Genomic DNA, 57,079 nt, shown 5'->3' with positions numbered 1-57,079 from the left:
CCATCAACGCTCCGGTCAACCTGGCGGCGGGCAGCCTGTTCCAGACCCAGAAAGGAACTGATGCCGCTATCACCTATGCGGTGATCACCGATGTGAATGCCCTGCAGAACATCAACACCAACCGGTCCGGCAACTATGTGCTGGGCGCGAACATCGATGCCAGCGCGACGGCGGGTTGGAATGGTGGCGCCGGTTTCACACCGATCGGCGGCATCGGCGATATCAGCAAATATTTTTCCGGCATTTTCGACGGGCTCGGTCACCACATCAGCAACCTGACCATCAACCGGCCGTCCAGCGATAACATCGGCCTGTTCGGCTACATCGATGGCGGGACCATCCGCAATGTCGGCTTGGAAGGCGGCAGCGTGACGGGCAACAATGCCGTCGGCGGGCTGGTGGGGTCGAGCGGTCTCTGGGTCTACGGCGGCACGAGCAGCGTCGCTTACAACACCATCAGCAACGTTTACAACACCGGCAATGTGACCGGCAGCGGCGCCATGGTCGGCGGGCTGGTCGGCGACGCCTATATCACGACGATCAGCAACTCATATGCCACCGGCACGATCGCGGGCTATGGCGCCGCCGGCGGGCTGGGAGGGCGCGTCGTCGCCTCGTTCGTCTCCAACTCGTATGCGACCGGCAACGTGTCCGCTAGCTGGGACGGCGCTGGCGGGCTGATCGCGTACAATATCGGCACGTGGATGGGACCGGGCCCCGGGGATTATGCCATCGGTACGGTGAGCCACTCTTATGCCACGGGTACCGTATCCGGCGGCATCAATGTCGGTGGCTTGTTGGGATACAGCAACATCGGTCTCGTCACCGACAGTCACGCCACCGGTAATGTTTCGGGCACCGGCGCAATTGGCGGCACAGGCACATCTGCCGGCGGACTGGTGGGGTTCCAACAGTACAGTCGGGTGGAGCGATCTTACGCCACCGGCAACGTGTCCGGTGTCGATTCGGTCGGCGGGCTGGTGGGAGGCAGCTGGTACGGCGCCGTGGTAAGCCAGTCTTACGCGACCGGCAATGTGTCCGGGACGCGTTCGGTTGGCGGGCTGGTCGGGCACAGCAATGAAGCCGTTTGGGTGCTCGATTCCTACGCCACGGGAGCGGTTTCAGGAACTTCCGAAGTCGGCGGGCTGGTGGGGATGAATCAGGAAAGCCATGTGAGCCGGAGCTACTTCGCGGGCACGGTGTCGGGAACCAGCAATGTCGGCGCGATCGTGGGAATGAACTGGGATGGCGGCGAAGTCATCCAAAGCTATGCGAACAGGGACACATCGGGGCAGAGCGCCGCCTGTGGCGGATCCGGTGGCATCGGCAACGTCTGCGATGGCGGCATGCTCACCACGGCCCAGCTGCGCGATCCCTTCACCTTTATCAACAACGGCTATGACTTTGCCGCCGTCTGGGGCAAGTCCGTCAGCGGCGCCAATAACGGCATGCCGGTGCTGCGCGCGTTCGGCGACACCGTCTACGATGCCTATGTCAACGTCGCGGGCTCGGCCAGCACCACCTATGGCACGCTGGCCTCGCTCGGCGGATTGACGATGACCGGCGTGAACGCCAATCGCGTCACGCTCGGCTGGGGCAGCGCAGTCACCACCGCATTGGGCGCGGGCAGCTACAATCTCAGCGGCCCCGACGTTCTCAGCGCGACCGGCTCGGGCGGCGCGGTCTATGTCGGCTCGGTCGCGGTCGGCCTCACCATCGACAGGGCGCCGCTCACCATCAGCGCCAACGCGTCCAAGACCTATGACGGCCTCGCCTTCTCCGGCGGCAGCGCCGCTTATTCCGGCTTCATGAATGGCGAGACTGCATCCGTGTTGTCGGGCACGCTTCTTTATGGCGGCACGGCGCAGGGCGCGGTGAATGCCGGTCGCTACAGCCTGACGGCGTCGGGCCTCTCCTCGGCCAACTATGCGATCACCTATGTCGACGGTTCGCTGACCGTCAACAAGGCGCCGCTCACCATTGCAGTCAACGGCGTCACGAAGAATTACGACGGCGTGCCGTTCTCCGGCGGCAGCGCGATCTATTCCGGCTTCGTGAACGGGGAGGGGCTGTCCACGCTGTCCGGCACGCTCGTCTACGGCGGCTCGGCCCAGGGCACGCGAAATCCCGGGGTCTACGGCATCGCCGCCTCGGGGCTGACATCCGCGAACTACGACATCACCTATGTCGACGGCCGGCTCGCGATCATTCCGCGCGACGCAGGCGCCTGCTCGCTTGGGGCCGGCGGCAACCCGGTCTGCGGCGCCACTCCGCCCGATCCCGCCGCGCCCCTCGGGTTGAACGACCAGGCGCCGATCGAGGTCGTGCTGCGTTAGAGCACCCGGTAGCGGCACAATCGCAGCTACGCCGGCAAGGGCGTCCTGCGCTACCTACGCCTGGTGAGACCGCAGAGGCGGCCCTCATCCGTTCGAACCGAAGCCCCGCGGTCTGCGACTTATTTTCGCAGCCGGGCGCTGTGATGTTTCTCCGCCGGATTCGACCGTCGCCCGGTTGCGCGTCCCGGCGCGGCTTCGGGTGCGGGGTTTTTGAGCCATGAATTGCGGTTCGATCGGCCGGATTTTCGGTCTGTTTTGCGCGGTCACCATTGCCGTGACGGTTGCCGTCCATGCCGACGATACGTCCAACGACCGCGTCATCGCCGAAAAGACCGAGATCATTGCGGCTGATCCGACCAACGCGGTTGCCTACGAGCTGCGTGGCGAAGCCTGGTACATCAAGCGGGACAAGGATCGCGCCTTCGAGGACTGCAACGCCGCGATCCGAATCGATCCGAATTTCGGGCGGGCTTACAACTGCCGCGGCCGCGCCTATTCGGCGAAGGGCGAGCGGGATCGCGCTTTGGCCGATTACAACGAGGCCATTCGCCTCGATCCCGGCTACGGTCCGTCCTACACCTCCCGTGCCCTCGAATATTTCAACAATCGCGACTTCGATCTGGCGATCGGCGCGTTTACCGAGGCCATCGAACGCAATCCCAAGCAAGCCTACTTTGCTCTTATCATGAGAGGGGAAGCGTATGCGGCGAAGCGCGACTCCGATCATGCCGTCGCCGATTACAACGAGGCGATGCGGCGCAATCCCGCCGCCGCATGGCCCTACGAGCTGCGAAGCACCGTCCATTTCAACAAGGGCGAGATCGACGAGGCTCTCGACGACTGCAACACCGCCGTTCGTCTGGAGCCCGGGAGTGCTGGCGGCCATTATTGCCGGGCCATCGTTCTCCTGAAAAAGGACGACACCGACAACGCCATCCGCGAGCTTGATGACGTCACCAGGATCATGCCTTCCTTCGAGAAAGCCTACTTCGTTCGCGCAACCGCCTGGCGCAAGAAGGGCGATGATCGTCGCGCCATTGCCGATTTCGACGAGGGCATCCGGCTGCAGCCGGGAAATTCGATGGCCTACAGCAATCGCGCCAGCACGCTGCGCGACATCGGAGAGCACGCCCGCGCGCTCGCCGACTACAATGAGGCGATCCGGCTCGATCCCGGCAATCAGGTCGCTCTGGTCAATCGCGGCATCCTCTATATGAAACTGTCCGACGCCAAACATGCGCGCGTCGATTTCAATAGCGTGCTCGCGCTGCCGCCGGGCGACCAATGGGCCGTGGACACGGCGCGCGAAGGACTTGGCTTTTTGAGGTGATGCGTCTCGAAAGAGCGTGCATCTCCGCTCTAGTCCCCCCGGACGCAGCGCAGCGCTTCCCTCGCGATGCGAAGCATCGTCGAGAGCGGTGCGCTGCAGAGCCTTCGCCTGCGCCGCTCGTGTGCGTCAGCAGACCGTCGGCAGCAGGCGCCGGACTTCGTCGAGCAGTTCGGGAATCGCCGTCTTGTCACCCGCGAGGTGCTTGAGCAGCGCACTTTGGAATAGACCGTCGAACAGCGCATAGAGCGCGGCGGGCGACGACGCCGGCCGCTTGCCGCCGAGCTCGGCATAGCGGGAGGCGATGCGCCAGATCATCGCTTCCAGGCTCTTGTCGATCTCGAGTACATCCTTGCGAAACGCCGCCTCGAACATCGCCTGCGAGCGCAGGTCGTACCAAAGGCGGTGCATACGGGCCTCGTTCTGCAGCGTTGCTGCGAGCTTGTCGAGGAAACCCTCCGTCAATTCGTCGCGGCTCGTTGCTGTCGCGACGACATCGTCATATCGCGTCACGCACTTCGCCTTGTAGTGGCGGACGCAGCAGCAGATCAGGTCGAGCTTGTCGCTGAAATAATAGTGGAACACGCCGTGCGTGAACGCCGAGTTCTGCGCGATTTCGCGCAGGCTGGTGCGTGCGAAGCCGAGCTCTCCAAGCGTTTCGAGCGCGGCCTCGGCAAGCTCGACGCGCCGCGCGTTGAACTTCTCGTCGCGCAGCACCTCGGCCGCATCAGCCACACGCCGGGCCGCTCCCGTCACCTGCCGCGCCATCTCGTCCCTTCCTCAGTCCCGTTCTTTCAAGGACTTATACCGCGTCGACCGCGGAATGCTCCATCCCTCACAACCACTTCCTTTGACAACTGTCAAATTCGTTCTTGACAAGTGTCAAGATTTTGGCGGAGGTTCGCACCAAGAATTTGGACAGTCGTCAAGACGTCCGACCATGGAGGAACGCTTCGCTGGGTGCCGCCGAAAGGCCTGCGCCCATCGACTTGGTGCGCGCCGATCGGCGCAGCACGAATCGATCACCAGCAACGGAGGAGTGCGTCATGAGTGGGAAGAGCCTTGCAGGCAGGAAAGCCCTGGTCACCGGCGGTGCTAGAGGAATCGGCGCGGCCATCGCGCAAGCGTTGGCGCGAGCCGGCGCCTCGATCATGATCGCCGACATCCTGGAAGAGACCGGCCGCGCCAGCGCAGCCGCTATCGCGAAGGAAGACGTCGCCACGGGCTTCGTCCAGCTCGACGTCACCGACGACGCTCAATGGGAGCAGGCGGTTGCCAAGACCGTCGCAACCCTCGGCGGCTACGACATTCTGATCAACAATGCCGGCATCGAGATCACGTCGCTGATCTCCGAGGTCAAGGTCGAGGACGCGCGGCGGATGTGCGACGTCAATATCGTTGGCACCGTGCTCGGCATGAAGCACGCCTTCCGTGCCATGCGCCCGGGCGGGCCGGCCGGCAAGGGCGGCGCCGTCGTCAACATCGCCTCGGTTGCGGCAACGATCGCCTTCCCGAGCATCGCGGTCTATTCGGGCACCAAATCCGCGGTTGACCGCATGACGCGGGTCGGAGCGATGGAAGCCGGCAAGCTCGGTTTCGGCGTGCGCGTAAACTGCATCTATCCGGGCCTGATCCCGACCGATATGGGCATGCAGCTCGCCAACGACATCGTCAAGGTCGGGCTCGCGGCTGACGTCAACGCCGCAGTCGGCTCGGTGGTGGAGCAAACCCCGCTCGGCCGTCTCGCCGAGGTCACGGACATCGGCGATGCCGCGGTGTTCCTGTGCTCGAACGAGGCGCGCTTCATCACCGGCATCGGACTGCCGGTCGATGGCGGCATGGGCATGTAACAACAAAGCCGGCAACAAGCATTTCGGAGGAACGCAATGAGCGAGAAGAAGCCCGTCATCGTCTATGGCGCTTCCGGCTATACGGGCCGGCTGGTCTGTGAATACTTGCGCGAATACAACATCCCCTTCATCGCCGCCGGCCGGAGCAATGAGAAGCTCAACGCCGCGATGAAGTCGAATGTAGCGGGCATCGAGACCGCCGACTACGAGGTGGTCAAGGTGCCGCACACCGTGGCTGCGCTGACTGAATTGTTCAAGGGCGCCTCGGTGGTGCTCAACACCGTGGGTCCCTTCGCCAAGTTCGGCGGAGAAGTGGTGCAGGCTTGCCTCGCTTCCAAGTGTCATTACACCGACACCACCGGTGAGCAGGACTGGCTGATCACGCTCGAGCAGGAGTGGGGCGCGAAGTTCGCCAATGCCGGGCTGCTGTTGGCGCCAGGCATCGCACAGATGTACACCACCGGCGAGATCGCCGCGCAGCTGTGCCTGGAGACGCCCGGCCTCGACACACTTGATATCGCCGTGTTCTGGGGTGGCAGCCCGACCATCGCATCGACGCAGACCATCCTGGTCAACGCCGCGATGGCCAAGGCCTACTACCTGGAGCAGAACAAGTACGTCGAGCATCAGCCCGATGCCGGCCTCTACAACCTCGCCATCCCCGGTCAGCACGAGCTGGCGCTGGCGTTGCCCTGGGGAGGCACCTCGCACCCGGTGTGGTTCAAGCGCGATCCGCGCGTGGCCAACGTGAAGGTGCTGGGCGGCGTGTTCAATCGCGCGCTGATGCTGGGCGTGCCGCAGATCGTCGCGGCCGCGCTGGAGGCGACCAAGGATATGAATCCCGACGACCGCTACGCCGCATTGGCGCAGACCGCTGCCGGTGTGATGAACACCATGCCGCCGCGCGAGAACCCGCGCGTCAACAAGTCGATGGATTCGGTGCATGCCTCCGGCCCGTTGGGGCGCGCGCACTGCGTCATCAACGGCAACAGCAACTACAAGCAGACCGGCATGTTGCAGGCCTATGCTGCGGCGCACCTGCTGCAGCAGCCGCCGAAGCGCGTGGGGTTCGCCTCCGGCTGCCAGGCGTTCGGCCATCACGAGCTGCTCGGGCAATTGCGCAGCTTCGGGCTCGTCAGCAAGCCGGTTCTGACCGTGCACGATTAAGTCAATCGCGGGTGGCGCGGTCCTCCGCGTCACCCGCTGCTGCTTCGGGTGTTGATCATGCGCTTCATCGATTACCTGGACAAAGGTGCCTCGCTCGGCGCCGACGCGCCGTGCCTCACCATGGATGGACGCGACCTCAGCTATGGCGAGGTGCAGCGGCTGAGCTACCGCGTCGCGCGCGGGCTCGCGCGATCGGGCATTGCTGCCGGTGAGAAGGTCGCAATCCTCTCCGGCAACGATCCGGTCGCGTTTGCCTGCGTGTTCGGCATTTCCCGCGCAGGCGCGGTCTGGTGCCCGATCAATCCGCGCAACGAGGCGGCCGAAAATCGGCTCATCCTCGAGCAATTCGACTGCAGCCTGCTGTTGTTTCATTCAAGCTTCGCGCCGTTGGTCGAGGCGGTGCGTGCGGAGCTGCCAAAGCTTCGCGCCGTCGTCTGCCTCGATGCTGAGTTGTCCTTCGCGCCCTCGTTCGACAGCTGGCTCGCCGGCCTTGCAGACGACCACTATCAACGCGAGACGATCGACGATCTCGCGATGATTCCGGGCACCGGCGGCACCACCGGCAAGCCGAAGGGGGTCATGCTGTCGGGCCGCAACATCGAGGCGATGACGGCACTGACGCTGATGGGCTATCCCTTCAAGGGCCGCCCGATCTACCTCGCGCTTGCGCCGCTGACCCACGCGGCCGGCGTGCTGTGTTTCCCGATCATGGCGCTCGGCGGCCGCATCGTGATCATGCATCACCCCGACATCGCAGAATTTCTCGATCTGATCGAGCGCTATCACGTCACGCACACCTTCCTGCCGCCGACCGTGATCTACATGCTGCTCGATCATCCGAAGCTCGACTCCGCGAGGCTCGGGTCTCTGCAATGTTTCTGGTACGGCGCGGCGCCGATCTCGGCCGCGCGGCTTGCGGAAGCGCTCCAGCGTATCGGGCCGATGGCGCAGTTGTTCGGTCAGACCGAAGCGCCGATGATAATCTCGATGATGGCGCCTAGCGAGCATTACAATGCCGACGGCACGATCGCGATGGAGCGTCTCGCCTCGGCCGGGCGGATCAGCCCGCTGGTGCAGGCCGGCATCATGGATAGCGACGGCAATTTGCTGCCGACCGGCGCCCGCGGCGAGATCGTGGTCCGCGGTTCGCTGGTGATGGAGGGCTACTACAAAAATCCCGAGGCTACGGCGGAGGCCTCCGCGCATGGCTGGCACCACACCGGCGACATCGGCTACATCGACGACGATGGCTACCTCTATATCGTCGATCGCGCCAAGGACATGATCATCACCGGCGGGTTCAACGTCTACTCGATCGAGGTCGAGAACGCGCTGCGGGCGCATGAGGCGGTGCAGGATTGCGCCGTGATTGGCCTTTCGGACGAGAAATGGGGTGAGCGGATCGTCGCCGTGGTGCAGCCCCGCGCCGGCCAAAGCGTCGATGCGACGGCGCTGGCGGCCTTCGTCAAGCAGCGGATCGGCAGCGTCAAGACACCGAAGCAGATCGAAGTCTGGGACGATCTGCCGCGCTCCAAGGTCGGCAAGGTGCTGAAGCCGGACATCCGCGCGCGGCTGGCAGGTCGCTCAGGCGACTGAGGCGCATCTTATTGCAGCGCCCATCGCTTCGAAGATATCCGCGAGACGCGCTGACGCGGACATTCGCGCGGGCCTGGAACTCTCATCCGTGTCCGGGCAGGCAAAGGCATGTTTCCGCTTTTCGATGCGCGTTTTGGGTGTCACCATGCTTCTGAACGGACGGGAGGGCCGCCATGCGCTGGTGTGTCTCGGTCGGGGCGGTGCTTGTTGCGGGGGCGATCGTCGGAGGTGACGTTGCCAGCATTGCCGCGCCGAGCCCGAAATCAGGGATAGCCGACGCCAGGCACAGCGCACTGTCCGTCAATGTCGAGCTCGTTATCGCCGTCGACGTCTCCTATTCGATGGATCTGGACGAACTCGCCATTCAGCGCGAGGGCTATGCACAGGCCATCGTCTCGAAAGACTTTCTTCAGGCGCTAAGGGCCCGTCCGGCCAGCAAGGTGGCTCTGACCTATTTCGAGTGGTCGATGTCGGGCGACGACAGGATCATCATTCCGTGGCGCGTGATCGACGGCCCGGAATCGGCGGACGCCGTGGCCGCCGAGATCATGAAAACGCCGATTCGCCGAGGTTCGAGCACCTCGATTTCCGGCGCGATCAATTTCGCAGTGCAGCTGTTCGAAGAGAATCCCTATCGCGGGTCGCGGCGCGTCATCGACATTTCCGGCGATGGGCCGAACAACGACGGAGCCCCCGTCACCGGCGCGCGCGACGCTGCCGTTGAGAAAGGCATCATCATCAACGGCCTGCCGATCATGGTGAAGGAGCCGTCCTATTTGACGACCGATATCGAGAATCTCGATCTCTATTACGAGGACTGCGTGATCGGAGGGCCGGGCGCCTTCATCATGACAATCAAGGATCGCGAAAAATTCCAGGAAGCGATCCGGACCAAGCTTGTTCTCGAAGTTGCGGGCCTCACGCCGGAGGGGAGGATCGTCCCAACCGCCGAGAATGAGCCCCGGGTGTCCTGTCTGGTCGGCGAAGAAAAATGGCGGGAGCGCGGGCGACGGATCATGCGCTAGTTGCCCGTCAGCAAAGCGAACCGACGTCGGTCCATCGCCTCACGCGCCACCAGCCCTGCCGCCTTGCAAAGATCTGGCGCATAGAGTTGGCAGCGCCGTCCCTGCTTCTCGATAGCCTTGTCGATCAACCCCAGCAGTCGTGCGGGGGCCATTCCCGCGGGAGCGGCAATTCGCCCCGTGACGACGTGCTTTTCTATTGCCTCGTGACGGTCGTGATCGAGATCGGGGTCGCGCCAGCAATTCGCGCAGATCATCACGAAGCTCTCGGAATGCGAATAGACGACGGCGTCCTCATCCAGCTCTGCGGTCAAGTCCGCCAGTTGCCGTGCCGAATCCTGTGTGCCGGCGAAGTCGAATAGCTGATAGTTCCGCCGCTCCAGCGTCGCCAAATGTGGAAAAACCGGGACCTGCACCTCACCATACGTGTGATGTGTAATCGGCGCGCCGTCGATCAGGATGACGTCGCCAAAGTCCACGCCGAGCTTCTGGTAGAGCACACTGCGGACGATGCCGTGGCACGGGCTCAACCGTTCGATCCAGATGGTTTCCTCCGCGCCCGGATCGTCCTGATCGGCCGTGCGCTCCGCCAGGGGCCGCTCCGCCAGCTTGACCTTGCATTGAGACAATGAGCATTCCGGCAAGCCAAAGCGCCCGATCTCGATCGCAAGCCCCATGCGCCTCCAGACATCCAGTGCCAGAGAGGCATTCTTTGCGCCGGTGGCGCAGATACCAAGATTCCACTCGTAACTCTCGGTGACTTCGTCCGCGAGGCTGGCTGCGATCTGGTTTGCGGTCGCGCCATCTGCGAATCTGCCGCGTGTCTTGTAGAAAAGACCCAGATTGTAATGGTGGGTGCTGTTTTGCGGATTGAGTTCGGTGAGTTTCCGATAGCTGCTCTCGGCAATCGCATCTTGCTGGCGCGACAGCATTCGCGCCGCAGTGGCCAGACCTTCGAGAATCGGTTCCTGTTCGGGTTGCCCCTCGTGGACCTTGGCCAACCCGCTCAGTTTTTCGACGACCAAACGGAACAATACAATATCGGGCGGCGCTGCATTGAGATCGTCAATGTCACGCGCTGCTTCAAGGCAGAGCCCTACAGTCGAGAGAATCCAGAAGTGCTGATCGTGAGATTGTGCGACCTCTGACAGAACGTCTATCGCGGCTTCTCTTTGCAAGCATCGATCATGGACAACCCGCAGCAATGCCATGGCGGCTTCGGGCTGCCGGGGCTGCGCTTTTCGCAGCGGCATCAGCTTGTGCAACGCGGCCTGTGTTCTTCCCGCCTGAGCTTCCGCAATGGCATCGTGCGCAATCGCCTCGATCTCATCGGATGAGAGCACCGCACTTGGACCGTCCGACGTCATTCTCGATTCTCTTCTCCGAGCACCCGCTTCGGCGTTGAGCTCGATGCTAGGCCGGAACGTCGACGCTTCGCCAGATGGCCCATAAAAAATGCGCGGGCCGCCTTGAGGCATGCCCGCGCATTTGAATTCGCAGATGTCGCGCTAAGCGTGCGTCAGTGCACGCTCACGGCTTGCAGCTCGTTGCTCCAGGCGTTGGCGACCGCGGCTTCGCGGCTGTCGGTCAGCATGATCGGCGTGCCGTCGGCGGCGTGGAGCGCGAAGAGCTTGAGGCCCGGCGCGATCTTTGGCGCTTCGGGAAACAGGCCCGGCACATCCTCGGAGCGGATCTGCTTCACATAGGCGATATGACCTTCGCCGAGAGTTGCCAGCGTCTCGGGCGAGACGTTCTTGGCTTCGTATTCGAACGCAACGTGACCTTCACTCATGGTCTCGACTCCTTCACAGAAACTAAGCGGTCGAGTCCGCTACTCGTTCCATTATTCGTGCTCATTGATAGCGATTGTCTTAACGATCCTCTCCGGTTCAGGCCGGGCAAGATCGACCGACAGCAGCCCGTTCTTCAGATCCGCTCCCAGCACGAGCATCCCCTCCGCCAGCACGAAGGTGCGCTGGAAGTGGCGCGCGGCAATGCCGCGATGGATGTATTGCCGGGACTTGTCGTCCTGCTGCCGCCCGCGAATCACGAGCTGGTTTTCCTCAATGGTTACATCGAGTTGGTCGCGGGTGAATCCGGCGACCGCCAGCGTGATCCGCAGCCGCTCGGGCTGGCCGTCCGACCGGTCGCACCTCTCGATATTGTAGGGAGGATAGCCGTCGGCGCCTTTGACGACGCGGTCGAGCACGCGCTCGATCTCGTCGAAGCCCAGAAGGAACGGACTGGAAAGCGTTGGAACACGAGACATAGTTTACAAAGTCCTCTCGAAGCGACTTTGGCATTTCAGGGCCCGGAAGCGGCGCCCCTTGGTCAGCAATATGGTCATAACCCCTTGGGGGTTCAAGGACGTAGCGGGGGCCTGTGGATTGCCCATTTTCGCGCCTGACCCCGCCCGCGGTCGCGCGGAAGCGCCCAATTCGTCACCGGGAACGCAAATGCTCGGGCAAGCCCGGGCATGACGAATCGGCCGACGATTTATCTCAATGAAATCAAACCCCCGGCTACTGTGCATGGGGTTGTTTTTCGCGATTTTGATCGGCCGGCCCTCGGAACCGCTCAGGCCTCGATCCGCGTCCGTCCGTCGCCGCTGAAAAGGTGCAGCTTCGGCCGTACCGCCGCGACGCGGATCCTCTCACCGATGGCGGGGGCCTCGGTTCCGGGAATGCGGACGATGACCTCGCCGGGCGGCAGCTCGCCGGGGGTGGCGGCAACCCGCTGCTCGTCCTGGGCCCGCGTGCCGTAGACGAAGGTTTCCGCGCCGACGCGCTCGATCGCTTCCACGGTCAGCGGCAGTGCGACACCGCCGGCCGGGGTCTGGTCGGTGATCACGAAGTCTTCAGGGCGGATGCCGAGGATGCCGGCCTCGCCCGCGCCGCCGCCGAGCTGCGATTTGATCTCATCGGCGCGCGTCGACATCAGGTTCATCGGCGGAGCCCCGATGAAGGAGGCGACGAAGGTCGTCGCCGGCTTCTCGTAGATCGCGAGCGGATTGCCGACCTGCTCGACCTGGCCGCCGTTCATGACCACGAGAATGTCGGCGAGCGTCATCGCCTCGAGCTGGTCGTGGGTGACGTAGATCGAGGTCGTGTTGAGCCGGCGCTGCAATTTGCGGATCTCGACGCGCATCGCGATGCGCAGCTTTGCGTCCAGGTTCGACAGCGGCTCGTCGAACAGAAACACTTTCGGCTGGCGCACGATGGCGCGGCCCATGGCGACGCGCTGGCGCTGGCCGCCGGAGAGCTGGCGCGGCTTGCGCTCCAGCATCGGCGCGAGCTCGAGCACGCGCGCGGCTTCCTCGACGCGGGTCTTGACCTCGGCCTCCTTCATGCCGCGGTTGCGCAGGCCGTAGGCCATGTTGTTGAAGACGCTCATATGCGGATAGAGCGCGTAGTTCTGGAACACCATCGCGATGTCGCGATCAGCGGGCTCGATCTGGTTGACGACGCGGCCGCCGATGTCGATCTCGCCGCCGGTGACGGTCTCGAGACCTGCGACCATGCGCAGCAGCGTGGACTTGCCGCACCCGGAGGGACCGACCAGCACGCAGAACTGGCCGTCGCCGACATCGACGTTGACGCCCTTGATGGCCTCGAAGCCGCCGGGATAGGTCTTGCGGACGTTGCGCAGGGTGACGTTAGCCATGAAAACTCATTTCCAAAAACCTACTTCTCGGTCTCGACCAGGCCGCGCACGAACAATTTCTGCATGGCGACGACGACGAACACCGGCGGCAGCATGGCGAGCACGGCGGTGGCCATCACGATCGGCCATTCGGTCAGCGCATCGGTGGTGGTGATCATCTTGCGGATGCCGACCTGGATGGTCTGCATGTCGTCGCGCGTGGTGATCAGCAGCGGCCAGAGATATTGATTCCAGCCGAGGATGAAGAGGATCACGAACAGCGCCGCCATGTTGGTGCGCGACAGCGGTAGCAGCGTGTCCCAGAAGAAGCGCAAGGGGCCGGCGCCGTCGATGCGCGAGGCCTCCAGCAGCTCGTCCGGCACGGTCATGAAGAACTGGCGGAACAGCAGCGTCGCGGTGGCCGACGCGATCAGCGGCAGCGCGAGGCCCGCATAGCTGTCGAGCATGTGCAGATCGGCGACGATCTTGTAGGTCGGGTAGATGCGCACCTCGACCGGCAGCATCAACGTGATGAAGATGATCCAGAAGATCGCCATCCGGAACGGAAAGCGGAAATACACGATCGCATAGGCCGAGATGATCGAGATCGCGATCTTGCCGATCGCGATTGCCAGCGCCATCACCAGCGAGTTCAGCATCATGTTGCCGACGGGCTCGCGGGTCGAGCCGCTCGTGCCGACGAAGATGGTCTTGTAGTAGACCTCGAAGAAATGCCCGCCCGGCAGCAGCGACATCTGCCCGTTCGCGATCAGGGCGTTGTCCTGGGTCGAGGCGACGATCGCGATGTAGACCGGGAATGCGACGATCGCGATCCCGATCCAGAGAATCGCGTGGGCGACGTAGCGCCGAAAGCCCTCTTCTTCGACCATCAGTAGGTCACCTTGCGTTCGACGAAGCGGAACTGGATTCCCGTCAGCACGATGACCATGACCATCAGGATCACCGACTGTGCCGCCGAGCTGCCGAGATTGCCGCCGAGCAGGCCGTCGGAATAGACCTTGTAGACCAGCGTGACCGTCGATGTGCCGGGACCGCCGCGGGTCATGGTGTCGATGATGCCGAAGGTGTCGAAGAAGGCGTAGACGATGTTGACGACCAGCAGGAAGAAGATCGTGGGCGACAGCAGCGGGAAGGTCACGGTCCAGAACCGCCGCATCGGACGGGCGCCGTCGATCGCGGCGGCCTCGAACACGCTTCGGGGGATGGCTTGCAGGCCGGCGAGGAAGAACAGGAAATTATAGGAGATCTGCTTCCACGCCGCGGCGAGGATGATCAGCCCAGCCGCCTGGTTGCCGTCAAGCAGCGGATTCCAGTCGACGCCCAGGTTGCGCAGATAGCGCGACAGCACGCCGAGCGAAGGATGCAGCATGAAGATCCAGAGCACGCCGACCACGGGCGGCGCCACTGCATAGGGCCAGATCAGCAGCGTGCGGTAGAGCATCGAGCCACGCAGCGGCTTGTCGGCCATCACGGCGAGCAAGAGCGCGAAGGACAGCGACGAGACGGCGATGGCGAACGAAAAGACGAACGTACGGACAACCGCCTCGAAATAGGCCGGGTCCTTGAACAGGTCCTGATAATTCTCGAACCAGACGAAGCTTGTCGATAGACCGAAGGCGTCCTGGAGCAGGAAGGATTGGATCACCGCCTGCGCGGCCGGCCAGTAGAAAAAAATCAAGACGATCGCGAGCTGGGGCGCAACCAGCGCGTAGGGCAATAGTTTTGCTTGGAAAATGGCTTGCTTTTGCATGATGTCAGGTGAGCGGCAGGCCGGCTTGCGGCCTGCCGCTCATCGCCTCACTTGACGGCGGTCTTTTCGAACTGGCGCAGCATCGTGTTGCCGCGCTCGACGGCAGCATCCAGCGCCTGCTTGGCGGTCTTCTTGCCGGCCAGCGCCTGCTCGATCTCTTCCGACCAGACGTCACGCAGCTGAACCATGTTGCCGAGGCGCAGACCGCGCGAATTGTCGGTCGGCTCCTTGTTGGTCAGCTCGATCAGCGGGGTCTCGAGATAGGGCTGATCCTTGTAGAAGCCCTCTTCCTTCGCCTTGGCGTAGGCCGCCTTGGTGATCGGCAGATAGCCCGAGGCCTTGTGGATGTAGACCTGGCGATCGGTGTCCGAGAGGAAGGTCAGAAACTTCGCCACGCCCTTGTATTCGTCGGCCGACTTGCCGCCCATGACCCAGAGCGAAGCGCCGCCGATGATCGAGTTCTGCGGCGCGCCCTTGACGTCCGGATAGTATGGCATCGGCACGGCGGTGAAGTTGAACTTGGCCTGCGCCTTGACGTTGCCGAAGAACGCCGACGACGTCAGATAGATCGGGCATTCGCCGGAGGTGAAGCGGCCTTCGCCGGTGTTGGTGCGGCCGGCATAGTCGTAGGTCTTGGTCTTCTGCAGCTCGACCAGGGTTTCGAGATGCTTGATCTGGAGCGGGCCGTTGAACTCCAGCACGGTGTCGAAGCCGTCGAGGCCGTTGGCCTTGCTGGCGAGCGGCACGTTGTGCCAGGCGGAGAGCTGCTCGAGATTGACCCAGGTGACCCAGGAGCCGGAGAAGCCGCAGGTGTCATGACCCGCAGCCTTCAGCTTCTTGGCGGCCTCGAACGTTTCGGGCCAGGTCTTGGGGATCTCGACGTTCGCCTTCTTGAGCTCGTCGAGGTTGACCCACATGACGGTCGACGACGAGTTGAACGGGAACGACAGCATCTCGCCCTTCGAGGTCGAGTAGTAGCCGGTGATGGCGGGCAGGTAGATCTTGGGGTCGAACTTCTCGCCGGCCTCGGCCATCAGCTTGTAGACGGGTTTTACGGCGCCGGTCGCGGCCATCATGGTCGCGGTGCCGACTTCGAACACCTGCATGATGTGCGGGGCGTTGCCGGCGCGGAACGCCGCGATGCCGGCGTTCATCGTATCGGGATAGTTGCCCTTGTAGGTCGGGATCACCTTGTAGTCGGTCTGCGAGGCGTTGAAGTCGGTGGCGAGCTTGACGATGACGTCGTTGTTGGCGCCGGTCATCGCGTGCCACCACTGGATTTCGGTCGCGGCCCACGCCGGCGAAGCGCCCATGCCGATCGTGATCGCAACTGCGGCAGCCGCCCCAAAGTGTCGAAGAGCCATCAAGTAAACCTCCCTTGGCCGTCAAAAAGAAGCGCTTGCGCTAGCAGCGCCATATGACGTTCACATGACTGTGTAAGCGGGAGAAACGAAAGCAGCAAGCGCGGCCAAATGGGAAGCCGTCAAATAGGCGAATGCCGAGCGCGCAGCCTCCTCCGTTCGCGGTGCACATGCGTGCCCGCGCCGCAGTGCGGCATTTGCTCGGGTGAGGCGGCGAGGGCGTTTAGCGCTTGCGCTCGGGGCCGCAGACCGTGCCCTTTTCGACCATCGCGTCGATCTCCGATTTGGAGTAGCCGAACTCGCCCAGCACCTCCTGGGAGTGCTGGCTGAATTTCGGCGGCAGGCGGCGCAGGCTCGGCTTGCTGCGATCGAGCCGGATCGGCGAGGCCACGCCCTTGTACCAGTCCTTCTCGATGACATCGCCGCGGGCGATCGTGTGCGGGTTGGTCAAGGCCTGGTCGATCTTCTGCACGGGACCTGCGGGCAGGCCGGCGGCGAGCAGACGATTGCACAGCGGCTCGGCCTCGTGCTGGCTGAACACGGCGGCGAGCTCGGCCCGCAGCGCCTCGCGATTGGCGATGCGGTCCTTGTTGCGGGCAAAGCGCGGATCGGTGCCGAGCTCGGGCTTGCCGATTTCCTTGGCGAGCTTGCGGAAGGTGCCGTCATTGCCGACGCCGATGAAGATGTCGTCGGTCCTGGTCGGGAAGATCGCGTAAGGCACGAGGTTGGGATGCTCGTTGCCGGTGAGCGACGGCGGCTTGCCGTGCATGAAATAATTCGCGGTGTGCGGATGCATGATGGCAAGGCCGGTTTCGTACAGCGTCGTCTCCAGGAACTGGCCCTGGCCCGAGCGCTGCCGCTCCGACAGCGCCATCAGGATGCCGATCGCCGCATAGAGGCCGGTGGTGATGTCGACCAGCGGCACGCCGATCCGCATCGGTCCGCTCTCGGGCGAACCGGTCGCCGCGATCATGCCGGTCATCGCCTGGATGATGGCGTCATAGCCGGGATTGCCGCCGCGCGGTCCGTCGGCGCCGAAGCCGCAGATCCGGCAATGCACGAGGCGCGGGAATTTCTTGCTGAGCACGTCGTTGCCGATGCCCCATTTCTCCAGCGTGCCCGGCTTGAAATTCTCGATCAGGACGTCGGCGGTCTCCAGCATCTTGAGCAGCACGAGGCGGCCGCCCTCGGAGGCGAGGTCGAGGCCGATCGAGCGCTTGTTACGGTTGATGCCGATGAAATAGGCCGCGTCTTCCTCGTGGAACGGAGGGCCCCAGTCGCGCACCTCGTCGCCGGCCGGCGGCTCGACCTTGATCACGTCGGCGCCGTGGTCGGCGAGGATCTGGGTGCAGTAGGGACCGCCGAGCACGCGCGTGAGATCGATGACGCGCAGTCCGCTCATTGCGCCCAAAACGGCTTCAGTCATGCCTTCGCTTCCCCTGTGTCGATCATTGATCACAGGCCTAGCGAGGTTTTTTTGCGCCAGCAATGGCTTGGTGCGTAGGGGCGTATGCGGTGCCGCTGCGCCATCCCGCAACGTGGCAAATCAAGCGGAAGCGGCCGGCCCGAGGGGGATCTCGGGCCAGCCAATCCGCCGTTTGATCAGACGACCGTCAGGCGAACGTCGACATTGCCGCGCGTGGCATTGGAGTAGGGGCACACCTGGTGGGCCTTCTCGACCAGCGCCTCGGCTTCCGCGCGGGCGAGGCCCGGCAGCGAGACGGCGAGATCGATGTCGAGACCGAAGCCGCCGGCCGAGCGCGGGCCGATGCCAACGGTGGAGGTGACCGAGGCGTCAGCCGGAACCTTCGGGCCGCCCTGCGAGGCCACGAACTTCATCGCGCCGATGAAGCAGGCGGCATAGCCGGCCGCAAACAGCTGCTCGGGATTGTTGCCGGCGCCGCCGCCGCCGCCGAGTTCCTTCGGCGTGGTGAGCTTGACGTCGAGCGCGCCGTCGAGGGTCGCGGCATGGCCGTCGCGGCCGCCGGTGGCTTTGGCGCTGGTCTTGTACAGGACGTTTACCGACATTTTCGTCTCCTCAGGTCTTCGGGTTGGGGTGGAACCTACATCGCAAACAATTAGATTGCGCGCAATTGAAATTTGCATGCCTCACATTTAATTGTTCGCAATTGAATGTACGGCCGCCCGGTCCCAGAATGGAGGAAACCGCGTGAGATTCTCGATGCCCCGGAAATTATCGGCGCTGGACCCGCAGCGCCTCGACAATCAGATCTGCTTCGCGGTCTATTCGGCCGCGCATGCCTTCAACCGGGTCTACAAGCCGCTGCTGGACCGGCTCGGGCTGACCTATCCGCAATATCTGGTGATGCTGGTGCTGTGGGAGCGCGACGACGTGCCGGTCAAGGACATCGGCGAAAAGCTGTTCCTGGATTCGGGCACGCTGACGCCGCTGCTCAAGCGCCTCGAGGCCGCCCACCTCGTCAAGCGCACGCGCTCGCGCGAGGACGAACGTCAGGTGCTGATCGCGCTGACCCCGCAGGGCCACGCCTTGAAGGAAAAAGCGCGCGCCGTGCCGCAGTCGATCCTGGCGGCGTCGGACTGCTCGGTCTCGGAACTGGTCGCGATGAAGGACGAGATCGTGGCGCTGCGGGATCGGTTGAATGCGGTGATCGGGGAGTAGGGGGGCTAGAGGCTAGGACAGCCGCTTCTTCGTGAAGGCGCGGCCGGAGTGGGACTTCAGGTACTTCTCAAATTCGAGCGCTTTGTACTTGTCGGGGAACGCGCAGTACCAGATCAGCTTCCACGGTCTGAACTTGGCGGTATGGGTGGATCTGCCCGCATTGTGCTCCGGAACCCGGCGCTTCAAATCCTCCGTGGCCCCAACGTATTCCTCCTCGGGAAATTCGACGCTGCGGAGGATGTAGACGTACCACATTGACGGAGATCGCCTGGGGTAGTCGTTAGGTGGGGGTCTCATCAGTCCGTCTTCGCCCTACGGGCTTCGCCGGACACCACGCTTCGCCCTCCGAGCTCCGCGCGGCTGCGCCACGCGTAGCCCGGAGGGCGAAGCGTGGTGGAGCCAGGCGGGATCGAACCGCCGACCTCTTGCATGCCATGCAAGCGCTCTCCCAGCTGAGCTATGGCCCCTTAGTCTTCCAGTTGGGAGGATCCTGGTGGATCACTCCCGTCCGGCGAGCCTGGTGACTCGCGCGGTGCACCCTTTTTCACAGATCAGGGCTGATCTCAAGTCTCTTCATCACCCCCGACATCACCAATGATGTCGGTAACGTCCTCATCGCCCTCTTCGTCGTCGGCGATAAAGGTCGAATCATCGTCGTCATCGTCCTCGATGGTCTCGTCGACCTCGATATCGTCCTCGGATTCGGGCACCGCGGCCTTGACCTTGCCGGTGTTTTCCTCGGCGTCGGCCTCCTCGAGCGAGACCTCTTCGACTTCTGCCGGCTCCGGCGTGGTGTCGGCAGCCGGCGTGTGGCGAGGTTCGGCGCCGCGAGTCGCGCGGGCCGGCGCCAAAGGCGCGATCGGGACGACTTCGCCGGTATAGGGCGAGATCACCGGATTCTTGTTGAGGTCATAGAACTTCTTGCCCGTGGTCGGGCAAATACGTTTGGTTCCGAGTTCGGACTTGGCCACGGCAGGAATCCTGGGAATGTCTGAAAAGCGGTGTTTCACTTGGCTAGTTGGCGGCCCGCTGTCAATAGCGCATTACGGGAGAAAGACATGCCCGTGACGGCGGGCAGACCTTGTGGTACCTGCCCCGCGAGCCCCGCAGGGACGTTTCGGGCCTATCCAAGGACACAAACTTGACTGATTCAGACAAGCCGACGCCGCTTCAGTCGCGCGCAAGCGGTCCCCTGACCGGGAAAGTACGGGTCCCCGGGGACAAGTCGATCTCCCACCGCGCCCTCATCCTGGGCGCGCTCGCGGTCGGCGAGACCCGGATTTCGGGCTTGCTCGAGGGCGAGGACGTCCTCAACACCGCAAAATCGATGCAGTCGCTGGGCGCCAGGGTCGAGCGCACCGGCGATTTCGCCTGGAAGGTGAACGGCGTCGGCGTCGCCGGCTTTGCCGAGCCCAGGGCGCCGCTTGATTTCGGCAACTCCGGCACCGGCTGCCGGCTCGTCATGGGCGCCGTCGCCGGCTGCCCGATTTCGGCGGTTTTCGACGGCGATGCCTCGCTGCGCAGCCGCCCCATGCGCCGGATCCTCGATCCGCTCGAGAAGATGGGCGCCAAAGTGGTGTCCGGCAGCGAGGGCGGCCGTCTGCCGCTGACCGTCCAGGGCGCGCGCGATCCGCTGCCGATCACCTACAAGACCCCGGTCGCCTCGGCCCAGATCAAATCCGCCGTGCTGCTGGCGGGCCTGGCCGCGCCCGGCACCACGACGGTGATCGAGACCGAGGCCAGCCGCGACCATACCGAGCTGATGCTGAAGCACTTTGGCGCCGACATCACTTCCGCGCAGGAGGGTCAGCACGGCCGCCGCATCACGCTGGTGGGTCAGCCCGAGCTGCACGGCGCCACCGTCGTGGTGCCCGCCGATCCCTCCTCTGCCGCCTTCCCAATCGTTGCCGCGCTGATCGTCGAAGGTTCTGATGTCGTCCTGTCCGACGTGATGACCAATCCGCTGCGCACCGGCCTGTTCACCACGCTGCGCGAAATGGGTGGTTCGATCGAGGAAAGCGAAGTCCGCGGCGATGCCGGCGAGCCGATGGCGCAGCTGCGCGTGCGCGCGTCGAAACTGCGCGGCGTCGAGGTGCCGCCGGAGCGGGCGCCCTCGATGATCGACGAATATCTCGTGCTGGCGGTGGCGGCTTCCTTCGCCGAGGGCACGACGATCATGCGCGGCCTGCACGAGCTGCGCGTCAAGGAATCCGATCGGCTTGAGGCCACCGCCGACATGCTCCGCGTCAACGGCGTCAAGGTCGAGGTCTCCGGCGACGATCTGATCGTCGAGGGGCGCGGCCACGTTCCGGGCGGCGGCACTGTCGCCACGCACATGGATCATCGCATCGCGATGTCCGCGCTGGTGATGGGCTGTGCCTCCGACCAGCCCGTGACCGTCGACGACACCGCCTTCATCGCCACCAGTTTCCCGGATTTCATTCCGATGATGCGTTCGTTGGGGGCCGAGTTTTCATGATCATCGCGATCGACGGGCCCGCGGCTTCGGGCAAGGGGACGCTCGGCAAGCGCCTCGCCCATCATTACGGCTATCGTCATCTCGATACCGGCGTCATTTATCGCGCGGTGGCCTACGCCGTGATGGAATCCGGTCATGATCTCCGGGACGAGGCGGCTGCGGTGCAGGCTGCGCTGGAGCTTGATCCCGAAAAGTTCGGCAATCCCGCCCTGAAGACCCAGGAGGCCGGCGAGGGCGCCTCGATCGTCTCGGCGATCCCCAGGGTTCGCGAGGTCCTGCTCAATTTCCAGCGGCAATTCGCCGCCGATCCGCCCGGCGCCGTGCTCGACGGCCGGGACATTGGAACCGTGATCTGCCCCCATGCCGACGTGAAGATCTTCGTCGTGGCCGATCCCAGGGTCCGCGCCCACCGCCGGACCATGGAGGCCAAGGCGAGGGGCGAGGAGGCGGACGAGGCGGCGGTGCTCGCTGACATCATCCGGCGCGACGAGCGCGACAAGAACCGGCCGATTGCGCCCTTGAAACCGGCCCCGGATGCTTACTTGCTAGATAACTCCCAACTGGATATAGAAGGCGGCGTCCGGGCCGCCATCGACATTATCGAGGCCGTCCGAGCGGGCCGGTCGCGGGGTTAAGCCGCCGCCGTCATTGGAGGAAGCGCCCGCTCCCGCTCTTTGAGGTCGATAACCCTGGTCCCCTGTTTGGGCCCGGCGCGATCCAGGCTCCGGACCAAGATTTCCACGTATCGAACGCGCGGGCCTCAGCCGGCCCGCCTCCGCTGTTCCGCCTCCATGCCGGAGCAACGAGCGGTCGCTCGAAGGTCTTGCGGACCTTCCGACACTGCGTGTGCGATGCGCCCATGAACCCAACGGCCGGCACGACATCCGCAACTGGAGAACAAATGGCTTCGACTTCTGCTGATACCTATAGCCCGTCGCGCGACGATTTCGCCGCGATGCTCGACGAGTCCTTCGCAGGTGGCAACCTGCAGGAGAGCTCCGTCGTCAAGGGCAAGGTGGTTGCAATTGAAAAAGACATGGCCGTCATCGACGTCGGCCTGAAGACCGAGGGCCGCGTTGCCCTGCGCGAATTTTCCGGCCCCGGCCGTGAGAGCGAGATCAAGGTCGGCGACGAGGTCGAAGTGTTCCTCGATCGCATCGAGAACGCCCTCGGCGAAGCCGTGCTGTCGCGCGACAAGGCGCGCCGCGAGGAGAGCTGGGGCAAGCTCGAGAAGGCCTTCCAGAACAACGAGAAGGTCAACGGCGTCATCTTCAACCAGGTCAAGGGCGGCTTCACCGTCGACCTCGACGGTGCCGTGGCCTTCCTGCCGCGCTCGCAGGTCGACATCCGTCCGATCCGCGACGTTGCGCCGCTGATGAACAACTCGCAGCCGTTCCAGATCCTCAAGATGGATCGCCGCCGCGGTAACATCGTCGTCTCCCGCCGCACGGTGCTGGAAGAGACCCGCGCCGAGCAGCGCCAGGAGCTGGTGCAGAACCTCGAAGAGGGTCAGGTCATCGACGGCGTGGTCAAGAACATCACCGATTACGGTGCGTTCGTTGATCTCGGCGGTATCGACGGTCTGCTGCACGTCACCGACATCGCGTGGCGCCGCGTCAACCACCCGACCGAGGTGCTCTCGATCGGCCAGACCGTGAAGGTCAAGATCATCAAGATCAACCACGAGACGCACCGCATCTCGCTGGGCATGAAGCAGCTGCTGGACGATCCGTGGCAGGGCATCGAAGCCAAGTACCCGCTGGGTGCCCGCTTCACCGGCCGCGTCACCAACATCACCGACTACGGTGCGTTCGTCGAGCTCGAGCCGGGCATCGAAGGCCTGATCCACGTCTCCGAGATGTCGTGGACCAAGAAGAACATGCACCCCGGCAAGATCGTTTCGACCTCGCAGGAAGTCGAAGTGCAGGTGCTGGAAGTCGATTCCGTCAAGCGCCGCATCTCGCTCGGCCTCAAGCAGACCATGCGCAACCCGTGGGAGGTCTTCGTCGAAGGTCACCCGACCGGTTCGGTGGTCGAAGGCGAGGTCAAGAACAAGACCGAGTTCGGTCTGTTCCTGGGCCTCGAGGGCGACGTCGACGGCATGGTCCATCTCTCCGACCTCGACTGGAAGCTTCCGGGCGAGCAGGTGATCGACAACTACAAGAAGGGCGACGTGGTGAAAGCCGTGGTGCTCGATGTGGACGTCGAGAAGGAGCGTATCTCGCTCGGCATCAAGCAGCTCGAAGGCGACCCCTTCGCCGAGCCGGGCGATGTCAAGAAGGGCGCGGTCGTGACCTGCGAAGTGCTCGAAGTGAAGGAAAGCGGCATCGAGGTGAAGATCACCGGTACCGACTTCTCGACCTTCATCAAGCGTTCGGAGCTCGCCCGTGACCGCAACGACCAGCGCGCCGAGCGCTTCGCCGTCGGCGAGAAGGTCGATGCCCGCGTGATCCAGTTCGACAAGAAGGCCCGCAAGGTCCAGGTGTCGATCAAGGCGCTCGAAGTCGCCGAAGAGAAGGAAGCCATCGCGCAGTACGGCTCCTCCGATTCGGGGGCGACGCTCGGTGACATCCTCGGCACCGCGCTCAAGAACCGCGACAAGTAAGCGAAACGCCTGTTTCGCAACCATCAAAGCCCCGGCGCGAGCCGGGGCTTTTTTGTTGAGGCAGCATACTCAACTGTCGTCCCGGGGCGCGCGACTTGTCCGCCGTAGCTCGAAGAGCGAAGGCGGAAGCGCGAGCCAGGGACCCATAACCACAGGATCGAGTTTGGCGAAGACTCGTGGTTGCCAACTCGCGCGACAACTTCTCCCTGGGGGTATGGGTCCCCGCGCCCCGTGCGCAATTGCGCACTAGGCGGGGATGACATCTGAGTGCTTGGCTACCATCCGGGCTACGCCAGCCTTGTTTTCTTCAAATTACGCCGCAATTGATGTATCCAGATAAGTTAATGGTCACGCTGTGACGGCACAACGCGCCCAGCCTTTCATTTGGAGATATTCCGATGTCGCTCGATTCGGACATCATCGTCGATCGCCGCAGGATTCGTCGCAAGCTGACGTTCTGGCGCGTGATGGCTGCGCTGATCGCGATCGCGGCGATCGCGGGCTTCGCGCTGATCGCAACACCCGGTGCGCGCGGCACGTTCGCATCCGCCGGCTCGATCGCGCGGGTCCAGATCGATGGCCTGATCCGCAGCGACTCCGATCGTACCCAGGCGCTGGAGCGACTGGAGAACTCGCAGGCCGCCGCCGTCATCATTCACATCAACTCGCCGGGTGGCACCACCGCCGGCTCCGAGCAGCTTTATGATTCGCTTGTACGGCTGAAGGCGAAGAAGCCGCTCGTCGTCGTGGTCGAAGGCCTCGCCGCGTCCGGCGGTTACATCACCGCGATTGCGAGCGACCACATCATTGCCCAGCAGAGCTCGCTGGTCGGTTCGATCGGCGTGCTGTTCCAGTTTCCCAACGTCACGGAGCTGCTGAAGACCGTCGGTGTGAAGGTCGAGGAGGTGAAATCCTCGCCGCTGAAGGCCGCGCCGAACGGTTTTGAGCCGACCAGCCCCGAGGCACGCGCCGCGCTCGATGCGCTGGTGAAGGATTCCTATGCCTGGTTCAAGGGATTGGTGAAGGAGCGGCGTGGCATGGATGACACGCAGCTCGAAAAAGTCGCCGATGGCCGCGTCTTCACCGGACGCCAGGCGATCGATCTCAAGCTGATCGATCAGCTCGGCGACGAGAAGACCGCCGTGACCTGGCTGGTCGAGCAGAAGGGCGTCAAGAAGGGCCTCACCGTCCGCGATTACAAGCTCCAGCCCCGCTTTGGCGATCTGCCGTTCCTTAAAACGGCTGCTGTCGTCACGCTGGAAGCGCTTGGTTTAGGCTCGATTGCGCATCAGATCGGGCAAACCGGCGTCGCGCAGGCCGTCGATCGGCTCGGAATGGATGGAATGCTGGCCCTGTGGCAGCCGGCTGCGTCAAATTGATGGAACCGGGCGAGCTTCAGGGGCTTTTCCCGTCTGGCGGGTAGCGGGGCAGCCCGCTTTTTTGGCATTTGTCACGCATTTTCCCGACGCTCAACCTTCATTTAGCGTCTTGACAGATCACAGTATTTTCACGGAAATGGTCATCCGCACGCTTCCGGGTCCTATCTCTCGATGATCAAATCCGAACTTGTTCAGCGTATCGCCGAGCACAACCCGCATCTGTACCAGCGGGATGTCGAGAACATTGTGAATGCGATTCTCGAAGAGATCGTAGCGGCTCTCGCGCGCGGTGATCGCGTCGAGTTGCGCGGCTTCGGTGCCTTCTCGGTCAAGCATCGCCCTGCGCGCGCAGGGCGCAATCCGCGCACCGGCGCCCATGTACCCGTCGATCAGAAGAGCGTTCCGTTCTTCAAGACCGGCAAGGAAATGCGCGAACGGCTGAACCGCGACCATCCGGATCCAGGCGCGCCAGACTGAGACCGGCGTCAGGGTTTTCCGCGGTCGCGAGCGATGCGGCCGGAAGCTTGATTCAAGGCGAGCGAAGCGAGATGCGAAAGTTCCTGACCGCGCTGATCGTGATTCCGCTGGGCCTGATCCTGGTGACCTTCGCGGTCGCCAACCGGCATTTCGTCACGGTCTCTTTCGACCCCTTCATTACGAACGACCCGTCATTCTCGGTGACGTTGCCGCTGTTCCTGCTCCTCATCCTGGTGGCTGCCCTCGGGGTCCTCGCGGGCGGCTGCGCTGTCTGGTTCGGCCAGCGGCGCTGGCGCCGCGCGGCGCGCCGGAATGATGTGGAGGCACGGGCTGCCAGGACCGAATTGGCCGATCTGCGGGCCCAGGCGGCCGCAGCGAAGCCCCAGCCCCAGCGCCTCCCCGTTCCCTCCGGGGTGGGCCTTTACGGGCCCATCGGGCGAGACAAGCAGCGCGCGACGTTGTAGAAGCGGCCGCAACCGAAAACCCGGTTTTCCGGCCGCAGACCCGCGGCCTTCATCTGCTTTGAGACCATGTCCCTGCTCGTCAAAATCTGCGGCCTGTCCACGGGCGAGACGCTCGAAACAGCGCTCGACGCCGGCGCCGACATGGTGGGGTTCGTGTTCTTTCCGCCGTCGCCGCGGCACGTCTCTCTGGAGCTTGGCCGTGACCTCGGCCGCCAGGTGAAGCGGCGCGCGCTCAAGATCGCGCTCACGGTCGATGCCGATGACGCCACGCTCGACAACATCATGGACGCGCTGTCGCCGGATATCCTTCAGCTTCACGGCAAGGAGAGCGTCGCACGGCTGCGCGACATCAAGCAGCGGTTCGGCCGCCCGGTAATGAAAGCGGTGCCGGTCGCAACCGCCGCCGATCTCGCAGTGCTGCCTGGCTACGCAGAGGTTGCCGATCGCATCCTGTTCGACGCGCGGGCGCCAAAAGACGCGACACGTCCCGGCGGCCTCGGCGCGGCCTTCGATTGGCATCTGCTCGAAAACCTGGAACTCAAGCTGCCGTATATGGTCTCGGGCGGACTTGATGCCCACAACGTCGCCGAGGCTCTTCGGGTCACGCGCGCCGGCGGCGTCGACGTCTCCTCCGGTGTCGAGAGCGCCTCCGGCGTCAAGGATCCCGAGATGATCAAGGCCTTCATTCGCGCCGCGCGCGCCACCCAAGATGCAAGTCAAGAGTTGAGCGTTCGATGAACATCGCCAAACCAAATTCCTACCGCAGCGGTCCCGACGAGCGCGGGCACTTCGGCGTTTTCGGCGGCCGCTTCGTCGCCGAAACCCTGATGCCGCTGATCCTCGATCTGGAGAAGGCCTACACCGCGGCCAAGGCCGATCCGGCCTTCCAGGCCGAGATGAACGGCTATCTCAAGAACTATGTCGGCCGGCCCTCGCCGCTCTATTTCGCCGAGCGCCTCACCGAGCAGCTCGGCGGCGCCAAGATTTACCTGAAGCGCGAAGAGCTCAACCACACCGGTTCGCACAAGGTGAACAACGTGCTCGGCCAGATCATGCTGGCGCGGCGCATGGGCAAGAAGCGCATCATCGCCGAGACCGGCGCCGGCCAGCACGGCGTTGCTACCGCGACGCTGTGCGCGCGCTTCGGCCTCGAATGCGTGGTCTATATGGGCGCCGTCGACGTCGAGCGGCAGCAGCCCAACGTCATCCGCATGGAGATGCTGGGCGCGACGGTGGTCCCCGTGCAGTCGGGCACGCGCACGCTGAAGGACGCCATGAACGAGGCGCTGCGCGACTGGGTCACCAACGTGCACAACACGTTCTATTGCATCGGCACGGTGGCGGGCCCGCATCCCTACCCGACGCTGGTGCGCGACTTCCAGTCGATCATCGGCAACGAGACCAAGACGCAGATGCAGGAGGTCGAGGGACGCCTGCCGGATTCGCTGGTCGCCTGCATCGGCGGTGGCTCGAATGCGATGGGCCTGTTTCATCCGTTCCTCGACGATCCCTCCGTCGAAATTTTTGGCGTCGAAGCCGCCGGCCATGGGCTCACGCAATTGCATGCGGCCTCGATCGCGGGCGGCCGTCCCGGCGTTCTGCACGGCAACCGCACTTATCTCTTGATGGATGCGGACGGCCAGATCCAGGACGCGCATTCGATCTCCGCCGGCCTCGACTATCCCGGCATCGGTCCCGAGCATTCCTGGCTGCACGAGATCGGCCGCGTCAACTATCTCTCCGCGACCGACGACGAGGCGCTCGCAGCATTCCAATTGCTGTCGCGGCTGGAAGGCATCATCCCCGCGCTCGAGCCCGCGCATGCCATCGCCAAGGTGATGGAGCTCGCGCCGAAGCGGCCGAGAGATCACCTGATGGTCGTCAATCTCTCCGGCCGCGGCGACAAGGACGTCCCGCAGGTCGGCGACATCCTGAGGGGCAAGAGCAAGTGACCACGCGTATCGACACCCGTTTCGCCGAGCTGAAGAAAGCGGGCCGCTCGGCCTTCGTCACCTATGTGATGGCCGGCGATCCCGATCTCGCGACGTCGCTCGATATCGTCAAGGCGCTGCCCAAGGCAGGCGCCGACGTCATCGAGCTCGGCATTCCCTTCACCGATCCGATGGCGGATGGTCCCTCGATTCAGGCTGCAGGTCTGCGCGCGCTCAAGAACGGCATGACCTTGAAGAAGACGCTGGAATTGGTGCGCGACTTCCGCAAGGACGACAACGTCACGCCGCTGGTGCTGATGGGCTATTACAATCCGATCTACATTTACGGCGTCGACAAGTTTTTGGCCGACGCCAAGACGGCCGGCGTTGACGGCCTGATCATCGTCGATTTGCCGCCGGAGGAAGACGACGAGCTCTGCATTCCCGCGCTGAAGGCGGGCCTGAACTTCATTCGCCTCGCGACCCCGACCACGGACGACAAGCGCCTGCCCGCGGTGCTCGCGAACACATCAGGCTTTGTCTATTACGTCTCTATCGCCGGCATCACCGGTGCCGCGGCGGCGGACGCGAATGCCGTCGGTGAAGCCGTCGCGCGCATCAAGCGGCATACCAAGCTGCCGATCTGCGTTGGTTTTGGCATCCGCACGCCAGAGGCGGCGCGCGCCATTGCCGAGAAGGCCGATGGTTCGGTGGTCGGCACGGCACTGGTCGATGCACTCAAGAACAGCCTCGATGCCGAGGGTCGCGCGACCGCCAAAACCGTTAACGCGGTAGCCGAGCTGACCGCGGCCCTGGCCCAGGGCGTCAAGGGCGCGAAACAGGCGGCCGAATAGGCCATAATTCCGCTTTGGGGGCGGGCGAACACGGCGGCTTGCCGGGCAGAGGCCCGGCCGCCATATATCCTTCAGGCAGCCCTTTCGCGGGGCTCGCACATCGGAGCAAACCATGAACTGGCTTACCAATGTGGTCCGGCCGAAGATCCGCAACATGCTGCGGCGGGAGACGCCGGAGAATCTGTGGATCAAGTGTCCGGATTCCGGGCAGCTCGTGTTCTACAAGGACGTCGAGGCCAACCAGTTCGTCATCCCCGGCTCGAACTACCACATGCGCATGGGCGCGGTGGCGCGTCTGAAGTCGATCTTCGACAACGAGACCTGGTACGATGTCGCGCTGCCCGACGTCACGCCCGATCCGCTCAAGTTCCGTGACGAGAAAAAGTATGTCGACCGCATCAAGGATGCCCGCGCGCGCACCAATCTGAACGACGCGATCAAGGTCGGCTATGGCAAGCTCGAAGGTGCCGCCGTCGTCGTTGCCGTGCAGGATTTCGATTTCATGGGCGGCTCGCTCGGCATGGCCGCGGGCGAAGCCATCGTGCGCGGGCTGGAGCTCGCGGTCGAGAAGAAGTCGCCGTTCATCGTGTTCGCCGCATCCGGCGGCGCGCGCATGCAGGAAGGCATCCTGTCGCTGATGCAGATGCCGCGCACCACGGTTGCGGTGCAGATGCTGCGCGAAGCAAAACAGCCCTACATCGTCGTGCTGACCAACCCAACCACCGGCGGCGTCACCGCGTCCTACGCGATGTTGGGTGACGTGCAGATCGCCGAGCCCGGCGCGCTGATCGGTTTCGCCGGCGCGCGCGTGATCGAGCAGACCATCCGCGAGAAATTGCCGGAAGGCTTCCAGCGTGCCGAATATCTGAAGGATCACGGCATGGTCGACATGGTCGTGCATCGTCACGAACTGCGCCCGACCCTGGCGCGGCTGTGCCGCCTGCTGACCAGGGCGCCGGCGCAGGAAGGCGCATCGAAATCGGTGCAGCCGGTCGTCAGTCCGGCGCAGATCGTCTCGGCCGCCGAGACGGCGCCGGCCGCGCCGCACGCGTGAACGCGTCCTCTGACAGCGCAAAGCCGCCGCTCGGTGAATTGATCGGGCGGCTGTCGGCCCTGCACCAGAAGCGCATCGATCTCGGGCTGGAGCGGATGCACCGCCTGCTCGAGCGGCTCGACCACCCCGAACGCAAGCTGCCGCCGGTGATCCACATCGCCGGCACCAACGGCAAGGGCTCGACGCTCGCTTATCTGCGCGCGACGCTGGAGGCCGCCGGCCTGCGTGTTCACGCCTACACCTCGCCCTATCTCGTCCGCATCAACGAATGTTTTCGCCTGGGCCGCGTCGGCGGTGGCGTGCTGGTCGGCGACGATGAGTTGCGCGCGGCGCTGGAAGAGGTCGAGCGGGTCAATGCCGGCGAAGGTGCAACCGTGTTCGAGCTGAAGACCGCGGCTGCCTTCCATCTGTTCGCGCAGAACCCCGCCGATGTCATGCTGCTCGAAGTCGGCCTCGGCGGCCGGCTCGATTCGACCAATGTGATTGATACGCCGGCGGCGTGCGTGATCACACCGATCAGCATGGATCATATGGATTTCCTCGGCGATACGCTGACCTCCATCGCCGGCGAGAAGGCCGCGATCATCAAGCGCGGCGTGCCCGTGATTTGCGCCGAGCAGACGGGCGAGGCGATGGCCGTGATCGAGGCGCAGGCCAGGCGCATGCGCGCGCCGCTGTTCGCCGCGAACGAAAGCTGGCACGTCAATGTCGAGCATGGACGCCTGGTCTATTCCGACGATCGCGGCCTGATGGATCTGGCGGCGCCGCGCCTGTTTGGCCGCCACCAGTTCGACAATGCGGGCCTTGCGATCGCGACGCTGCGTGCGATCCCGAGTTTCAAGGTCAACCAGGCGGCCTTCGAGGCAGGCATCGTCGGCGCGGAATGGCCGGCGCGGATGCAGCGCATCACCTCGGGCGAGCTGCTTGCGCTCGGACCGCAGGGCTCGGAGATCTGGCTCGACGGTGGCCACAACGCCGAAGGCGGGCGCGTCGCGGCGGCTGCGCTCGGCGATCTCGAAGAGCGGGTCTCGCGTCCGCTGGTTGTGATCGCGGGCATGATGGCCAACAAGGACGCGCAAGGTTTTCTCGCCAATTTCGCTGGCCTGACCCGTCACATCATCGCGGTGCCGATCCCCGATACCGAAAATGCGATGCCGGTCGATCGCCTCGCGGATGCCGCGCGCAGCCTCGGCATGCGCGTCGAGACCGCGCCCGGCGTCGAAGCCGCGCTGCGCGGCTTGGCGAAGCTCGCTTACGAGGTGCCACCGCGCATCCTGATCACCGGCTCGCTTTATCTTGCCGGCCACGTGCTCGGCGTCAACGGCACGCCTCCTGCATAGTCTCTTGTCCCGGACGCGCTGCAACGCGTAAGCGTTGCTGCGCAGAGCCGGCACCCAGAGGCCACATGGGCCCCGGCTCTGCAGCGCACTGCACTCGACGATGCTTCGCATCGCGAGGGAAGCGCTGCGCCGCGTCCGGGGCACGAGAGTGATGAGAATGCCAATGCGCTTTGCCGCGATCGCCGACGTTCACGGGAACCATCTCGCGCTGGAGGCGGTGCTTGCCGACATCCGTGCGCAAGGCATCGCCGACATCGTCAATCTCGGCGACATGCTGAGCGGCCCGCTCGATGCGCGCCGGACCATCGAGATCCTGATGCAGCTCGACGCCGTGCACGTGCTCGGCAATCATGACCGCTACCTGCTCGACCGCCCGCCGGAAAAGATGGGATCGTGGGACCGTCCCGCCTACGAAGCGCTCAATGCCGCGCAACTCGACTGGCTGCGCGCACAGCCGATGACGCGGGTGTTTCGCGAGCAGGTTTTCCTCTGCCATGCGACGCCTGATGACGATGAAGTCTATTGGCTCGACACCGTGCATCCCGACAGTACGGTGGCGCTATCGCCGCTCGACCGCATCGAGCAGTTCGCGCAAGGCATCACGCAATCTCTGATCCTCTGCGCGCACACGCATCTCGCCCGCGCGGTGCGGCTGCGCGACGGCCGGCTGATCGTCAATCCCGGCAGCGTCGGCAGCCCCGGCTATCGCGACGTGCATCCATTCCCGCATGTCGTCGAAGCCGGTACGCCGCACGCGCGCTACGCGATCCTCGAGCTTGTCGGGAGTGCATGGCAGGTGACGTTCCGGCACGTCGCATATGACCACGAGGCGATGGCTGCACTCGCGCGCCGCAAGGGCCAGCCGGAGCTGGCGAATGCATTGGCGACGGGGTGGATCGGATAGAGGCGCTTCGTCCCGGTTGCCTCGACTCCTTAATAGGCGCGCTTATTATAAGCGTACATATTAAAGAGGGCAGCGTGCGATGAACGACGACAATGTCTGGCGGGGCGAATACGCGGTCGAGACATCGGCAGCTCCGGAGGCGATCTGGAGCATCTTCCGCGATGTGCCCGGTTGGAAAACCTGGAACGCAGGTATCGAGCAGATCGACATTGACGGGCCATTTGCGGCCGGGACCTGGTTCACGATGAAGCCTCCCGGCGAGGAGGCGCTGCGCTCGCAGCTGATCGAGGTCCGCGAGAACGCGTGCTTCATCGACGAAACGCGAGTCGGCGATCTCGTCATCAAGGTCGCCCATCGCATCGAATCCCTTGGGGCAGGACGCACGCGCATCGTTTACGCCGTTGACGCGCGAGGGCCGCAAGCGTCCGAGATCGGTCCGGCTGTCGCGTCAGACTTTCCCGATGTTCTCGCCAGTCTCGCCAAACTCGCCGAAACGAGATCGGCATGATTGCCGTCGAGCAAAAATAAAACGGCCGGCGTGTTGCCGGCCGTTGAAAGAATTCTCAGTTATGCTCGCCGCGGATCAGACCGCCGACGTGATCCACTGCTGAAGCTTTGCCTTCGGCGCCGCGCCGACCTGGCGGGAGGCCATCTCGCCGCCCTTGAAGATCATCAGCGTCGGGATCGACATCACGCCGTATTTCGACGCGGTCTTCGGGCTCTCGTCGACGTTGAGCTTCACGATCTTGACCTTGTCGCCCATCGCGCCGGCGATCTCGTCAAGCGCAGGTGCGATCATGCGGCAGGGGCCGCACCATTCGGCCCAGAAATCGACGACCACGGGGCCGTTCGCCTTGAGCACTTCGGCTTCGAAATCGGTATCGGAAACCTTGCCAACGGCCATGGGAGTACCTCACTCGGTTGAAAGAATCGGCGCGCATGGGAATCGCGCCCGGGATCATGCCGTCAACCTATGAACGGCCCCTTGCCGGGTCAAGGACGCTCACGCCGACATGAAGGGATGCCAGCGCCGCGTCCAGCGCGGGGGCTGAAATCTCCATATATTCAAGGGCCTCGGTCCAGAGCAGGACGGCCCTGATCGGCTTTTGGGGATAAAGCCGCGCCAGCACCGCCCGGTACAGCGCAAGCTGCCGGACATAGGCGGCGGGCGCCTCCGCGGCGCTTTTGGGCGCCGCCTGGTTGGTCTTGAAATCGACGATCAGAACCTCGTCCGGACGAACGACCAGCCGGTCAATCTGCCCCGACACCAGCGCTGGCGCCCGCCCCGGCCGGTCCAATCGGCCGACGATCGAGACCTCGGCACGGCTGCCGGCGGCAAACACCGGGGCAAAGCGCGGTTCGGCGATCAAGGCGAGAACCTTGTCGGCCAGCGCGGTCCGGTCGGCCTCCGTCCAGTCGGGCGCGTTGCGCGCCATGAAGCCAAGCGCGGCGTCGCGCCGGCGCTCGGGGGCGATGTCGGGGAGGGATTGCAGCAGCCGGTGCACCAGCGTGCCGCGCTGCAGCGCCACCGCGCGCGACTGCACCGATTCGCCTGACCGCACGCTACGGCCGTCCTCGGCCGACTGGCCGGAGGGGCGCACTGGATCGTCATCGACGCTATCGTGCGGTAACGGCGTCCGCAGCCAGTCCGGCAATGCGATCGATTGATCCACCGACATCGCAGGCGTGCCGAGCGCCCCGACATCCTCCGGCCGGGCGAATCGGGTCACCTTGCCGAGCGGCGTCTCGATCGTCTGCTTGTCCAGGCCCGAGCCGGTGAGCCCGGTGTCGATGAGGTCATACCAGCTCAGCTTGCGGACCGTCTTCATGTTACCGGGCATGCAGCCGCCGACGATCAGCCGATCGGCCGCGCGCGTCATCGCGACATAGAGCAGGCGGCGATACTCGTCCTCGGTCTCCTCGATCATGGCCTTGCGTGCGTCGGCGACGGGCTTGGGATCATCGGCCTTGCGCCCGGCCCAGACCACGACCTCGCCGCCATTGCCGCGCGGCACGTGGATCAGCCGGACCCGTTGCGAATCCGCGGGCGATGATGTGGTGTCGACCATGAACACGACCGAGGCTTCGAGGCCCTTGGCGCCGTGCACCGTCATGACACGCACCTCGTCGCGCGAGATCTCCATGTCGCGCTTCACCTCGGTGTCGGCCGAGCGCAGCCAGGCCATGAAACCCTGCAGCGAGGCTGGCGCCTTGCGCTCGTAGTTCAGCGCCAGCTCCAGAAACTCGTCGAGCGCGTCGTTGGCCTCATGGCCGAGCCGGCGCAGGATGCGCGCGCGTCCGCCGTCGCCGCCGAGCAGCCAGGCGTAGAACGCGAACGGAGTCTCGTCGCGCGACCGCGCCTCGCAGGCTTCAAGCCGCCGCAGTGCCGTGGCGAACGTCTCGCTTGTGGCGGCATGTTCGGCGAGCGCGCGGCGCAGCGACCCCTTGCGGCCCCAGGCGAGCTGAAACAGGTCGTCGTCATCGAGCCCGAACAGAGGGCTCTTCAGCGCAACCGCGAGCGCGAGATCGTCCTGCGGCAGCAGCAGCGCGTCCGCAAGATTCATCAGGTCGATGATCGCGATGTGCTCGGTCAGCTTCAGCCGGTCGGCGCCGGCGACCGGAACATTGGCGTGCTTCAATGCCTGGATCACGGCGTCGAACGCATTGCCGCGCCGGCGCACCAGGATCAGCATGTCGCCATAACGTAAGGGCCGGCGCTCGCCTTCGTGTCCCGTCAGCGTGCCGCTCTCGACCAGTTGCTTGATCTCGGTCTGGATGCGGCGGGCGAGCTTCACCTCGGGGCTGGTGGCGGCGACGCCATCGAACGGTGCGCGCCAGCCCTCGATCTCCTGCCTGTCATCGGGCTCGGCGAGATCCCACAGCTCGATCACGCTCGGGCCCGCATCGGCGAGCGCATTGTGCAGGGGATGGCCGATCTCGACCGAATGGATGCTCTTGTAGATCTGGGGCTCGCGGAAGACGTGGTCGACCGAGTGCAGGATCGCCGCGCCCGAACGGAACGAATAGGTGAAGGCGACCGGATCGAATTTCAGCCCGGCGGCGGTGAACTTGCGGTGCAGCTCGCGCCGGCGTGCGTCGAACTCTCGGGGCTGGGCGCCCTGAAAGGAGAAGATCGACTGCTTCTCGTCGCCGACGGCAAAGACGGTGCGGTTCAGCCCCTCGCGTGCGCCTTCGCCGGCGGTGAACTCCGAAATGATATGCGCGACGATGTCCCATTGCCGCGGGCTTGTGTCCTGGGCCTCGTCGATCAACACATGATCGACGCCGCGGTCGAGCTTGTAATGCACCCAGCCTGAAGAGACGCGGTTCAGCATCGCCAGCGTCTTGTCGATGAGGTCGTCGTAGTCGAGCAGCCCGCGCTCCTGCTTCTCACGGCGGTAGTTTGCGGAGGCCGCGGTCGCGATGTGCAGCAGGGCCGCGGTGCGGTCACGCATGGTCACCGCGCGGCGCTTCTCGATCAATCCGCCGAGGCGCTGCCCCTCGTTCTCGAACAGGCGGGCGACAGATGGGTTGTGATCGCCAAACTTCTTCGTCAGCACCGCCTTGCGCGGCAGTTTTTCATCGGTGAGGAAGACGCCGAGATAGGCGTCGACCTGCGCGGCGCCGGAAAACACCTTGGCCTCGCGGAAACGAGCGGCCTGGCTCTTGTCGGAAGAGGTGCCGTCTTCCAGCGCGAAGGCGATGTCGTCCCAGCGCGACCGCGGCAGGAATGGGCCGTCGAGAATTTCCGTCTCGACGTCCTCGATCCGATCGCTCGCCTCCACGCCGAGCACCGCCGCCATCTGCTCAGCAGCTGCCCCGGCATTGCCGGCCTCGTCGGTCCAGGCCATGAAATGATCGCGGCTGAGACAGGCCTCGCGCACGACCTCCTTGAAAGTGACGTCGGCCGCGCTCGCCATCGCGGTGAGCAGCGCGCGGCCGGTGACGGTCTCCGGATCGCGCGCAGCCTCGAGCAATACCTTCAGATTGGCGCGCTCCATCATGTCGGTCTGGTCGCGCTCGTCGATCACGGCAAAGCGCGCGGGAACATTGGCCTCGAACGGAAACTGCTGAAGCAGGCGGGTGCACAGCGCGTGGATGGTCTGCACCTTCAGCCCGCCCGGCGTCTCCAGCGCGCAGGCAAACAGCTTTCGCGCTTCGCGGCGTATTTTTCGATCGGGATGTGGGATGCCGACCGCCTTAATCGCCGCGTCGAGCGCGTTGTCGTCCAGCGTCACCCAATGGCCGAGCGTCGTGAACACGCGTTCGGCCATGTTGGCGGCGGCGGCCTTGGTGAAGGTGATGCAGAGGATCTTTTCCGGCGGCACGCCCGACAGCAGCAGTCGGATCACCCGCTGCACCAGCACATGGGTCTTGCCCGAGCCGGCATTGGCCGACACGAACGCCGACGCGGTCGGATCGGACGCGCGCGCCTGCCGCGCACGCACCTCGTCGGGAATGGGACGCGGCAGCTTCACCATTCCTCGATCCCCAGGCCGCCGGCCGCGGACCATTCCTTGATCCGGGCGAGGTCGTCATAAGTGCCGTAGCGGTTGGTCCACATCGGCAGGTTCAGCGAGGTGTACGCCTGGTTCTCGTCCTCGAAGGCACGGATCAGCGCCTCCAGCTTGGCCCGTGCTTCGGCGGCGGCCGTGTCCGGCGGCTGCGGCTCGTCGCCTTGCCTATACTTGAGCTCGAGGATGCGCTCCTCGCCGGGCGGATTGTTGCCGCTCAGGCGCACATAGACGAGCTGGCTGATGGACGAACCCGCGTCGATGTCAGGGAATCCGCCCTCGCGCAGGATCGCGGCTTCCAGCGTCAGCTGTGGTGACAGGCCCATGCGGACCTGCTTGCCGGTCGGCGGCTGCCCGGTCTTGTAGTCGAGGATGGCATAGCTGCCGCCCTGGCGCCGCTCGATGCGGTCGGCGCGGGCGGAAAGCTGGAAGCTGCGGTCGTTGTCGAGCCGGATCGAGATCTCGCCGCGCGTCTCCGCAGTGATGACCTCGATCACGTCGCGGCGTGCCGTCTCCCATTCGCCAAACCAGCGCGCGATGCGCTGGAAACGCGGCCACCACAGTGCGCGCGCTTCGGGGCGCTCCATCAGCGGCGCAAAATACTTTTCGCCGATCGCGCGCAGCACGCGCGCGGGATCGTCGGGCAGGCGCGTGGCGTAGCTTTCCGTGAACTCGCCGAGCGCATCGTGGATCGCCGAGCCGCGGTCGGCGGCCGACAGCGGCATGTCGACGGGGTCGAGCGCATCGAGCCGCAAAATGTGCTTTGCGTAGATCGTGTAGGGATCACGCAGCCAGTCCTCGATCGCGGTGACCGACATCTTGAGCGGCCGCGTCGCGCGCGGCGGCCGCGGCTCGGGCTGCTTGACCGGCTTGACCTCGTCGGGCTGGTCCAGCGCGCCCGCAAACTGCACGTATTTCTCGCCCGCGCGGATGGCCGTCTTCCAGAGCTCGTCGCCCGCGACCGCCTCTAACCGGTGCAGGAAGCGCGAGGCAACCGCCGGTGCGCCGCCGGCCTTAGCGGAATGGGTCAGGATCACCTCGTCGCCGCCGAGCAGTTGCGCGAAGTCGTGTGCGGAGAGGCCGATACGGCGCTCCGGCAAATCGAGGCCAAGCTCGTGTCGCATCGGCCGGCTGAGCCAGGGATCGATGCGCGGCGCCGGCGGCCAGACGCCTTCGATCAGGCCGCCGATGATGATCCGGTCGGCCTGCATCAGGCGCGATTCCAGCGGACCGTAGATCTGCAGCCGCGCGCCGGGTCTGTCCCGCCGCCGCACGGCCCGGTCGCTGAACGCGGTCTGGAAAACGTCGGCATAGTCAGGCAGCGTCACCATCAACCCGCTGGTGGTGCCGCCGCGCAGGAGGTCGTCGAAGGCGGCTGCGAGCGCCAGGCCCTCGCGCTCCTCGAAAGCGAGCGGGATGCCCTGCTCGTCGCGCGACAGTTCGATCATGATCTCGCGATGCCGGTGCGCGAGCTCAGCGAAGTCGTACGGTTTCGATGACGCGAGACTCTCGATCGGCGCCAACGCTTGTCGCAGGGCATCGATCAGCGCCTGGATGCGATCGAGGTCCTCTGCCTTCAGACGCGCACGTGGCTCCGCGTGGTGGAGCGCAGAGACCTCTTTGCGCCACAGCTTTGCCAGCTCCTCGCGGAAACGATTGAATTCGCGCAGCAGGCCCGCGGTGCCCGCAGGCGGCCGCGTGCCGCGCAAGACCGCAAGCTCGAGGCCCTCGATCGCCGCCTTCCATGCGCCAGGCAGCCGGCCAAGCCGGCACAACGGATGCTTCAGCATCGCCAATAGCGTCGGCGGCTCCAATCCCTTGGTCGCCGCTTCCGATGCCAGACGCGCAAAAACGCCGGCCGACGTTTCCATCAGCACGTCGCCGCCGGAATCGTCGAAGGCGAGATCCCATCGCGTGAGCGCGGCCATCACCCGCCGCGCCAGCGCGCGGTCCGGCGTCACCAGTGCCGCCGATTTGTCGAGATGCCGCGCCTCGCGCATCGCAATGGCGATCGCGAGCGCTTCCATTTCAGGATTGGGGGCTTCGACGACCGCAAGGTTTGTCATGCCGCCCGCGATCTTCGCGGCGACGTCAGGCTGCTTCAGCCGGTCGTGCCAGACTTCCGTCTTGGCAGATGGCCGCATCGATTCGGAGGCGAGCAGATCGCGGCCGCCGTCCGCTGCCGGTTGAAGCAGCTCGACATCGCCGCGCTTGATGCCAAAGCGCTCCAGCAGCGCGTGCATGGCATATTGCGGATGGTTCGACGCCGGATGCTCCGCGAACTTGCCGAGCGAGTCGCGCACGCCGCCGATGGTCCGCCAGGCGTCGTCGTCGAGATCGGTGTCGAGGCCAGGCAGTACCACCGCGCCATGCGGCAGCGCGGCGACCGCATGGAGGAATTTTGCGGTGGCCGGCATCGAGCCGGTCGAGCCGGCGGCGATCACCGGACCATGGGGATGCGCGGTCAGCCGCTTCGCTTCCGCCGCGATCAGGAGGTCGCGCCGCGCCGCGGGCTCGATCCGGTTGATCTCCGCGAGATGGCCGGGCCACGCGATGCGCGCGATCCGCAAAAATTCGAGCGAGTGCTGCCAGTAGCGGTCGAGCATATCAGGCACCAGGCCGTCGAGCGCGCTCCAGTCGACGCCGCGCGTCACCATGTCGTCGATCAGGCGTGCGAGGTCGCCGGCCAGCGCGAGCGTCGAGGCGGGGCCGCCGACCACCAGCGGGGACAGCACCGGGCCTTTGGCCCAGGCGGCCACGAGCTGCGCCAGCGTCAGCCGCCGTTCGAGCTCGCCAAGCCGTGGCGGAATGTCGAGCGGCGTTCCGCCGGAGAACTGCTCGCCCTCGTCGGCGAAAGCGAGTTCGTCCTCGTCGATGTCGCCGAGCGCGACGATGCGCGGCAGCACCACCGCATCGGCCGCCATCTCGTCGAGAAAGATCTCGCGCACGACGCGCATGGCGCGCCTTGTCGGCAGGTACAGCGTGGCATCCGCAAGCCGCGCCGGTTCCTTGCGCGCCTCGAATCCGTCGACCAGCCGGCCGTCGAGCAGGCTCGAGACGACCGTGCGCAGGAACGGAACTGAGATGGGAACGCTGAAAACGCGCATGGGCTGCCTGATTCGGGAATCAGGCGCCAATATAGGGAGGCGGATTCAAATGGATATGGGTGGAGGGGAGATAGTCCCCGCTGTTCGCTTTACACCGCTCTCGTGCCCCGGACGCAACGCGGCATGAAATGATGCGTTGCTGAGCCGGGGCCCAGACGTCGACATCACGAATGTGGCTGTGTGGGTCCCGGCTCTGCGGAGCGACACTTCGTGCCGCACCGCGTCCGGGACAAGAGAGCTGGCCCTACGCCACGCTCTCCAGAAACGCCTCTTCCGCCGCATGCACGGCGTCGGGCGTGCCGACATGCATCCAGACGCCGTCGAGGCGGAGGCCGAACAGCCGCTCCTGCTCGTTGGCGCGGTCGAACATTTTTGTCAGCGAGAACTCGCCCGTCGGCGCATCGGCGAAGATCGAGGGCGACAGGATCGCCGCGCCGGCATAGACGAACGGAACGACCTCTTTTTCCTTGCGCTTGCGCAGGGCGCCGTCGGGCAGCATGCCGTAATCGCCGCGGCCGCTATAGCCGATGCTGGTCGCGGTCGGCGCCATCAAGAGCAGGATGTCCATGCGCTCAGGATCGAAGTTTTCCGCAAGCCGCGCCAGGTTCGAGCGCACGCCGTCGATCCACAGCGTGTCGGAATTGACATGGAAGAACGGCGCGTCGCCGAGCAGCGGCAGCGCCTTGACCACGCCACCGCCGGTGCCGAGCACCTGGTCGCGCTCGTCCGAGATGGTCACGCGCGGATGCTGGCGGGATGCGGTGTGGTTGATGATCTGGTCCGGCAGATAGTGCACATTGACGATCGCCTCGGTCACGCCGGCGTCGCCGAGCTTGTCGAGCACATGGTCCAGCAGCGGCTGGCCGGCCACCGGCACGAGCGGCTTCGGCATCTTCTCCGTCAACGGACGCATGCGCAGCCCGAACCCCGCAGCGAGCACCATGGCTTTGGTCGGCTTGACGGACATCGTTCGCTTTCTCAGACTCGTCTTTCCCGGAATCCTGGACTTGAGAACTTTTGAAGTTCGCGTACGCAGCAATCCTAACACGGACCGCAATTGGCCGCACCGCGTCTTAACCGCCTTAACCACCTGCCGTGACGGTTGTACGACGGGTGTGGCCGTCACGCCCCAACGGATGTGGAACGCGCCTTCTTCTTCTTGTCGCCGAGCTTGAGAAAATTGACGCCGATCTGGTCGCCGTTGACCCACGCCAGCTCACAGCGACGGTACGCAAGTCCGGTGGACGACAGCAGGAGAAAAAATTCCTTCAGATGCAGGCCCTCGACCGAGCCGTCGATGGTCAGCTTGGCACCGCTCTCGGAGACGTCCTCCATGGTGCACTCGCGCCGCCAGGTGCCGTCGATCCCCATCATCTGGGCCGGTATCCCGCGCTCGAAAACAACCCGGCTGTTGCCACGATGGTCCGTCTTGACCGCCATCTGCCCTTGCTCCAGCCCCGTCCTTGTCCGGCTGCCTGCGGGCGATGATACCGATGCGATGGCTAACAGGCGGTAAATCGGGCCGCGAATCAGGCTTGGGGCTGCTCTTCAGGCTGCTCTTCGGACGGCTCTTGGGACGCCCCCTGGGGCGGCGGGACGTTGGCGAGATACCAGTCGCGCAGGTGAGCCAGCGCGGGATGTGCCAGCGAGCGCTGGAGGTAGGTCCAGATCCGCGGCTGGTGGCGCAGATAATGCGGCTTACCGTCGCGGCGGTTGAGGCGGGCGAAGGTGCCGAGCAGGCGCGTGTTCCGCTGCGCCGACATGATGGCGTAGAGCTCGGCGAAGCCGGCCGGATCGAAGCTCGCATCGGCCGTGCGCCGCGCCTTGATGTAGCGCGACAGCAGTGTCAGCTCGAGGGTCTCAGGGACGTCGATACGCGCGTCCTGCAGCAGCGACACTACGTCATAGGAGCGCGGCCCGAGCACGGTGTCCTGGAAGTCGATCACGCCGACGCGCGCCATGCCAGTACGATCGGCGAGCCAGATCAGATTGGGCGAGTGGTAGTCGCGGATGATCCAGGTTTTTGGCGCGGCCAGCGGCTTCTTCAGCAGCTCGCGCCACATCGCGAAGAATTCCGCGCGCTTCTCGTCGCTCAGTGGCGCGTTGCGATCGGGCAGATACCATTCCGGCATCAACCCGATCTCGATCAGCAGCGCCTCGGTGTCGAAGGCAGGAATGGTGTAGGTCTGATCCGCCAGCCGCAGCGTCTCCGGCAATGTCTTGCTGTGCAGCACGGCCAGCACGTCGGTCGCAGCTTCGTAACGTTCGGCGATCGGGCGCGGCGGATCGCCTTCGATCACGCCGTCGCTGCCGAAATCCTCGGAGATCAGGAAGCCGTGGTCGAGATCGTAATGGTGGATCGCGGGCGCTGAGACTCCCGCCACGCGCAGGCCTTCGTCGACGGCAACGAACGGCTTGATGTTCTCGGCAAGATGCACCGCCGCGCTGTAGGATTTTCCGTTGTACATCGCAGCGCCGTCGGGCCGCTGCGGAAAGTTCATGAGGATGACGATCTCGTCGTTACGCTGCAGCCGCGCATAGGAGCGGGTCGAGGCATCGCCGGCCATGTGCTTGCGCGTTGCATCCATGTAGCCGGATGCCTCGAGGAATTCCCGCAGCGCCTTCAGCCGCGCGACTTGCGCGGCGGCCTTGCCGTAACCGGTGATGTCGGCGGCGCGCGCATTCGAGCCCAGCGCCGGCCGGTGCGTCAGCGCGATGTCGATGCGGTCTTGCGGCATCGCCGACGGTGCGCGTTCCGGCCATTCGATCAGGACGAGCGTGGCATCGGGAAGCGGCGACAGGCCGATCTCCTCGAGCTCGCTTTCGTCCTCGACGCGGTAGAGATCGGCATGCATCACCGGAAACGGCGGCAGCTCGTAACCCTGCACCAGCGTGAAGGTCGGGCTCGGGACTTCCAGCGCCTCGTCGCTGGCGAGATAGCGGATCATGGCGCGCGCAGCCGCAGTCTTGCCGGCACCGAGATCGCCGGTGAGGGTGATGACGTCGCCGGGGCCGACCAGCAGCGCGAGGTCGGCCATCAATTGCGCAGTGGCCGTCTCGTTGACAAGCGCGACGGAGAATGTGGTCGGTTCAGTCATTCGGCGGCGTCGCGATGCGCCGCCTGGTCGGTCGGGAAGTCGCAGATCACGACCGTGCCCCTGCCCACGATCGAATCCACCCGCACCTTGCCGCCATGCAGCTCGACGAAGGAGCGCACCAGCGACAGGCCGAGCCCGGCGCCGCGGTGACGCGACCCCTGCGAGCGGCTTTCGAACCAGTTGAACACCTTGTCCTTCATGTCGGCAGGTATTCCAGGCCCGGAATCTGTCACAGTGAAGACCACGCTGCGTTCGGTGCGGCGTGCGCTGATGCCGACGGTGGAATCCTGTGGAGAAAACCCGACGGCGTTGGCGAGGAGGTTATAGAGCACCTGCACCACGCGCTTCTCGTCGCCGACGAAGCTGCCGATATCGGGCGCGATCTCGACCTTGAGGCGGATGCGGTCGGTGGCGAGGCGGTCCTGGATACCCTCGGCGGCGAGTTCGATGGCCTTGCTGACGTCGACCGGGCCGAGTTCCAGCTTCATGGCGCCGGCATCGATCGTGGCGAGATCCAGGATGTTGTTGGTCAGCGCCAGCAGGGCGTTGGTGGATTTGGTGACGTAGTCGAGATATTCGGCCTGTTTCGGCGTCAGCGGCCCGGTCGAGGGATCGCTGAGGAAATGCGCGAAGCCGATGATGGTGGTGAGCGGCGAGCGCAGCTCGTAGGAGACGTGGTGGACGAAATCCACCTTCATCTGGTCGGCGGCCTCCAGCGCCTCGTTGCGCTCGCGCAGCGCACGCTCGACATTCTCGGTGTCGGTGATGTCCTGGAACGTCAGCATGGTCGCGCCGTCATGCAGCGGACGGATCATGCCGTCGAGCACGCTGCCGTCCTTGCGCTCCAGCTTCAGCGGCACGTCGGCGCGGCTCTCGATCGAGGTGACGGCCTCGCGGATCTGCCGCCAGACTTGCGGGTCGTCGAACAGCTGATGGCACCAGCCTTCGACCGTCTGGATGTGCGGCTCGTCGCGCATGGCGTCGCTCGACAGCTTCCACATCCGGACGAAGGCCGGGTTGAACAGCTGCGCCCTGCCGTTGCTGCCGAACACCGCGACGCCCTCGGCGAGGCTGTCCAGCGTCTCGCGCTGGACGCGGATCATGCCGTCGAAGCGGCGGGCGAGCTCGAGGCTTTCGGTGACGTCGTCGAACAGATAGGTGACGCCGCCTTCCGGATTCGGCGTGGTGACGACGGAGAGCGCGCGGCCGTCGGGCAGGTACCAGGTGTCCTTGGCGGCCTCGACCGCGCGATAGGCCTCGTGCAGCTTGGCCTTCCAGGCGCGGAAGTCCGGCTGCTCCGGCAGCTTGCGCGCTGCGCGGAGCTGGTCGAGCACGCTGGAATCGTCGGGATTGGCGTCGAGGAAGATGCGGTCGAGGTCCCACAGCCGGCGGTAGGAATCGTTGTAGAAGGCGAGCCGGCGCTGGCCGTCGAACACGGCAACGCCCGAGGAGAGCTGGTCGAGCGTGCGCCGATGCGCCTCCGCCATCCGCACCAGCGCCGAGCTCAGGGCATCCGCCTCGCTGGCATCGATCGCGACGCCGACATTGCCGCTGCCAACATTGACCGCGCGGACGTCGTAGATGCGCCGCTCGCCGCCGATCACGATCGGCAGCCGCGAGGTGAAACTGGCCGCATCCTTCAGGCCCCGCTCCATCGCGGTCCGGTCGGCACTGTCGAGCAGCTCGAGCTTGCGCTGCTGGGCGTCGGTGACGCTGCTTGCCTCGGTCGCGCGCACATAGGCCGGATTGGCGTAGCTCAGCGCGCCGTTCTCGGCCTTGGCCCAGATCGGCCAGGGCGCGGCGGCGGCAAAGCCGCGCAGCATCTCGGTCTCGTCGGCGAGGGCCTTGTAACGCAGATTGGTCTCGGCCAGATCGCGCCGGAGACCGGAGAGTTCGCGAATCCTGACAATGGCCTGGCCGCCGATGGCGCGGCCGATGGCCTCCAGCGTGTGGCCATGTGCGGTGGTCAGCGTCAGCTGGAACCCGTCGCCGCGATCACGCAGCGCATCGACCGCGTGATCCATTTGGAGCGCAGGTTCCGGCGGCAGCCACGTTCCGAACGCGAGGACGCGCTGGGGGGAGGAATCGCGCGGCAGCACCATGGAGATGTCGCCGGAAATCTGCGCGCGATTGTCGCCGGCCGGCCACGAGATCAGGATCTGCGGCTCCGCGAACAGCAGCGCGCCGAAGCGATCGGACTGGAGTTGCAGTTCCCCGATGCGTGCGCGCAGCCGCGCCTCGTTCTTCGCCGTGCGCACGCGCGTGCGCATCAACAGGATCGCGGCCACGACCGAGAAGCCGAGCAGCGCGAGCGCGGTGGCCAGCACCGCGAGTTCCTGCCGGTTGAAGTCCAGCATTATGGAAAGTGTGTCGACGAGGTCGGCAGCCTCAGCCGGCGCAGCCGGCAGCAGCGCCGCGAGAGCGCCTCCCAACAAGCCGTTGCGCGCCAACGATGTGCACGACAGCAGCGTCCGACGCATCGACACGATCACGCCTGACATAGTTGCCCCAGATCGCACGAATTTGCGCGCGGCGACCCCCGTCGCGCGCGAATCAAACGACAATACCCCCACCGTGACTCCAGCGGTAAGAGTCCAGATCGTGAACGCAAAGGCGGTCCCACAAAAATGCCGGGCGCGCTGTTCCAATCCACCTGGTTCTTCGGGATGATTCGGCTGGAGTTGCCGTGTGTTAGCGGCCGGTTGAGCCGAAGCCGCCGGCGCCGCGATCGGTCGCGGACAATGTCGCCACGGGAACCAGCGCGGCCTGCACCACCGGCGCAATCACCATCTGCGCGATGCGCTCGCCGCGCTTGACCACGAAGGGCGCCGCGCCGTGGTTGATCAGGATCACCTTGATCTCGCCGCGATAGTCCGCGTCGATCGTGCCGGGCGAGTTCAGCACGGTGACGCCGTGCTTGGCGGCAAGGCCCGAGCGCGGCCGCACCTGCGCCTCGTGGCCGGGCGGCAGCGCGATCGCGAGGCCGGTCGGCACCAGCGCATATTGGCCGGCGGCGAGCGTCAGCGGCTCGCTGTCGGGAACTGCGGCCATCAGGTCGAGGCCGGCGGCTTCGGAGGTCTGGTAGGCCGGCAGCGGAAGGCCTTCGGCGTGGGCCAGTTGCTGCAGTTCGACCGTGACTTTCGTGCTCAAGATGCCGGCTCCCGGGATTTGTCGGTCACGCTCTTTGCGACATGCGCGACCAGCTCGATGGCGACCTGTTCCTTGGTCATCACCGGCCAGGAATCAACTGCGATCTCGCCGTCCTCCTCACCATTCTTGCGACTGATCAGATGTACGGTGTTGCGGTCGCCGCCCATCACGCCGGTTGCCGGCGAGACGTCATTGGCGACGATCCAGTCGCAGCCCTTGCGGGCCAGCTTGGACTTGGCGTTGTCGATGAGGTGCTCGGTCTCGGCGGCAAAGCCGATCACCAGCGGCGGGCGCCGGTCGGTCAGCTTCGAGATCGTGGCGAGAATGTCGGGATTCTCGACCAGCTGAAGCGGCGGCATGCCGGCCGAGGTCTTCTTCAGCTTCTGCTCGCCCTCACTGGCGACCCGCCAGTCGGCGACTGCGGCCGCGAAGATCGCGATGTCGGCGGGAAGCGCCGCCTGCACCTGCTCCAGCATCTGCCGGGCCGATTCCACGCGCTTCACTGTCACGCCCGGGGGATCGCCGAGATCGACCGGGCCGCTGACCAAGATCACCTCGGCACCCGCAGCTTGCGCGGCGGCGGCGATGGCAAAGCCCTGCTTGCCGGACGAGCGGTTGGCGATGTAGCGCACCGGGTCGATCGGCTCGTGGGTGGGGCCTGCGGTGATCAGCACGCGCTTGCCGGCGAGCGGGCGCGGCACCGGCGGACGCAGCAGGCGCTCGGCGGCGGTGGCGATCTCGATCGCTTCGGACATGCGGCCGATTCCGGCTTCGCCGGCCTCGGCCATCTCGCCGGAATTCGGGCCGATCAGGACCACGCCGTCACGCTGAAGCTGCGTGACGTTGCGCCGGGTCGCCGCATTGTTCCACATCAGCGGATTCATCGCCGGCGCGAGCAGGATCTTGCGGTTGGTCGCAAGCAGGATGGCGCTGGCGAGATCATCGGCATGGCCATTGGCCATCTTCGCCAGGAGGTCGGCGGTCGCGGGCGCGACGACGATCAGGTCGCACTCGCGCGCCAGGCGAATGTGCCCGGCGTCGAACTCGCTCTGGGGGTCGAACAGGTCGGTGTAGACGCGCTCATGCGACAGCGCGCTCACGGCCAGCGGCGTGACGAATTGCTGCGCCGCCTTGGTCAGTACGCAGCGGACCTCGATCCGGCGTTCCTTGAGCCTGCGGATCAGGTCGAGCGACTTATAGGCCGCGATCCCGCCCCCGATGATCAGGGTGACGCTGGCCTCGGGGAGGGCGCCGGTCCGTTGCGGCGTGGGGGCGGTGGACTGGGCCGGAGGCAGCGCAAACGGCGTCAGCGGCTCCTCGCGGCCCTCGATCAGCTCCCCGAGGATGACCCGGACCTCTTCCTCGACCGACCTGCGGTTCCTGGCCGAGCGCAGGCGCAAATAGGTTTTGACGCCCTCGTCGAGCTTGCGGATGGTCAGGCTTGCCATGATGCCCCTCCAGCACGGAATGATAGCGATGCTATCGTTTCCGTGATTGCAGTGCAATCACAGATTCCGAACGGCGATCAGGATTCCGATGAAGGTGGCGGCGATGATCCAGAGCGCCACGGTGCGCCAGCGGTTCTTGCGGCCTTCGCTGCGCCCCATCGCGGCGATGCTCTCCGGCGACAGCCGCAGGCCCTCCCGCGTCATGGTCTCCAATTGCTCGAGCACCACGACGGAGCGCTGCGCGATGTCGGGCAGGCGCATCAGCACGCGGGCGAGGTCGCTGCCGCCGGACAGCGCGCCCTGCACCCGGCCGAGCGGGCCGAGATTGCGCTCGATCCATTCGCGCACCACGGGGTCGGCGACCTTCCAGATGTCGAGCTTGGGATCGAAGGCGCGCGCCACGCCCTCGACGACCACCATGGTCTTCTGCAGCAGGATCAGCTCGGGCCGCGTCGTCATGTCGAACAGACCGGTGACCTCGAGCAGCAGCGTCAGCAGCCGCGCCATCGAGATCTCTTCCGCCGTGCGGTTGTGAATGGGCTCACCGATGGCGCGGATCGCTTGCGCAAAGTTCTCGACCGAGTGGTGCGCCGGCACATAGCCCGCCTCGAAATGCACCTCAGCGACGCGGCGATAGTCGCGGGTGATGAAGCCGAGCAGGATTTCGGCGAGGAAGCGCCGCTCCTTCATCCCGAGCCGGCCCATGATGCCGAAATCGACCGCGACCAGACGGCCGGCGTCATCGAGGAACAGATTGCCCGGATGCATGTCGGCGTGGAAGAAGCCGTCGCGGAGCGCGTGGCGCAGAAAACTCTGGATCACCTTGCGGCCGAGATCGGGCAGGTCGACCTGCGCCTCTGCCAGGCGCTTGTGATCGTTCAGCGCGATGCCGTCGATCCACTCCATCGTCAGCACGTTGTGCGTGGTGCGGTCCCAGTCGACGGTCGGCACGCGAAAATCAGGATCGTCGCCCGTGTTCTCCGCCATCTCCGACATTGCAGCCGCTTCCAGCCGCAGGTCCATCTCCATCGCGACCGAGCGCGACATGGTGTTGATGACTTCGATCAGGCGCAAACGCCGCGCCTCGCTCGAATAGGTCTCGGCCTTGTGCGCGACGTAGAAGAAATCGGAGAGATCACGGCGGAATCGCGAGGCCACGTTCGGCCGCAGCACCTTCACCGCGACAGGCCTGCGGACACCGTCGCGCGACACCTCGCCGCGATGCACCTGCGCGATCGAGGCGGCGGCGACCGGCGGGCCGAGGCTCGCGAACACGTCCTTGAGCGGACGCTCCAGCGAGCTCGCGATCGCAGCTTCCGCTTCGGCTTGCGAAAACGGCGGCAAGCGATCCTGGAGGCTTTCCAGATCACGCGCCATGACGACGCCGACGACGTCGGGACGCGTGGCCAGAAACTGCCCGAGCTTGAGATAGGCTGGGCCCATCCGGGTCAGCGCGCGCGTCAGCCGTGGTCCGTGCTTTGGACCGCGCCGTTCGACGAGGCGCGCAAGCTTCAGCGCGAGTTGCCCTGGCGGCGGCACCAGGGTCGGATCGACGGAACCGAACACGCCCTCGCGCGCAAACACGAACGCGGCGCGGATCAGGCGCGAAATGTGGGTAATGGAAGAAATCACAAACGCCAGCCCGAATGCAGTGCGACGATGCCGCCGGACAATGTCTGCCAGCCGACGCGGGCGAAGCCGGCGTCGCGGATCATGTCGGCGAAGGCGTTGGGTTTCGGAAACTTGCGGATCGATTCGACGAGATACTGGTAGGACTCGGCGTCGCCCGTGACCATGCGGCCGAGCGGCGGGATCACCTTGAACGAGAACAGGTCATAGATCCGGTCGAGCCCAGGCATCTCGACGGTGGAGAATTCCAGGCACAGGAAGCGGCTGCCGGGCTTCAGCACGCGATAGGCCTCGCGCAGCGCCAGGTCGATCCGCGGCACATTGCGAATGCCGAAAGCGATCGTATATGCGTCAAAGCTGCGGTCGGCGAAGGCGAGCGCTTCGGCATTGCCCTCGACGAAATCGACCTGGGTCTCGAGATGCCGCTTCGCGGCACGCTCGCGGCCCACGGCCAGCATCTCGGCGTTGATGTCGCACACCGTGGCATGGAAGCCGGGACCTGCCGCGTTGGCAGCGCGGAACGAGATGTCGCCGGTGCCGCCGGCAACATCGAGCAGCGCGAACGGCCGGTCACCCCGCGGCGGGTTGAGCGCGGTGATCATGATGTCCTTCCAGACCCGGTGCAGGCCACCGGACATCAGGTCGTTCATCAAGTCATAGCGCGACGCCACGCTGTGAAACACATCGTTCACCAGCGTCTGCTTGTCCCCCAGGGGAACGTCCCTGAAGCCAAAATGCGTGGTTTCGCCCGGCCGATCCATTACTCTACTCCACTGGGCGGACCATAGCGCGGCCGCCGCAATGGCGCTATCACACCGCCCTCATAAGGTGAATGCCTGACCATGCCTGAATTGCCCGAAGTCGAGACCGTCCGCCGCGGCCTTCAGCCCGTCATGGAGGGTGCGAAAATCCTCGTCGCGGAGGCCCGCAGGCCGGATCTGCGCTTTCCCTTCCAGCCCGATTTCGTGGCCCGGCTCCAGGGGCAGGTCGTCACGGGGCTTGGCCGCCGTGCAAAATATCTCATGGCCGATCTCGCCTCCGGCGACGTGCTGCTGATGCATCTGGGCATGTCGGGCTCGTTCCGCGTCATCAAGCCGGACAACGAGACCGCGCCGGGCGAGTTTCACTACCCGCGTGGCAAGGACTCCACGCACGACCACGTGCTGTTTCGGATGTCCTCCGGCGCCGACATCGTGTTCAACGATCCGCGCCGCTTCGGTTACATGAAAGTGATCGCGCGCAACGCGCTTGAAGACGAGCCACTGCTGCGCGATCTCGGCCCCGAGCCGCTCGGCAACGAATTCGACGCTGCGATGCTGGCGCGATCGTGCGAGGGCAAGACGACGAGCCTGAAGGCCGCGCTGCTCGACCAGCGCGTGGTCGCCGGGCTCGGCAACATCTATGTCTGCGAAGCGCTGCATCGCTCGCATCTGTCGCCGCGCCGCATTGCCGCGACGCTCGCGACCAAGGGTCGCAAGGGTGTTGGCGGCGGCGAGCCGACCGATCATGCGAAGCGGCTGGTGAGTGCCATTCACACTGTGCTCAACGACGCGATCAAGGCCGGCGGCTCGAGCTTGCGCGACCATCGCCAGACCTCGGGCGAGCTCGGCTATTTCCAGCATTCCTTCAAGGTCTATGACCGCGAGGGCGAGACCTGCAAGACGCCAGGGTGCGGCGGCACCGTGAAGCGATTCACCCAGAACGGGCGCTCCACCTTCTGGTGTCAGAAATGTCAGAAGTGACGTAGCACCGTAGCCCGGATGAAGCGCAGCGCAATCCGGGTCCAGCCTCTCCGCGGAGAGACTTTCCCGGATTTCGCTTCGCTTTATCCGGGCTACAAGAAGCCGCGCTTGCAATGACGGGTGGATGGAGCGTCCCAAAAACGCGAGGCGAAGCAATCCGGCCGGGCTGGTGGCCGGATTGCTTCGTCGCTTGGACCCTTCAACCGGATAAGTGAAGAGGCCGCCTGTCCTCCGAGCGATCGCCCCGCTCAGGACGCCAGTGTCGTGGTCTCGTCCGCCGCGTGTTCGGCGGCGACGTGCAGCATCCCGTCCGCGACCGAGATGACCTGGTCGATCAGGACATTGGTCGTGGCTTCGAGTTCGAGCCGGGTCTCGATCCAGCGCCAGAGGCCGCGGATCTCGTCCGCCGACTTGCCGTTCGGCGCGAATTCGCTGACGGCGAGGCCGCTCGCGAGCGAGTCCTGGTGGTCGTTGCGCATCACGATCAACGGGCGTGCGAGCACCTCGGCGAGATCGAGCGCGGCTTCCTCGGCGAGGGTGTTGGCGGCGTTGTCGATGCGCTGGCCACGGATCGGCGCCTGGTTCAGCACAAAGCCGTAGGGCCGCTTCCAGGCGCGCGCGACGCTCAGCGTCGAGACGGTCGCCTCGATGTCGGCAACGCTCGGGCGAGCGGGAATCAGGCAGAGGTCGGAATGGCGGATCGCGGCGGTGGTCGCGGCGCTGAGGCCGGCCGCGGTGTCGACGATCGCGAGCTGCAAGCCGCTGTCGGCCAGCATCTTCAGGCGCGGCGCGATGTCGGCCGCGTGATAGATCGGCTCGACGACGAGATCGTCAGCGTGGCGGCGGCGCAGCCAGTTGGACAGGGTACCCTGCGGGTCGGTTTCGATCAGGCGGACGGTGAAGCCGGCCTGCTTGGCCGCCAGCGCGAGGCCGATGGCAAGCGTGCTCTTGCCACTGCCACCCTTTTGGGTGGCCAGTACGATCGTGTGCATGGAAAGTTGAATCCTTTGGAATGCTTGGGTCTGTGGGGTAACGCCACGCGAACGTGCATCGCTTCTCGATGCTGAGCTCTACTCGCTCAGGACGTGCCCTGCCCGATCCAAAGGGGACCGCGGATGTCCGAATCAACGGTAACGATGATGGCAGAATCGGGAATGCCAGCTAATCCGTACCAATACTGGACCCGTCATCGCGCGTATGATGTGCTTGCCGCCGTGAATAAAAGGGGCAGGCGGCATGGGCGGAAACTGGCGCGACCGGACGGCAACGATCTTTGAATGCCAGAAGATGCCGGCGGTCTCGAGCCGCGGCATGGTGGTCAGCAACCATCCGCTGGCCTCAAGCGCCGGCGCGGAGATGCTGGCCGCGGGCGGCAACGCCATCGACGCCGCGATCGCGACCCTGTTCACGCTGACCGTGGTCGAGCCGATGATGGTCGGCATCATCGGCGGCGGCATGGCGCATATACGTCTGGCTGACGGCAGCCACCGTTTCATCGACGGGCAGAGCACCGTGCCTGCGGCGGTGCGTGACACCAGCTACACCCCCAGGCCTGGCGCGGCGCATGACGTGTTCGACACCGTCGGCAACGAGAACCTCAACGGCCCGAAGGCGGTCGCCACGCCGGGCTCGCTGAAAGCCTGGTGCGAGACGCTGCGCCGGTTCGGCACCATGTCGCTTGGCGATGTGATGCAGCCCGCGATCAAGCATGCCGCGCGCGGCTATGCGGCGACGCCGTATTTGCACGAATGCATCAGCGAGAGCGCTGCCGAGATGCGCAAGGACAAGCCGATTGCGGCGATCTATTTGCCTGATGGCGAGCCGCTCAAGGTCGGCGAACGCGTGGTGCAGGCCGAATATGCCGAGACGCTCCGCACCATCGCCGACCACGGCGAGACCGCGCTCTACGAGGGGCCGCTTGGTGACATCCTCGTCGACTACATGGAGAAGGCCGGCGGCTTCATCCGCCGCAACGATCTGACCGGCTACAAGACCGTCGAACGGCAACCGATCCGCGCCGACTATCGCGGCTGGACCATCCTTGGCCCGCCGCCACCCGCGGCCTCCGGCGTCCACATCGCGCAGATGCTGAACATTCTCGAGGGCTATGACATCGGAGATCTCGGCTTCGGTACATCAGAGACCATCCACTATCTCGCCGAAGTTCTGAAGATCGCCTTCGCCGATCGCGCCGCGGCCAGCGGCGATCCGGATTATGTCGGCGTCCCCGTGGAGCGGCTGACGTCGAAGGCCTATGCCGAGGAACGCCGCCGTGCCATCGATCCGGCGCGGGCGCAGGCCTGGGGCGCCGGCGTCTCGCAGCTCGAAGGCGCGCACACCACGCATATGACCGCGGCGGACGCGTTCGGCAACGTCGTCGCGACCACGCAGACCATCAACAATCTCTTCGGCGCCAAGATCATGATTCCGGGCCTGGGTGCCATCGCCAACAACTACATGAACCTGTTCGATCCGCGTCCCGGCCATGCGCTGTCACTGGCGCCGGGCAAGCGCGTCACCACCTCGATGTCGCCGATGATGGCGCTGCGCGGCGGCAAGCTCCGCTATGCGCTCGGCCTGCCCGGGGGAAAACGCATCTTCCCCAGCGCGATGCAGGCGCTGGTCAATCTGATCGACCACGGCATGAGCCTGCAGGAAGCGGTCGAGGCGCCGCGCATCTGGACCGAAGGCAACGCGCTCGAAGTCGAGCAGAAGGTGCCGGAAGCCGTGCGCGCGAAGCTTGCGGGCCTCGGCCACAAGGTGCAGCCCGTCGCGACGGTGGCGGGCGGCATGAACGGCATTGCCTTCCACGACGACGGCAGCATGACCGGCGCCGCCTGCTGGCGCGCGGACGGCACGCCGGTGGGAATTTCGGGCGGGCTTGCGAAGGCCGGGATCAGGTTCAGGCTGAGCTAGCTCTCGTGCCCCGGACGCAGCGCAGCACGCAGTGATGCGCTGCTGAGCCGGGGCCCAGAGAACTGATGCGCTGAATTTGACGCGGCGTGGGTCCCGGCTCTGCGCAGCAACGCTGGCGCATTGCAGCGCGTCCAGGACACCAGAGCGGTGTTCGGCGCTCGCCTACTTCCGCACGCAGATCACGCGGACGACAGCCGCCTTCGCGTCCGTCGACGTGCCGTTCGCCGTGACACCGTTCGCCTTCAGGAAATCGCGCACCGTTTCCGCAGGCACCATCACCGCTTGCGACGCCGGCACCGATGTCGCGGGCCCCGCGACCATCGCCGGCTTCAACAGCGCGACGCCGGCGAATTTGCCGTCGCCGTCGATCGCCGGGCTGCCGGAGAAGCCGACCGCCGGCGGAGGCGACAGCGCGGAATCGCTTGCTGTGACCGGCGCCAGCGCGCCCTTGAGGCTCGATACGCCCGCAGCTCCGCCCTGGCTCTGCGGATCGGCAATACCGATGACATCGACGCTAGTCTTCGCTGTACCGCCGGTGAGGCTGAGCGGCTTCAGGCCGCGCGCGCCGTAGATGTGCAGGAGCGCGAGATCGTGTTCCTTGTCCTCGGCGAGACGGTCGGCGCTGCCATAGCCGGCAATGGTGATCGCGAGACAGCTATCGGTGACGAGGCGATCCGTGACAATCGCACCATCGTCGCTGACGACGATGCCGGTGGCGTATTCGACGGTCTTGCGCGGCGGGGGCCCGGCCTGCGGTCCCGTCGGAAACGCATTGAACGCGCTCGACATCGCGATCACCACCGGCTCGACGGTGTTCTCGGTCGCCTGGTCGTAGAGGATCGTCATGGTGCGGACTTCGTTGCCCTTAAAGGTGCCTCGCACGTAGAATTTCTTCAGGCCCTGCAACCCCGACAACACGAAGAAGTCGGGCTTCACCACGGTGTAGTCGACCTTGCGCCCAGACGGTTCCTTCTCCAGCTCGGCGAGTTTCGCCGTGGTCGGGTTCGCCTCCTTGCGGCGGCTCAGCAGCACCTGCACCGTGCCGGTCGGCGAAGTCCATTTCGAGCCGTTGGCATCGGTCGCCTGCTGCGGCACCAATTTGCCGGGGATGCCGAGCCGGGCGCCGCTGGTCGGCTCCATCACGATCTTCCAGCCGACGCTCTCCTGCTTCCGCCGCGCGGTCTCGGCGAGCGCGGCGCGCTCTTGCGGATTGAGCACGCCGGTCGGCTTGCCACCCTTGGCCTTCTGATATTCCTTGATTGCCTCGACCATGCGCGCGCTGACGTCGCCGGTGATGGCGCCGTTATATTGGCCGACCCAGGCGAGGTCGGACTGGAGCGACAGCCGTTCCGCCTGCGCCATCGCATCAGCCGTCGCCGACGGCGTCTGCAGTGCGGGAGGCCGGATCGGCACGGTCTGGACCGGCTTCGGCTTGGTGCCGGGGATCTCTGGCGTCGTCATCTGGGCGCTAGCGCCTGTGGCAGCCGCGAACATCAGTGTTGCCGCAAGCATCGATCTCATGACAAATCCAGCCAGCCCATTGAACGTGCTACCATTGAAGCACATCTCGTTGGTCGCGAACAATGTTGGGGTGGTTCAGGTGGCGTAGAGTCCACGAACTCAGGCCCTCATCCTGAGGAGCGGCCGAAGGCCGCGTCTCGAAGGATGGCCGCAGGCGAGATCGGGGCCTTCATGGTTCGAGACGCGCGTTCCGCGCTCCTCACCATGAGGGTTTGAGAGAACGAAGGACGACGATGCTGAGCCCGGACGAACTCGAACGCTATGCCAGGCATATCGTGCTGCGCGACGTCGGCGGGCCGGGCCAGGCTGCGCTGAAACGGGCCTCCGTGCTGGTGATCGGCGCCGGCGGGCTCGGCGCGCCCGCGCTGATGTATCTGGCGGCCGCCGGCGTCGGCACGCTCGGCGTGGTCGATGACGACGTGGTCTCGCTGTCAAACCTCCAGCGCCAGGTGATCCATACGACGCCCGATATCGGCCGGCACAAGGTCGAGAGCGCGGCCGAGCGGATCTCCGCGCTCAATCCGCATGTCCGCTTCGTCGGCCACGCCACCTGGCTCAACGCCGACAATGCGCTGAGCATGATCGGAGACTACGATCTCGTGCTCGACGGCTCCGACAATTTCTCGACGCGTTATCTGGTCTCGGACGCCTGCTTCTTCGCGAAGCGGCCGCTGATCACGGCGGCGCTCGGCACGTTTGACGGCTCGCTCACCACCATCCGGGCGCATGAGAAGAACGAGCAGGGCGTGTTCAATCCGACCTATCGCTGCCTGTTTCCGGAAGCGCCGCCGCCCGGCACGGTGCCGGCCTGCGCGGAGGCCGGCGTCATGGGCGCGCTTGCGGGCGTGATGGGCTCGATGATGGCGCTGGAGGCGATCCGCGAGATCGTCGGCTTCGGCGACGGCCTCGTCGGCCGCCTCCTGATGATCGACGCGCGCGCGATGCGCTTCGAGACGCTGCGCTACGCGCGCGATCCGGCCAATCCGCTCAACGGCGATGGGCCTGTCATCACGGACCTCAGCGCCCATCGCACCTGATCGCTGCCGCTACCGCGTGGCCGGCTTCTCGCTGTCGAGATGCGCCATCTGCTCGGCCGCGTAGCGCGTGCCGGAAGCGACGTCGGGCGGAAATGCTTTTGCAAGCGCCGCAAGATGCGCCGGCGTCAGCGTTACCTTCGTCGCGCCGAGCGCTTCGGTGAGACGGTTGCGCGTGCGTGCGCCGACCAGCGGCACGATCTCCTTGCCTTGAGCCGCCACCCAGGCGATTGCGATCTGCGCCGGCGTCGCGCCGATCTCCGTGGCGATGGCGCGGAGCTGCTCCACCAGCGCGAGATTGGCGTCGAGATTTGCGCCCTGGAAGCGCGGCGTCATCAGCCGGTAATCCCTGCCGGTCTTGCCGGAGTCCTTCGACCAATGGCCGCTGATCAGGCCGCGCGCCAGCACGCCGTAGGCCGTGATGCCGATGCCGAGCTCGCGGCAGGTCTTGAGGATGTCGCGTTCGATGCCGCGCTCTATCAACGAATATTCGATCTGAAGATCGGCGATCGGATGCACGGCGTGCGCGCGGCGGATGGTGTCGGAGCCCACCTCGGACAGGCCGATATGCCTGATGTAGCCGGCCTTCACGAGATCGGCGAGGCCGCCGATGGTCTCTTCGATCGGGACGTTGGGATCGAGACGCGCCGGGCGGTAGATGTCGATGTAGTCGGTGCCGAGGCGCTGCAGTGAATAAGCGAGGAAGTTTTTGGTCGCGGC

Annotated in this window: 49 protein-coding genes and 1 tRNA gene (2 of these 50 only partly in view); 23 read left to right on the top strand and 27 right to left on the bottom strand. The window is 65.1% G+C overall.

Going from position 1 to position 57,079, the window contains the following annotated elements; translation table 11 throughout:
* Positions 1–2,336 carry the 3' portion of a two-partner secretion domain-containing protein gene (locus tag ABIA90_RS31070; protein ID WP_354119170.1) on the top strand. Its footprint begins 1,180 nt before the window's first position, so 2,336 of the gene's 3,516 nt are visible here — the last part of the coding sequence; its start codon lies beyond the left edge, outside the window; it ends in the stop codon at positions 2,334–2,336.
* Between the two features lie 217 nt (positions 2,337–2,553).
* Entirely contained in the window at positions 2,554–3,666 is a 1,113-nt protein-coding gene (locus tag ABIA90_RS31065; protein ID WP_354119169.1) for a tetratricopeptide repeat protein, read from the top strand.
* 126 nt (positions 3,667–3,792) lie between these two features.
* Here ABIA90_RS31065 and ABIA90_RS31060 read toward each other — a convergent pair whose 3' ends face one another.
* The gene (locus tag ABIA90_RS31060; protein ID WP_354119168.1) at positions 3,793–4,431 is read right to left on the bottom strand and encodes a TetR/AcrR family transcriptional regulator; all 639 of its coding nucleotides are present in this window, start codon (positions 4,429–4,431) and stop codon (positions 3,793–3,795) included.
* A 278-nt stretch (positions 4,432–4,709) separates the two neighbouring features.
* On the opposite strand from ABIA90_RS31060, the gene ABIA90_RS31055 reads away from it, so the two are divergent.
* The 4 genes from ABIA90_RS31055 (at position 4,710) to ABIA90_RS31040 (ending at position 9,301) form a co-directional block, all read left to right on the top strand.
* On the top strand, positions 4,710–5,513 hold the full coding sequence (locus tag ABIA90_RS31055) for an SDR family NAD(P)-dependent oxidoreductase (protein WP_354119167.1): 804 nt from the start codon (positions 4,710–4,712) through the stop codon (positions 5,511–5,513).
* Positions 5,514–5,549: 36 nt separating this feature from the next.
* Positions 5,550–6,680, top strand: a complete 1,131-nt coding sequence (locus tag ABIA90_RS31050; protein WP_354119166.1) for a DUF5938 domain-containing protein — start codon at positions 5,550–5,552, stop codon at positions 6,678–6,680.
* A 57-nt stretch (positions 6,681–6,737) separates the two neighbouring features.
* Positions 6,738–8,276, top strand: coding sequence for an AMP-binding protein (locus ABIA90_RS31045; protein WP_354119165.1), 1,539 nt, complete (start codon positions 6,738–6,740; stop codon positions 8,274–8,276).
* A gap of 173 nt (positions 8,277–8,449) precedes the next feature.
* Positions 8,450–9,301: a DUF1194 domain-containing protein gene (locus ABIA90_RS31040; RefSeq protein ID WP_354119164.1), complete on the top strand. Its 852-nt coding sequence runs from the start codon at positions 8,450–8,452 to the stop codon at positions 9,299–9,301.
* Here the strand turns inward: ABIA90_RS31040 and ABIA90_RS31035 are convergent.
* The 9 genes from ABIA90_RS31035 to ABIA90_RS30995 all read right to left on the bottom strand — a co-directional run bounded on the left by ABIA90_RS31035 (position 9,298) and on the right by ABIA90_RS30995 (position 18,100).
* Positions 9,298–10,665, bottom strand: a complete 1,368-nt coding sequence (locus ABIA90_RS31035; protein WP_354119163.1) for a tetratricopeptide repeat protein — start codon at positions 10,663–10,665, stop codon at positions 9,298–9,300. The two genes, ABIA90_RS31040 and ABIA90_RS31035, sit on opposite strands and share 4 nt — an antisense overlap.
* Before the next feature lie 152 nt (positions 10,666–10,817).
* Entirely contained in the window at positions 10,818–11,090 is a 273-nt protein-coding gene (locus tag ABIA90_RS31030) for a BQ00720 family protein (protein WP_011083553.1), read from the bottom strand.
* Between the two features lie 51 nt (positions 11,091–11,141).
* Positions 11,142–11,567, bottom strand: a complete 426-nt coding sequence (locus ABIA90_RS31025; protein WP_018645065.1) for an Hsp20 family protein — start codon at positions 11,565–11,567, stop codon at positions 11,142–11,144.
* Between the two features lie 308 nt (positions 11,568–11,875).
* Positions 11,876–12,961, bottom strand: coding sequence for a sn-glycerol-3-phosphate import ATP-binding protein UgpC (locus tag ABIA90_RS31020; protein WP_354119162.1), 1,086 nt, complete (start codon positions 12,959–12,961; stop codon positions 11,876–11,878).
* A gap of 20 nt (positions 12,962–12,981) precedes the next feature.
* The gene (gene ugpE / locus ABIA90_RS31015) at positions 12,982–13,830 is read right to left on the bottom strand and encodes a sn-glycerol-3-phosphate ABC transporter permease UgpE (protein ID WP_063980180.1); all 849 of its coding nucleotides are present in this window, start codon (positions 13,828–13,830) and stop codon (positions 12,982–12,984) included.
* Positions 13,830–14,711, bottom strand: a complete 882-nt coding sequence (ugpA, locus tag ABIA90_RS31010) for a sn-glycerol-3-phosphate ABC transporter permease UgpA (RefSeq protein ID WP_063980179.1) — start codon at positions 14,709–14,711, stop codon at positions 13,830–13,832. The genes ugpE and ugpA overlap by 1 nt, the downstream gene beginning before the upstream one ends.
* Positions 14,712–14,758: 47 nt before the next feature.
* Positions 14,759–16,075, bottom strand: coding sequence for a sn-glycerol-3-phosphate ABC transporter substrate-binding protein UgpB (gene ugpB, locus ABIA90_RS31005; protein WP_354119161.1), 1,317 nt, complete (start codon positions 16,073–16,075; stop codon positions 14,759–14,761).
* Between the two features lie 220 nt (positions 16,076–16,295).
* Positions 16,296–17,498, bottom strand: a complete 1,203-nt coding sequence (locus ABIA90_RS31000) for a CaiB/BaiF CoA transferase family protein (RefSeq protein ID WP_354119160.1) — start codon at positions 17,496–17,498, stop codon at positions 16,296–16,298.
* 176 nt (positions 17,499–17,674) lie between these two features.
* Positions 17,675–18,100 carry an organic hydroperoxide resistance protein gene (locus ABIA90_RS30995; RefSeq protein ID WP_014490914.1) on the bottom strand — a complete coding sequence of 142 codons (426 nt, stop codon included), beginning with the start codon at positions 18,098–18,100 and terminating at the stop codon, positions 17,675–17,677.
* Between the two features lie 154 nt (positions 18,101–18,254).
* Here ABIA90_RS30995 and ABIA90_RS30990 point away from each other — a divergent pair, with 154 nt between their 5' ends.
* Entirely contained in the window at positions 18,255–18,713 is a 459-nt protein-coding gene (locus ABIA90_RS30990) for a MarR family winged helix-turn-helix transcriptional regulator (RefSeq protein ID WP_014490915.1), read from the top strand.
* A gap of 12 nt (positions 18,714–18,725) precedes the next feature.
* Here the strand turns inward: ABIA90_RS30990 and ABIA90_RS30985 are convergent, their stop codons facing one another.
* The 3 genes from ABIA90_RS30985 to ABIA90_RS30975 all read right to left on the bottom strand — a co-directional run bounded on the left by ABIA90_RS30985 (position 18,726) and on the right by ABIA90_RS30975 (position 19,684).
* Positions 18,726–18,968, bottom strand: coding sequence for a GIY-YIG nuclease family protein (locus ABIA90_RS30985; protein WP_247306152.1), 243 nt, complete (start codon positions 18,966–18,968; stop codon positions 18,726–18,728).
* A 136-nt stretch (positions 18,969–19,104) separates the two neighbouring features.
* Positions 19,105–19,180: transfer RNA gene (locus tag ABIA90_RS30980), tRNA-Ala, on the bottom strand.
* Positions 19,181–19,276: 96 nt separating this feature from the next.
* Positions 19,277–19,684 (bottom strand): TIGR02300 family protein, encoded by a 408-nt coding sequence (locus tag ABIA90_RS30975; protein ID WP_354119159.1) that lies wholly within the window; start codon positions 19,682–19,684, stop codon positions 19,277–19,279.
* Between the two features lie 170 nt (positions 19,685–19,854).
* Between ABIA90_RS30975 and aroA the strand changes: the two genes are divergently transcribed.
* The 13 genes from aroA (at position 19,855) to ABIA90_RS30910 (ending at position 32,708) form a co-directional block, all read left to right on the top strand.
* Entirely contained in the window at positions 19,855–21,192 is a 1,338-nt protein-coding gene (aroA, locus tag ABIA90_RS30970) for a 3-phosphoshikimate 1-carboxyvinyltransferase (protein WP_354119158.1), read from the top strand.
* On the top strand, positions 21,189–21,827 hold the full coding sequence (cmk, locus tag ABIA90_RS30965) for a (d)CMP kinase (protein WP_028149796.1): 639 nt from the start codon (positions 21,189–21,191) through the stop codon (positions 21,825–21,827). Before aroA ends, cmk begins: the two co-directional genes overlap by 4 nt.
* A gap of 266 nt (positions 21,828–22,093) precedes the next feature.
* Positions 22,094–23,797: a 30S ribosomal protein S1 gene (rpsA, locus tag ABIA90_RS30960; RefSeq protein ID WP_071908897.1), complete on the top strand. Its 1,704-nt coding sequence runs from the start codon at positions 22,094–22,096 to the stop codon at positions 23,795–23,797.
* Between the two features lie 398 nt (positions 23,798–24,195).
* Positions 24,196–25,176 carry a signal peptide peptidase SppA gene (sppA, locus tag ABIA90_RS30955; RefSeq protein ID WP_028149797.1) on the top strand — a complete coding sequence of 327 codons (981 nt, stop codon included), beginning with the start codon at positions 24,196–24,198 and terminating at the stop codon, positions 25,174–25,176.
* 171 nt (positions 25,177–25,347) lie between these two features.
* Positions 25,348–25,653: an integration host factor subunit beta gene (locus ABIA90_RS30950; RefSeq protein ID WP_007598410.1), complete on the top strand. Its 306-nt coding sequence runs from the start codon at positions 25,348–25,350 to the stop codon at positions 25,651–25,653.
* A gap of 71 nt (positions 25,654–25,724) precedes the next feature.
* The gene (locus tag ABIA90_RS30945) at positions 25,725–26,117 is read left to right on the top strand and encodes a lipopolysaccharide assembly protein LapA domain-containing protein (RefSeq protein WP_354119157.1); all 393 of its coding nucleotides are present in this window, start codon (positions 25,725–25,727) and stop codon (positions 26,115–26,117) included.
* 66 nt (positions 26,118–26,183) lie between these two features.
* Positions 26,184–26,855, top strand: coding sequence for a phosphoribosylanthranilate isomerase (locus ABIA90_RS30940; RefSeq protein ID WP_354119156.1), 672 nt, complete (start codon positions 26,184–26,186; stop codon positions 26,853–26,855).
* Entirely contained in the window at positions 26,852–28,069 is a 1,218-nt protein-coding gene (gene trpB, locus ABIA90_RS30935) for a tryptophan synthase subunit beta (RefSeq protein WP_354119155.1), read from the top strand. The genes ABIA90_RS30940 and trpB overlap by 4 nt, the downstream gene beginning before the upstream one ends.
* The gene (trpA, locus tag ABIA90_RS30930; RefSeq protein ID WP_354119154.1) at positions 28,066–28,902 is read left to right on the top strand and encodes a tryptophan synthase subunit alpha; all 837 of its coding nucleotides are present in this window, start codon (positions 28,066–28,068) and stop codon (positions 28,900–28,902) included. Before trpB ends, trpA begins: the two co-directional genes overlap by 4 nt.
* Positions 28,903–29,014: 112 nt before the next feature.
* Positions 29,015–29,956 (top strand): acetyl-CoA carboxylase, carboxyltransferase subunit beta, encoded by a 942-nt coding sequence (gene accD / locus ABIA90_RS30925; protein ID WP_063980168.1) that lies wholly within the window; start codon positions 29,015–29,017, stop codon positions 29,954–29,956.
* On the top strand, positions 29,953–31,296 hold the full coding sequence (locus ABIA90_RS30920; RefSeq protein ID WP_354119153.1) for a bifunctional folylpolyglutamate synthase/dihydrofolate synthase: 1,344 nt from the start codon (positions 29,953–29,955) through the stop codon (positions 31,294–31,296). Before accD ends, ABIA90_RS30920 begins: the two co-directional genes overlap by 4 nt.
* Positions 31,297–31,459: 163 nt before the next feature.
* Positions 31,460–32,200: a metallophosphoesterase family protein gene (locus ABIA90_RS30915; RefSeq protein WP_354119240.1), complete on the top strand. Its 741-nt coding sequence runs from the start codon at positions 31,460–31,462 to the stop codon at positions 32,198–32,200.
* A gap of 79 nt (positions 32,201–32,279) precedes the next feature.
* On the top strand, positions 32,280–32,708 hold the full coding sequence (locus ABIA90_RS30910) for an SRPBCC family protein (RefSeq protein ID WP_354119152.1): 429 nt from the start codon (positions 32,280–32,282) through the stop codon (positions 32,706–32,708).
* A gap of 75 nt (positions 32,709–32,783) precedes the next feature.
* Here the strand turns inward: ABIA90_RS30910 and trxA are convergent, their stop codons facing one another.
* From trxA to ubiE, 11 genes are all read right to left on the bottom strand, one after another.
* A complete protein-coding gene (gene trxA / locus ABIA90_RS30905) occupies positions 32,784–33,104 on the bottom strand; it encodes a thioredoxin (RefSeq protein WP_007598398.1) in 321 nt (106 codons plus the stop codon).
* A 67-nt stretch (positions 33,105–33,171) separates the two neighbouring features.
* Positions 33,172–36,681 (bottom strand): double-strand break repair helicase AddA, encoded by a 3,510-nt coding sequence (gene addA / locus ABIA90_RS30900; RefSeq protein ID WP_354119151.1) that lies wholly within the window; start codon positions 36,679–36,681, stop codon positions 33,172–33,174.
* Entirely contained in the window at positions 36,675–39,821 is a 3,147-nt protein-coding gene (addB, locus tag ABIA90_RS30895) for a double-strand break repair protein AddB (RefSeq protein WP_354119150.1), read from the bottom strand. The genes addA and addB overlap by 7 nt, the downstream gene beginning before the upstream one ends.
* Positions 39,822–40,065: 244 nt before the next feature.
* Positions 40,066–40,788 carry a nucleotidyltransferase family protein gene (locus tag ABIA90_RS30890; protein WP_063980162.1) on the bottom strand — a complete coding sequence of 241 codons (723 nt, stop codon included), beginning with the start codon at positions 40,786–40,788 and terminating at the stop codon, positions 40,066–40,068.
* A 155-nt stretch (positions 40,789–40,943) separates the two neighbouring features.
* Positions 40,944–41,261, bottom strand: coding sequence for a PilZ domain-containing protein (locus ABIA90_RS30885; protein WP_014490931.1), 318 nt, complete (start codon positions 41,259–41,261; stop codon positions 40,944–40,946).
* A gap of 89 nt (positions 41,262–41,350) precedes the next feature.
* Complete coding sequence (tsaE, locus tag ABIA90_RS30880; protein ID WP_354119149.1) at positions 41,351–42,919, bottom strand: tRNA (adenosine(37)-N6)-threonylcarbamoyltransferase complex ATPase subunit type 1 TsaE; 1,569 nt, start codon at positions 42,917–42,919, stop codon at positions 41,351–41,353.
* Positions 42,916–45,420 (bottom strand): sensor histidine kinase, encoded by a 2,505-nt coding sequence (locus tag ABIA90_RS30875; RefSeq protein ID WP_354119148.1) that lies wholly within the window; start codon positions 45,418–45,420, stop codon positions 42,916–42,918. Before ABIA90_RS30875 ends, tsaE begins: the two co-directional genes overlap by 4 nt.
* 190 nt (positions 45,421–45,610) lie before the next feature.
* Positions 45,611–46,069: a dUTP diphosphatase gene (dut, locus tag ABIA90_RS30870; protein WP_247306073.1), complete on the bottom strand. Its 459-nt coding sequence runs from the start codon at positions 46,067–46,069 to the stop codon at positions 45,611–45,613.
* Positions 46,066–47,517 carry a bifunctional phosphopantothenoylcysteine decarboxylase/phosphopantothenate--cysteine ligase CoaBC gene (coaBC, locus tag ABIA90_RS30865; protein WP_354119147.1) on the bottom strand — a complete coding sequence of 484 codons (1,452 nt, stop codon included), beginning with the start codon at positions 47,515–47,517 and terminating at the stop codon, positions 46,066–46,068. Before coaBC ends, dut begins: the two co-directional genes overlap by 4 nt.
* A gap of 57 nt (positions 47,518–47,574) precedes the next feature.
* Positions 47,575–49,149 (bottom strand): 2-polyprenylphenol 6-hydroxylase, encoded by a 1,575-nt coding sequence (gene ubiB / locus ABIA90_RS30860; RefSeq protein ID WP_354119146.1) that lies wholly within the window; start codon positions 49,147–49,149, stop codon positions 47,575–47,577.
* A complete protein-coding gene (gene ubiE, locus ABIA90_RS30855; protein WP_166063855.1) occupies positions 49,146–49,907 on the bottom strand; it encodes a bifunctional demethylmenaquinone methyltransferase/2-methoxy-6-polyprenyl-1,4-benzoquinol methylase UbiE in 762 nt (253 codons plus the stop codon). The genes ubiB and ubiE overlap by 4 nt, the downstream gene beginning before the upstream one ends.
* A gap of 81 nt (positions 49,908–49,988) precedes the next feature.
* Here ubiE and mutM point away from each other — a divergent pair, with 81 nt between their 5' ends.
* On the top strand, positions 49,989–50,888 hold the full coding sequence (gene mutM / locus ABIA90_RS30850) for a bifunctional DNA-formamidopyrimidine glycosylase/DNA-(apurinic or apyrimidinic site) lyase (protein ID WP_354119145.1): 900 nt from the start codon (positions 49,989–49,991) through the stop codon (positions 50,886–50,888).
* 248 nt (positions 50,889–51,136) lie between these two features.
* On the opposite strand, the gene ABIA90_RS30845 is transcribed toward mutM, so the two are convergent.
* The gene (locus ABIA90_RS30845; RefSeq protein WP_085405035.1) at positions 51,137–51,880 is read right to left on the bottom strand and encodes a nucleotide-binding protein; all 744 of its coding nucleotides are present in this window, start codon (positions 51,878–51,880) and stop codon (positions 51,137–51,139) included.
* Positions 51,881–52,124: 244 nt separating this feature from the next.
* Between ABIA90_RS30845 and ggt the strand changes: the two genes are divergently transcribed.
* Positions 52,125–53,804 carry a gamma-glutamyltransferase gene (gene ggt, locus ABIA90_RS30840; protein ID WP_354119144.1) on the top strand — a complete coding sequence of 560 codons (1,680 nt, stop codon included), beginning with the start codon at positions 52,125–52,127 and terminating at the stop codon, positions 53,802–53,804.
* A gap of 162 nt (positions 53,805–53,966) precedes the next feature.
* Here the strand turns inward: ggt and ABIA90_RS30835 are convergent, their stop codons facing one another.
* Complete coding sequence (locus tag ABIA90_RS30835; protein ID WP_354119143.1) at positions 53,967–55,325, bottom strand: serine protease; 1,359 nt, start codon at positions 55,323–55,325, stop codon at positions 53,967–53,969.
* 233 nt (positions 55,326–55,558) lie between these two features.
* Between ABIA90_RS30835 and ABIA90_RS30830 the strand changes: the two genes are divergently transcribed.
* Positions 55,559–56,362: a HesA/MoeB/ThiF family protein gene (locus ABIA90_RS30830; protein ID WP_039155124.1), complete on the top strand. Its 804-nt coding sequence runs from the start codon at positions 55,559–55,561 to the stop codon at positions 56,360–56,362.
* A 9-nt stretch (positions 56,363–56,371) separates the two neighbouring features.
* On the opposite strand, the gene ABIA90_RS30825 is transcribed toward ABIA90_RS30830, so the two are convergent.
* Positions 56,372–57,079: the 3' portion of an aldo/keto reductase gene (locus tag ABIA90_RS30825; RefSeq protein ID WP_354119142.1), read on the bottom strand. 300 nt of this gene lie beyond the right edge of the window; the window shows 708 of its 1,008 coding nt (coding positions 301–1,008); the start codon falls outside the window, past its right edge — the gene reads right to left on this strand; it ends in the stop codon at positions 56,372–56,374.

The sequence above is a fragment of the Bradyrhizobium sp. LA6.8 genome (assembly GCF_040547935.1).
GTDB lineage: Bacteria > Pseudomonadota > Alphaproteobacteria > Rhizobiales > Xanthobacteraceae > Bradyrhizobium > Bradyrhizobium barranii.
The sequence above is the reverse complement of the archived record's forward strand: the minus strand, read 5'-3'. Positions and strand labels throughout refer to the sequence as shown.

What these genes read in the sequence shown, in the direction of transcription:
- ABIA90_RS31065 (WP_354119169.1), top strand. Translation starts at nt 2,554, where the DNA reads ATGAATTGCGGTTCGATCGGCCGGATTTTCGGTCTGTTTTGCGCGGTC.
- ABIA90_RS31060 (WP_354119168.1), bottom strand. Translation starts at nt 4,431, where the DNA reads ATGGCGCGGCAGGTGACGGGAGCGGCCCGGCGTGTGGCTGATGCGGCC.
- ABIA90_RS31055 (WP_354119167.1), top strand. Translation starts at nt 4,710, where the DNA reads ATGAGTGGGAAGAGCCTTGCAGGCAGGAAAGCCCTGGTCACCGGCGGT.
- ABIA90_RS31050 (WP_354119166.1), top strand. Translation starts at nt 5,550, where the DNA reads ATGAGCGAGAAGAAGCCCGTCATCGTCTATGGCGCTTCCGGCTATACG.
- ABIA90_RS31045 (WP_354119165.1), top strand. Translation starts at nt 6,738, where the DNA reads ATGCGCTTCATCGATTACCTGGACAAAGGTGCCTCGCTCGGCGCCGAC.
- ABIA90_RS31040 (WP_354119164.1), top strand. Translation starts at nt 8,450, where the DNA reads ATGCGCTGGTGTGTCTCGGTCGGGGCGGTGCTTGTTGCGGGGGCGATC.
- ABIA90_RS31035 (WP_354119163.1), bottom strand. Translation starts at nt 10,665, where the DNA reads ATGACGTCGGACGGTCCAAGTGCGGTGCTCTCATCCGATGAGATCGAG.
- ABIA90_RS31030 (WP_011083553.1), bottom strand. Translation starts at nt 11,090, where the DNA reads ATGAGTGAAGGTCACGTTGCGTTCGAATACGAAGCCAAGAACGTCTCG.
- ABIA90_RS31025 (WP_018645065.1), bottom strand. Translation starts at nt 11,567, where the DNA reads ATGTCTCGTGTTCCAACGCTTTCCAGTCCGTTCCTTCTGGGCTTCGAC.
- ABIA90_RS31020 (WP_354119162.1), bottom strand. Translation starts at nt 12,961, where the DNA reads ATGGCTAACGTCACCCTGCGCAACGTCCGCAAGACCTATCCCGGCGGC.
- ugpE (WP_063980180.1), bottom strand. Translation starts at nt 13,830, where the DNA reads ATGGTCGAAGAAGAGGGCTTTCGGCGCTACGTCGCCCACGCGATTCTC.
- ugpA (WP_063980179.1), bottom strand. Translation starts at nt 14,711, where the DNA reads ATGCAAAAGCAAGCCATTTTCCAAGCAAAACTATTGCCCTACGCGCTG.
- ugpB (WP_354119161.1), bottom strand. Translation starts at nt 16,075, where the DNA reads ATGGCTCTTCGACACTTTGGGGCGGCTGCCGCAGTTGCGATCACGATC.
- ABIA90_RS31000 (WP_354119160.1), bottom strand. Translation starts at nt 17,498, where the DNA reads ATGACTGAAGCCGTTTTGGGCGCAATGAGCGGACTGCGCGTCATCGAT.
- ABIA90_RS30995 (WP_014490914.1), bottom strand. Translation starts at nt 18,100, where the DNA reads ATGTCGGTAAACGTCCTGTACAAGACCAGCGCCAAAGCCACCGGCGGC.
- ABIA90_RS30990 (WP_014490915.1), top strand. Translation starts at nt 18,255, where the DNA reads ATGCCCCGGAAATTATCGGCGCTGGACCCGCAGCGCCTCGACAATCAG.
- ABIA90_RS30985 (WP_247306152.1), bottom strand. Translation starts at nt 18,968, where the DNA reads ATGTGGTACGTCTACATCCTCCGCAGCGTCGAATTTCCCGAGGAGGAA.
- cmk (WP_028149796.1), top strand. Translation starts at nt 21,189, where the DNA reads ATGATCATCGCGATCGACGGGCCCGCGGCTTCGGGCAAGGGGACGCTC.
- rpsA (WP_071908897.1), top strand. Translation starts at nt 22,094, where the DNA reads ATGGCTTCGACTTCTGCTGATACCTATAGCCCGTCGCGCGACGATTTC.
- sppA (WP_028149797.1), top strand. Translation starts at nt 24,196, where the DNA reads ATGTCGCTCGATTCGGACATCATCGTCGATCGCCGCAGGATTCGTCGC.
- ABIA90_RS30950 (WP_007598410.1), top strand. Translation starts at nt 25,348, where the DNA reads ATGATCAAATCCGAACTTGTTCAGCGTATCGCCGAGCACAACCCGCAT.
- ABIA90_RS30945 (WP_354119157.1), top strand. Translation starts at nt 25,725, where the DNA reads ATGCGAAAGTTCCTGACCGCGCTGATCGTGATTCCGCTGGGCCTGATC.
- ABIA90_RS30940 (WP_354119156.1), top strand. Translation starts at nt 26,184, where the DNA reads ATGTCCCTGCTCGTCAAAATCTGCGGCCTGTCCACGGGCGAGACGCTC.
- trpB (WP_354119155.1), top strand. Translation starts at nt 26,852, where the DNA reads ATGAACATCGCCAAACCAAATTCCTACCGCAGCGGTCCCGACGAGCGC.
- accD (WP_063980168.1), top strand. Translation starts at nt 29,015, where the DNA reads ATGAACTGGCTTACCAATGTGGTCCGGCCGAAGATCCGCAACATGCTG.
- ABIA90_RS30915 (WP_354119240.1), top strand. Translation starts at nt 31,460, where the DNA reads ATGCGCTTTGCCGCGATCGCCGACGTTCACGGGAACCATCTCGCGCTG.
- ABIA90_RS30910 (WP_354119152.1), top strand. Translation starts at nt 32,280, where the DNA reads ATGAACGACGACAATGTCTGGCGGGGCGAATACGCGGTCGAGACATCG.
- trxA (WP_007598398.1), bottom strand. Translation starts at nt 33,104, where the DNA reads ATGGCCGTTGGCAAGGTTTCCGATACCGATTTCGAAGCCGAAGTGCTC.
- addA (WP_354119151.1), bottom strand. Translation starts at nt 36,681, where the DNA reads ATGGTGAAGCTGCCGCGTCCCATTCCCGACGAGGTGCGTGCGCGGCAG.
- addB (WP_354119150.1), bottom strand. Translation starts at nt 39,821, where the DNA reads ATGCGCGTTTTCAGCGTTCCCATCTCAGTTCCGTTCCTGCGCACGGTC.
- ABIA90_RS30890 (WP_063980162.1), bottom strand. Translation starts at nt 40,788, where the DNA reads ATGTCCGTCAAGCCGACCAAAGCCATGGTGCTCGCTGCGGGGTTCGGG.
- ABIA90_RS30885 (WP_014490931.1), bottom strand. Translation starts at nt 41,261, where the DNA reads ATGGCGGTCAAGACGGACCATCGTGGCAACAGCCGGGTTGTTTTCGAG.
- tsaE (WP_354119149.1), bottom strand. Translation starts at nt 42,919, where the DNA reads ATGACTGAACCGACCACATTCTCCGTCGCGCTTGTCAACGAGACGGCC.
- ABIA90_RS30875 (WP_354119148.1), bottom strand. Translation starts at nt 45,420, where the DNA reads ATGTCAGGCGTGATCGTGTCGATGCGTCGGACGCTGCTGTCGTGCACA.
- coaBC (WP_354119147.1), bottom strand. Translation starts at nt 47,517, where the DNA reads ATGGCAAGCCTGACCATCCGCAAGCTCGACGAGGGCGTCAAAACCTAT.
- ubiE (WP_166063855.1), bottom strand. Translation starts at nt 49,907, where the DNA reads ATGGATCGGCCGGGCGAAACCACGCATTTTGGCTTCAGGGACGTTCCC.
- mutM (WP_354119145.1), top strand. Translation starts at nt 49,989, where the DNA reads ATGCCTGAATTGCCCGAAGTCGAGACCGTCCGCCGCGGCCTTCAGCCC.
- ABIA90_RS30845 (WP_085405035.1), bottom strand. Translation starts at nt 51,880, where the DNA reads ATGCACACGATCGTACTGGCCACCCAAAAGGGTGGCAGTGGCAAGAGC.
- ggt (WP_354119144.1), top strand. Translation starts at nt 52,125, where the DNA reads ATGGGCGGAAACTGGCGCGACCGGACGGCAACGATCTTTGAATGCCAG.
- ABIA90_RS30835 (WP_354119143.1), bottom strand. Translation starts at nt 55,325, where the DNA reads ATGAGATCGATGCTTGCGGCAACACTGATGTTCGCGGCTGCCACAGGC.
- ABIA90_RS30830 (WP_039155124.1), top strand. Translation starts at nt 55,559, where the DNA reads ATGCTGAGCCCGGACGAACTCGAACGCTATGCCAGGCATATCGTGCTG.